The sequence below is a fragment of the Amycolatopsis sp. w19 genome, from assembly GCF_051373225.1.
GTDB classification, from domain to species: domain Bacteria; phylum Actinomycetota; class Actinomycetes; order Mycobacteriales; family Pseudonocardiaceae; genus Amycolatopsis; species Amycolatopsis japonica.
Genome location: NZ_JBPQFM010000013.1, coordinates 1 through 56,311 on the forward strand (window position 1 = coordinate 1; position 56,311 = coordinate 56,311).

Sequence of the window (56,311 nt, forward strand, 5' to 3'; positions counted from 1 at the left end):
CGCGCCGCCGCCACGACGACGCGCGCCGCCGCGAAGCCGGCCGCCAAGGCGACCGCGACCAAGGCCGCGGCCAAGACGACCGCGACCAAGGCCGCGCCGAAGACCGCCGCCAAGGCCACGACTCGCGCCACCACGGCCAAGAAGGCGACCGCCACCAAGGCCGCCGCGAAGCCGGCCGCCAAGGCGACCGCTGCCAAGGCTCCCGCGAAGAAGGCTCCGGCCAAGCGGACTTCGGCTGCCGCGAAGAAGAAGTAAGCTCCCTCTCCACGAGTGAGCCAACGGCAAGGCCCCGCGCACCGCGCGGGGCCTTGCCGCATTTTCAGGGCCTCTGTTCAGCCCTGACGCGCTCGCGCGCGGTCTCCGGGGATCTTGTCCCGTCACGGATCCGTGGCGGCCCTGCGGGCGAATGTGATGCGATTCTCGCGCCCTCAGGCGAAGTCGCGGAAAAGAATCCGCTTCGACCGTCACTCCGATGGACGCACGGTCCCGCTCACTGGCTCCACAGTGGAGCGACGTGCGCCGGTTCGCCTCGACACCGCCGGAGTAGGCACGTCACCCACGTGGGGGAGCCGCACGACGTTCATCCGTGCTTGGACACCGAACTCACGTGATTGAAGCCGGATCTCGCGTGTTTGGAAGCGATCCGCCTCCAAACACGCGTGATCCGGCTTCAATCACGCGTGATCCGGTTTCAGGGATGGGCGGGCGCGGGCGTGGGCAAAGGCGACGCGAAATAGTCCGCGGCCACCAGTACCGGCCCGTCCTCCTTGGTCGGCGCCCGGAACGACAGCACCCAGAACGAGCCCTTCTTCGACGGCACCACACCGCCGCGCGCGGCGGTCAGGTCGACGCCGTCGCGGTCGGCCAGCGCGCTGACGACGTCCGGGATCACCCCGCCCTGGCTGGAGATCACCGGTGTCCCACCGTCTCCGGCGATGGCCAGCAGCCGGGCGACACCGAGCACCGGGTCCGGCCAGTAGCCCTCTTCCGACAGCAGCGGCTCGTGCCGGATCTCGACCCCGAGATCCTCGGCGAGCCCGTTCACCGTCTGGACGCATCGAAGCCGCGGCGCCGAAAGCACCCTGCCGGGCGCGTAGTGCCGCAGCAGCGAACGCAAAGCCTCGGCCTGACGCTGGCCCGCGTCCGACAGTGGCCGCAGATCGTCGTCGCCGTTCCACTCCTCGCGTTTACCCGCTTTGGCGTGCCGCACCAGGATCACCGTGGTGAGTTCGGGCGGCAGCGCGGAGAACTCGCGCAGCACCCGGACGTCGCCCGGCCGCGTCAACAGTTTCTCCGCCGACTCCGTGTCGAGCCAGCGCAGCTCGTCGACCTCCTCGTTCGGCGCGAACGCGCCGGAAGCCGCGTGCGCGGAGAAGTAGTCGACGGTCTTCGGCGCTCCCGCCACGGTGTATTCGGTCCGGACCAGATACCGGCCGAGCACCGCTTCGAATCCGGTCTCCTCGGCGATCTCCCGGACCGCCGCGCCCGCGATGGTCTCGCCCGGATCCAGCTTTCCCTTCGGCAGCGACCAATCGTCATAGCGAGGCCGGTGGACCAGCGCGACCTCGATCCGGTCGCCCTGACGGCGCCAGAGAACGGCTCCCGCCGCCCGCACGGTCCCGCTCATCCCGCCGCTCCGTGCCGCTTCGCCAGTTCGACCTGGTGGTCGCGGACGTCGTCGCCGGACGCGGGGAACGGCGTCCATTCGCCGGTGGAACCCAGCACCCAGCACCGGGTCGAGGGATGCAGCGCGGATTCGAAGATGTAGTCCAGCTGCGCCGTGAGTTTCGGATCCTTGACCCGCACCAGCGCTTCGATCCGGCGGTCGAGGTTGCGGTGCATCATGTCCGCGCTGCCGATCCAGCGGGTGCCGCCGGCGAGGAAGGTGAAGATCCGCGAGTGCTCCAGGAACCGGCCGAGGATGGAGCGCACGTGGATGTTCTCGCTCAGTCCCTCCACACCCGGCTTCAGCGCGCAGATCCCGCGCACCACGATGTCGACCGGGACCCCGGCCTGTGAGGCGTGGTACAGCGCGTCGATCACCTGCTCGTCGACGAGAGAGTTGCACTTGATCCTGATCCCGGCGGTCTGGCCCGCCCTGGCGAGCTCGATCTCCTCGCCGATCGCGCGCACGATGCCGCGCCGGATCCCGTGCGGCGACGTGAGGATGTTGCGGTAGGTGTCCTGGCGGGAGTAGCCGGTCAGCACGTTGAACAGATCCGTCAGGTCCGCGCCGATCGTCGGGTCGGCGGTCAGGATGCCGAGATCCTCGTACAGCCGCGCCGTCTTCGGGTTGTAGTTGCCGGTGCCGATATGGCAGTAGCGGCGGATGGTCGAACCCTCCTGGCGCACCACCATCGACACCTTGCAGTGCGTCTTCAGTCCGACGAGCCCGTAGACCACGTGCACGCCCGCGCGTTCCAGTGTGCGGGCCCAGGTGATGTTGGCCTGTTCGTCGAACCGCGCCTTGATCTCGACCAGCGCGACGACCTGCTTGCCCGCCTCGGCGGCGTCGATCAGCGCGTCGACGATCGGGGAATCGCCGGAGGTGCGGTACAGCGTTTGCTTGATCGCCAGCACCTTCGAGTCCGCGGCGGCCTGTTCGATGAACCGCTGGACGCTGGTGGAGAACGAGTCGTACGGGTGGTGCACGAGGACGTCGCCCTCGCGCAGCGTCGCGAACACCGACTTCGGCGTCTCGCGCTCACCGAACGCCGGATGCGTGGCGGGAACGAAAGGGCGGTCCTTGAGTTCCTTCCGGTCGACGCCGGACAACTGGTGCAGGCAGGTCAGATCCAACAGACCCGGGACCTCGACGACGTCGCGCGGGTCGACCTCCAGTTCGCGCAGCAGCAGTTCGAGCATGTGCTCGCTCATGTCCTGCGCCACTTCGAGCCGCACCGGCGGGCCGAACCGCCGCTGCGCCAGTTCGCGTTCCAGCGCCTGGAGAAGATCCTCGTCCCGGTCTTCCTCGACCTCGAAGTCCGCGTTGCGGGTCACCCGGAACGCGTGGTGCTCGGTGACCTCCATCCCGGTGAACAGCTCGCCGAGATGCGCGGCGATCAGTTCCTCCAGCGGCAGGAAGGTCGCGGTGCGGACCTCACGCGGCTGCTGCTCGATGCGCATCAGGCGCGGCACGTTGCTCGGCACCTTGACGCGCGCGAACCGCTCGGTGCCCGCTTCCGGGTCCCGGACGGTGATCGCGAGGTTGAGCGAAAGGCCGGAGATGTAGGGGAACGGGTGCGCGGGATCGACGGCCAGCGGTGTGAGCACCGGGAAGATCTGCTCGCTGAAGTAGTTGGACAGCCGGAGCTGGTCGGCGCCGGTCAGGTCGTTCCAGCCGACGATGTGGATGTCCTCGTCGGCCAGCTGCGGCCGCAGGTGCAGCTCGAAGGCGTTCGTGTGCCGCTCGACCAGGTCCTGGTTGCGTTTGGCGATGTACGCCAGCTGTTCGCGCGGGGTGAGCCCGTCCGCGCTGCGGACCGGGAGGCCGGTCTCGTCGCGGCGTTTCAGCCCGGCGACCCGCACCATGTAGAACTCGTCCAAATTGGACGCGAAGATCGCCAGGAACTTGGCGCGTTCGAGCAGCGGCTGCGACTCGTCCTCGGCCAGCGCGAGCACGCGCGCGTTGAAGTCCTGCCACGACAGCTCACGGTTGAAGTACCGGTCGTCGGGAAGGCTCTCGACGGCCGTGGGCGCCGAAGTCACCGCGGGCGGCGCGGCGGGCAGTGCGCGGAACTCCTGGGCGGGGCGGCTCGCCGAGCCACCACGCGTCGCGCGGACGGCCGTGCGCGGGATCGAACTGTTCGTCTTCCGCGCACGGACGGGTTTCGCCGTGCCGTTGTCCGGTTCCGGTTTCGCGGCGGAGGTCTTCCGCTTCCTTGCCGAGTTCGGGGTGCCGCCGTCATTTGTGCTCACGGGCTTCATTGTTCACCACTCGGGGCGATTATGTGCGCCGCGCGCGGGTCGGCAGGGTGAACTCTCGTCACATCACCACGCAGGGTGTTCCCAGCAGCGTTGAAGTGCGCTTTCCGACACCGAGGGTGCGGACGTGAGCGAGATCATCCGCGGTGTCGACGTCGGCGCGAAGCGATTCCGCGGCGATCGTGAGCGGGGTCGCACCGGAGGCGGTGTGCGCCCGCGCGGAACCCGTGCCGAAGCGGGGTGCCAACGCCTGCCCGGCGCCCGCGAGCAACAGGGTGGTGCCCGTTCCCTGCCGGTCCGCGACGAACGCCCGTCGTCCGGCGGCCCCGGCCAGCGCGGCGGTGAGGTCTTCGGTCCGCAGCGCGGGCAGATCGGCCTGCAGAGCGCCGACGAGACCGGACGGCCTGTCCCGGCGCAGCAGTTCCTCGCCGTGGCGCAGGGCCGCGTTCAGTCCGCCGCGCGACGGTTCGGTGACGATTTCGACGCCCAGCTCGGTGAGATCCGCCACGGACGCCGGGTCGGCGGCGACCACCAGCACCCGCCGGACCCCGTCCGCCGAGGTCGCCGCGGACAACGTGTCGTAGGCCAGCGCCAGCACCAGTTCGGCGTGCCGCTCCGGCACGACCGCGCCGCGAAGCCGGGACTTGCCCTCGGCGGGGCGTTTCATCGGCACTATCAGGTCAAAGCCCACACGGTCCACATCTCACTTCTTACCCGACCCTCCCTGGACCGCGCTCGTATGCGCGCGGCAGGATCAATGGCCTGGGACGACACGTGTGACTTCGAGGAGGACGAATTGGCCCGGCGTGAGAAGGGCGGCATCTGGGTGGGCATCGCCGCCGCACTGTTCTACCCGGCGACGGCCATCGGCAAGCGGGTCTACCGCAACGCCGAGCGGATCCCCCGCGAAGGCGGCGCGCTGCTCCTGCTCAACCACGTGTCCCACATGGACCCGGCGGTGGACGCGGTGTTCGTGCACCGGCAGAAGCGGGTGCCGCGGTTCCTCGGCAAGGAGAGCCTGACCAGGGCGCCGCTCTTCGGCAAGATCTTCGTCGGCGCCGGGCAGATCCCGGTGTCCCGCGGTTCGGCCGCCGCCGGCGACAGTCTCAAGGCCGCCCACCAGGCGTTGCGTGACGGCAAGGTCGTGGTGATCTATCCGGAGGGGACGATCACCAAGGATCCGGACGGCTGGCCGAAGAAGCCGTTCACCGGGGCCGCGCGGCTCGCGCTGGAGACCGACGTGCCGGTGATCCCGATCGCCCGCTGGGGTACGAACCACATCTTCAACGGCTACACGAAGAAGTTCACGCCGTTCCCGCGCAAGAAGATCACGCACCTGGTCGGCGAGCCGATGGACCTTTCGGCGTACAAGGAAGGTTCGACCCGCAGCGCGTCCAAGCTGCGCGAGGTCACCGACCTGATGATGACGGAGATCACCGCGCTGCTCGCGGAGATCCGGCAGGAGGAACCGCCCGCGAAGAAGCCGGAGGACGACGCCTGATGGCCGAGGTCCAGCGGGTGACCGTGCTCGGCGCCGGATCGTGGGGGACGGCGTTCGCCAAGGTGCTCGGCGACGCCGGTCGCGACGTGACCATATGGGCCCGGCGGCCCGAGGTCGCGGCCGAAATCCGGGAGCGGCATCTCAATTCGTCCTATTTACCCGGTATCGCCTTGCCGGAGCGGATCACCGCGACGGCCGATCCGGCGGAGGCTCTCGACGGTGCGCAGGCCGTGGTCCTCGCGGTGCCGAGCCAGACCTTGCGGACCAATCTCTCGGAGTGGTCCGGTCTGCTGCCGTCCGACGCGATCCTCGTGAGCCTCGCGAAGGGTGTCGAGCTGGGCACGCTCAAGCGGATGAGCGAGGTCATCGCCGAGATCGCGCGGGTCGACGACGGGCAGATCGTGGTCGTGTCCGGGCCGAACCTGGCGAAGGAGATCGCGCTGGGACAGCCCGCGGCGGCGGTGCTGGCCTGCACCGACCACGACAACGCCAAGGCGATCCAGCAGGCGAGCTTCAACCAGTACTTCCGGCCGTACACCAACACCGACGTCGTCGGCTGCGAGCTGGGCGGGGCGTGCAAGAACGTCATCGCGCTCAGCTGCGGGATGGCGGCGGGGCTGGGGCTGGGCACCAACACCACCGCGACGCTGATCACCCGCGGGCTGGCCGAGATGGCCAGGCTCGGCGCGAAACTCGGCGCCGATCCGCTGACCTTCGCCGGGCTCGCCGGTGTCGGCGACCTGGTGGCGACCTGCTCGTCGCCGTTGTCGCGCAACCGGACCTTCGGCGAGCGGCTCGGCAGGGGCGAGACGCTGGAGCAGGCGCTGGCGGCCACCGGCGGCCAGGTCGCCGAGGGCGTCAAATCGTGCACGTCGATCCGGGAACTGGCGATGGGCCTCGGTGTCGACATGCCGATCACGGACGCGATGCACCGCGTGTGCCACGAAGGTGTCGACCCGCGGCGTGCGGGAGCCGAGCTGCTCGGGCGGTCGCAGAAGCACGAGTGGTCCTGAGGGAGACCGCAATATCGCGACAGACCGGGGCGGATCCGTGTTGCGAGCATGGACGTCAGGTGCAGAACTCACGGTCCACGGTATGAGATCTGTTGACCGCCGGGCTCCGCACTGGTTCGCTGGGCGCATGTTCGCACGTGGGATGACTGTGTCGCGGGGCCTCTCGGGTCTTGGCGTGGTCGCGTGCGCGTGTCGCTGTTGTCGGTGAACCCAGCCCCGGCCCAGCTCGACACCTACTTCCTTTGCGAGGACACCGCCATGTTCGCCGTCCCGGACAACACGCTCGTCATTCCCGAAAACCCCGCCCTGCGCCATCCGGTGCGCGTCGCGCTCGAGTTCGCCGCGGACCGTGACCGCTGGCGGCACCTGCTGCGTTACGACCCCGAGGAGCGCTTCTCGGCTCTCGTCGACGCCGATGAACTGCAGGAGATCTGGTTGATGAGCTGGCTGCCCGGCCAGCACACCGACCTGCACGATCACGAGTTCGCCGCGGGCGCGTTCACCGTCGTCAGCGGGAAGCTGAGCGAGACCGTCGCCCGGCGCGCGGCCGGCGGACGTGCCGTGACCGAGCTGCACTCGCTGTCGGAAGGGCAGTCCCGCGTCTTCGGTCCCGGCTACATCCACGAGGTGCGCAACGACGGCCCGGATCCCGCCGTCAGCGTGCACGTCTACCGGCACCGGCCCCGCGCCATGCGGCCGTACCACCTGGACCCCATCTCAGGCCCTTCTCGCGTTTAGTCCTCTGAATGCGTTCCTTACGCATTCAGAGGACTAAACGCGGGGGTTAGGCGAGGTCGCCGCGCAGGCGGAATTCGGCTTCGACGCGTTCCCGGGAGGCGCCGGTGGCGAGCAGGGTGTGCAGCAGGAGCCGGGATTTGCGCGGGTCCAGCCAGCCCGCCATCGTCGCGCCCATCGCGATCAGGTCCGACTCCGAACCCCGGAAGCCGTAGGTGCCGCGGAACGTCGGCCCGGCACCGGTGCGGCCGGCGACCACGATCGGCACCTCCGCCAGGGCCCGCTCGATCACGTCGGCGGACCCCGCCGAAACGTGCCCGGCGCCGTTGGCGGCGAGCACCACTCCCTTGACCCCGGCCTTGACCAGCGTTTCCAGGAGTTCGCCGGTGTCCTCGACGCCGCTCTCGACGATCGGCACCAGCCCGGAGAAGTCCGCGTTCTCCAGCGGCAACGCCGCCGGACGGGCGGCCGCCGGATGGAAGTAGTGCACCAACCCCTCGCTGACCAGCGCGAGCGGGCCGGCGGGAGCCGAGGAGAACGCCTCGACGTGGCTCGAATGCGTCTTCCGGACCCAGCGTCCGGCGTGGACGTCGTCGTTGAACGCGACCAGCGAGCCGCGGCCCCGGCTGCGGGGATCGGCGGCGACGGTCAACGCGGCGAGGATGTTCCCCGCGCCGTCGGCGCTGGGCAGGCTGGGGTTGCGCATCGCGCCGGTGACCACGATCGGTGCCTCGGAAGCCCACGTCAGCTCGAAGAAGTACGCCGTCTCTTCGAGCGTGTCCGTGCCCTGGATCACGACGACGCCTTCAGCGCCTTCGTCGACGGCCCGGGCGGCCCAGTCCCGCGTCCTGATCAGGGTCGCGAAGTCCATCGAGGCGCTGGAAATCCCCGCCAGCGTCTCCGCGCGGACGTCCATCTCGAGGTTCTCACCCAGGTCGCCGAGCAGGTCGGCGGCGGTGAGCCGGGGGACGGCGTGGTCTTCGCCGTCACCGGGGACCATGGAGATGGTGCCGCCCAGGGCGGCGACGGCGACAAGGGGCCGTTTCTCAGGGGAGACGCTCATGCGGACATCTTCCCAAAACTTTGTGGAGGGTAAGGCGAATGTGACACGGCCGCTGGGCGCCCCGGCCCGGACAGAAGCGATGCCCTGAAGGCCACCTTTGAGACATCCAGCGTCCCGAAGGGGCCTTCAGGACGCTATGCCTGACAAGACACGTTTGACTTTCTCGACTCTGAAGTACGTGAAGGCCCCCTTCGCCGCGTCTAGCGCCAGGGCTCTGGCAAAGTCGCATAAGCGCTGGTCAAGCGGCGACGAAGGAGGCTCGTCACACTGATCCCATATCGCTCGACCATCCACAGGGGACACTGCCAAGGCGGTCGTGCCCGGTTTGGGTGTATTCCGGGGCGGTCGTGAGTGTTTTTGGTCGTTCTAACGACAATCACCACTCACGACCCCGCTCGGAAACCGTACAAATAAGAATTAAACGGACATTTACCCGCCTGTCGGCGTCCTTTGTGGACGGAAACCAGGCGAACCTCCTGTCATCCGCCGTTCGCCGAGAGTGGCACCGGCCAGCGCTTATGCGACTTTGCCGGAACCCTGGCGCTAGACGCGGTGAAGGGGCTTCACGCGCCTCCGCTGTGACTACTGGGACCGGTGGTGTTGCGGGTAGCGACCTGCGAGCCCCAAGGCTCACCGCGCCTTGACGGCCTCGATGGTGAAACTCGCCGCAAGCCGCTGCGGATCCTCGGTCAGCCGCCATTCCCCGGTCGCCTCGTTCAGGGTCATGAACCCCGGCAGCGCGTTCCACGGCACGCTGTCGTGCTCCACCAGCCGCGTCAGCGTCAGCCCCGCGTCGAGCAGCGAAGTGACGATCTCGCCCAGCCCGTGGTTCCATTCGTGCGTCCGGTTGTGCTGGAACGAAACGTCGGTGTCCACATAGGTCCCCGGCTCGTCGAACACCAGCGGTTCGGCCTGCTCGAAATACGGGTATTTCGGCGTGATCTGCGGCTGCGTCTCGTCGAGAGTGCCCAGCATCGGATGCATGTCGCGGATGAACAGCCGTCCGCCCGGCTTCAGCAGCTTCCCGACGACCTGTCCCCAGCGGGCGATGTCCGGCAGCCAGCAGATCGCGCCGATCCCCGTGTAGACGAGGTCGAATTCCCCGGCGCCCAGCACGTCGGCGGCACTGTACACATCGGACTCGTGGTAGTCGATCTCCGCGCCGGTCCCGGCGGCCAGCCGTCGCGCGATCTCCAGCGCGGGCGCGGAAAAGTCGAGACCGGTCATCCGGGCGCCGAGGCGGGACAGGGAAAGCGTGTCCGTGCCGATATGGCACTGGAGGTGGACCCCGCGCGCGCCGGAGACATCGCCGAGCAGCGGCTGGTCGAAGGTGACCACGCCGCTGAGATGCGCCGGATCCGCGACGAACTTCTCGTAGCCGTAGTCGGCCGAAGCGGCGTGCGCGGGAGCGCGTTCGTCCCAGTTCGCCCGGTTGACCGTCACGTAATCCGTCACGCCGTCGCGGCCTTCTCGGCGGCGCTGCGCAGCACGCAGAATTCGTTGCCTTCGGGGTCTCCGAGGACGACCCAGCCGGTGCCGTCGGGATTGCGCCGGTCGTGCAGGAGGGTCGCGCCGAGCTTCAGCAGGCGCTCCACCTCCTCGTCGCGCGGGATATCCGGCGTGAGGCAGAGGTGGATCCGGTTCTTCACCGTCTTCGGCTCCGGGACCTGCCCGAAGAACAGCGTGACATCGTTGTCCATCTCGATGATCGTCTCGGGGTCGCCGGGCACGTCGTCGTCGGCCATCGGTTTGCCGACGACACCGCTCCAGAAACGGCCCAGTTCGTAGGCGTCGGCGCAGTCGAAGAAGAAGTTCTGTACGACAGAGGTCATGACGCCGCAGTCTGCCCGAGCCCGCGGAACCCGGCCAACGGTTTACGCCAGCCGCAGCCCCGGCGACCGGTGCACCTGCCGTTCCGCGTCGATGACCAGCACCTGGCAGCCCGGCCGCGACGCGACCCACGCGATCCCTTCCGTCCCCATCGCGAAGGCGGCGGTAGCGAGGGAATCCGCGGTGACGAGGTCGTCGGCGGCGACCGTGACGCTCAGCAGCCCGACGGGCGGGCGTCCGGTCCGGCCGTCGAGGATATGCGCGCCGCGTTCGTATTCGGCCGACGTCGCGACCGCGCCGCCGGACGATTCCACCACGGCGCAGACCGCGTCGGGCCGTTCGGGATGCCGGATGCCGACCCGCCAGGCGCGGCCGGGTTCCGGTTCGCCGGAGGTGATCACGTCGCCGCCGGCGTTGATGCAGAACACGTCCAACCCCTCGGCCAGCAGCAGCGACGCCGCCTGCTGCACCGCCCAGCCCTTGACCACCGCGTTCGGATCGAGCCGCCGTCCGGGGAGCCGGGCGCTGAACGCTCCGCCGGACAGCCGTTCGTAGTGGTCGCACAGCGAAAGCACTTCCAGGAGGTCGTCGCTCAGTTCCGAAGGCGAGAGTTCGCCGCGGTCGTAACGGCAGACCTCGCTGTCGGCCTTGAACGGGCTGAACCGCGCGTCGACCTCCCGCAGCCAGCCGAAGACGCCGTCGATGGCGTGGTCGACGAGCCCGCCGCCCGCCCGGACGTCGACCGAGACCGGCAGCCCCATCACCTGTTCGACGCGGTTCATCTGGTGTCCAGCGCCGCCTGCAACGATTTGACGTACGACTCGCTCGTCGACGTCGCCCCGGAAACGGTGTCGATGTCGGCGCTCTGCGCGGTCAGCGTCTCCTCCTGCAGGATCGGGATCGCGTCGACCCCTCGGCCGCTCGTCGGCCGTTGCAGCAGACGGACTTCGGAGATCTTGTCCTCGGCCGAGATCACCAGCCGCACCTGCACGGTGCCGTACCGGTTGCTCTCCACCGAGCCGTCGAGGGTGCGTTCGGCGCCCTCGGACGCTCCGCCGTCCGCACTCGACGACGGTGCCGGGGCGGGCGCCGCGACGGCCACGGTCTCCGAGCCGAGCGGGCCGGGTTCGTACAGCCACACACCGAGGAAGCCGGCGGCCGACAGCGCGACAGTGGCCGCGACGATGGTCTTCTTCATGATCGGGTCTCCTGGTTCAGGCGGCGAGGCTGAAACGTTCGGCGTGGACCTGGCTGCCCGGCACCCGCAGTTCCCGCAGGCTGCGCAGCGTCGCCGAGGTCATCCCGGGCGGACCGCAGACGAAGACGTCCCGGTCCGCGATATCCGGCACCAGCCGCCGCAGATTGGGGGCGCCGAGGACCGGACCGGCCTGATCGGACGGTCCACTGAGGACTCGGACGGCCGCGCCGCGCGCTCGTGCCAACCCGATCAGCTCCGGCAGGAGGACGGCGTCACGTGCGTCGCGGACGCGGTAAAGCACCACGACGTGCCCGGAGATCTCCTCCAGCAGCGCGCGGATCGGCGTGATCCCGACGCCGCCCGCGACCAGCAGTGCGTCCGGTTTCTGTTGGTGCATCGTGGTGAACGCGCCGTACGGGCCTTCGGCGAACACCCGGGTGCCGACCTTGAGCGACCGCAAGGACGCGCTGCCGTCGCCGGCGGCCTTCGCGGTCAGCCGCAGGGTGCGGCCGTCCGGTGCGGCGGAGAGGGAGAACGGATTCGCCTGCCACCAACGATCCCTGGTCAGGAAGCGCCACAGGAAGAACTGGCCCGCCCGCGCGGGCATCTTGTCGAGATCCTTGCCGGAGATGTACACCGAGACGACGTCGCGGGATTCGGGCACCACGGCGACGACCTTCAACCGGTGCCGCAGATTCCGCGCCAGCGGCAGCACCACCCGGCCGGCGACGACGGAGCCGAGCGCGACACCCCACACCGCCCACCAGTAGACCTGTGCTCCCGGCGAAGACGCGAACGATCCGCCCAGCGCGATTTGGTGCGTGAACGCCAGCACGACCGCGGCGTAGGTGTAGAGGTGGATGAAATGCCAGGTCTCGTACGCCAGCCGTCGCCGGGCGAACCGGGCGGAGACGGCGCCGACGAGCAGAATGAGCGCGAACGCGACGACCGCGCGCAGGATCCCCTCCAGTTTGGTCACCATCGTGACGAACTCGTCGACCACACCGTTGTCCTCGACCTGCGCGTAGCCGAAGACGATGAACACGAAATGGGCGAGCAGCGTCCACAGCAGGCCGAACCCGGTCCAGCGGTGCCAGCCGGTGAGCCGGTCCATGCCGAGGCGGCGGTCGAGCCAGGGCAGCCGGGCGACCAGCAGCAGCTGGAACGCCATCGTCAGCGCCCCGTACAGCCCGGCGAGCCTGCCGATGCTGATGAGCACGTTGTCCGACGGCCCGGCGGCGAAGAACAGCACGGTCACGGCGGCCACGTTGGCCCCGAGGAAGAGGAAGAGCCCGGCGCGCGCGGCGATCCTGGGCCGGATCGCCGGGCGCGGTCTCACGGCGGTCTGCGTCATGGTGGTCACACGTGGTCCCTTCCGGTCCGGTTCAAGTGCCGAGCCTGCTGTGCCAACCTGTGACCTTTCTTGGCGGAAGCTGTCGGCTTGCTGTCGTGTGCGGTCCCGCCTCGCCCTCGCGCGCGCGTTCACGGAGGATGGCTTTCGTGAACACCGAGAACCCCGTGCGCCTGCTGGTGGTGGACGACGAGCCGCATATCGCCGATCTGGTGGCCACCGTCGCCCGCTACGAGGGCTGGCAGGCAGTGACCGCCGGATCGGGCGAGGCCGCGCTGGCCAAGGCGGCCGAATTCGTGCCCGACATCGTCGTGCTCGACCTGATGCTGCCCGGGATCGACGGGTTCACCGTGCTGGACAAGCTCCGCGAGGCCGGGACGGCGGTGCCCGTGGTCTTCCTCACCGCGAAGGACGCGACCGCGGACCGCGTCGCCGGGCTCACCCGGGGCGGTGACGACTACCTCGTGAAGCCGTTCTCCGTCGAGGAACTGATGGCGCGGCTGCGCGCGGTCCTGCGGCGGAGCACCAACCAGGCCAAGGCCGCGGTGCTGCGGGTCGGCGACCTGACCCTCAACGAGGACACCCGCGAGGTCGCCCGCGACGGCGAACCGGCCGACCTGACCCCGACCGAGTACGAACTGCTGCGCTATCTCATGCGGCATTCGCCCTCGGTGATGACGAAGGCGCAGATCCTCGACCACGTCTGGGAGTACGACTTCGGCGGCCGGTCCAATGTGGTCGAACTCGTCATCTCGCATCTGCGCCGCAAACTCGACACGGGCGACGAGCCGCTGATCCACACCGTGCGTGGCGTGGGCTACGTCGTGCGGCAGGCGGCGAGATGAAGATGCTGCGCCGGTGGTACGACGCCTGGCGCCTGTCGAGGCTCGGGACGCGGCTGGCGCTCGGGCTGGGCGCGCTGGCGCTGGTGGTGTTCGCCGTCGTCGGCACCGTGATGGTCGGCATCATGAAGGGCTATCTGAACGACCGGCTCGACGAACAGCTCGCCAAGACCCAGATCAGCCAGGTGCCGTCGCTGCGCACCACGCACGGCGGGAAACCGCAGCAGGCCTACGGCTGGTTCTCCGCGGTCTTCGCGGTGCAGAACGGCGACGCGCTGCCGCAGGCGGGCGGTTCCCTGCCGCCGGACACGAAAGCGCTCGAAAAGGTCGCCGAGGACGCGACGCGGACCGAGGTCCTGCGCACCGTCTACATCGAGGACAAGGGCACGTACCGGGTCCGGGCCTGCCCGATCGAGCCGGCGCGGAACATCGTGCTGGTCAGCGCCGCGCCGCAGGCGGACCTGGACCGGACGGTCAGCCAGCTGATCATGGTCGAGGTCGTCGCGTTCCTGCTGGCGCTCGCGGTCCTGGTGATCGCGGGACGGCTCGTGCTGCGGCGCGGGCTGCGGCCGCTGAGCGACATGGCCGGGACGGCGCACGACATCGCGTCGCACGACCTCACCACGAACGCCGATCTCCCGGTGCGCGCGCGGGCGAACGGCGGCGGCGCCGAGGTCGAGGAACTGCGGACGGCGTTCAACGTCATGCTGGCGCATCTGGATTCCTCGCTGGTCGCGCGCCGGGAGGCGAACGAACGGCTGCGTCGGTTCATCGCCGACGCCTCCCACGAGCTGCGCACGCCGCTGACGTCGATCCGGGGCTACGCCGAGCTTTTCCGCTACGCCGCGGCGAACGAACCCGCCGAACGCGAGGCGCATCTGGCGAAGATCCGGGAAGAGACGCAGCGGATGAGCGTGCTCGTCGACGACCTCCTGCTCCTCGCGCGCCTGGACGCGCCGGAGAGCGAACCACCCTTGCGACTGGTCGGCGTCGACCTCGCCGAGCTGATCACCGACGCGGGCGAGGCCTTCGCGGCCGGGCGCCCGGAGCATCCGCTGAGCGTCGGCGCGTTACCGGAAGGTGTTGTCCTGCAAGCGGATCCGGTGCGCCTGCGGCAGGTGCTGGACAATCTGCTCGCCAACGCCGCGGTGCACACGCCGCCCGGGACCGCGGTGACGTTGTCGGCCGCGGCGTCGGGTTCGGAGGTCGTCCTGCGGGTGAGCGACGCCGGGCCCGGGATCCCGCCGGAAGCGCGGGAACGGATCTTCGACCGGTTCTACCGGGTCGACACCGCCCGCACGCGCGGCAACGGCGGGACCGGGCTCGGGCTTTCGGTGGTGCTCTCGCTGGTTTCGGCGCACGGCGGGACGATCGAGGTCGAGAGCGTGCCGGGGGCGACGACGTTCTCCGTGCGGCTGCCGCGCCACCGCCCGTGACCCCGGTTCGGAACAGAGCCGCGCCCCTGGGAAAGCCTGGTCGAAGGTAAGTCCGTGAAGGCCTCCCCGAGTACATGAAGGCCCCCTTCACTGCGTCTAGCGCAAGGAAGGGGGCCTTCATGTACTCGGGGAAGTGACCAAGAGCGGCGCGCGACTACCCGACGCGCCGCTTCACATGGTCCGGCACCGTCCACTCACCGACCAGGTCCACCGACGGCTCCGGCTCTCCGAACACGGTCCGCACCGGCAGCACCCCCGCCCACGAAAGATCGTCCGCGACCTCGTCCTCGGGATCGTCGGGACCTTCGCCGCGCATCTTCACCGACGCCTCGGTGAGGTCCAGCTCCAGCACCGAAACGGACGCGAACTCCTTCGCGTTGATGTCCCGTGCGTGTTCCCACGAACCGGGCGCGAGGTGGTCGGTCAGCACGTGGAGGCCGTGCATCTTCCGGTCGCGGTCGGTGACCGCGGCGGCCTTCCCCAGGATCACCGCGCTGCGGTAGTTCATCGAGTGGTTGTTGACCGAGCGCGCGTAGACGATGCCGTCGAGCAGGGTCACCGTGACGCAGACCTCGACGCCGTCGGAGTCGCGCATACTCCTCGCCCCGGTCGATCCGTGCAGGTAGAGCGTGTTGCCGTCCCGGCCGTAGCCGGTGGGGATGACCAGCGGGACGCCGTCGCGCACGACGCCCAGATGGCAGATCAGGCCTTCGTCGAGCACCGCGTACAGCGCCGAGCGGTCGGTGAGCGCGCGGTTCTTCTTGCGGCCGAGGGTGGTCCGGTCGGTGGGAGAGAGCGGGGTGGACATGCGACCAGTCTCACCCAGGAGAGTGGCCTGTAATAATGTCCAATTCTCCTATACTTGAGAAGGCCACTTCCCTCCAGTGCGGAGTAATCCATGTCCGACACCGCCCTGCCGGTCAGTCTCGACCGTGATTCGGCCGTCCCGCTCGCGGTCCAGCTGGCCGACGCGTTGCGCGCCGCCGCGGGCGACGGGCATCTGCGCGGCGGGGACAGGCTGCCTTCGACCAGGGCGCTCGCGAGCCGTCTCGGCGTCAGCCGCACGGTGACGTCGGCCGCGTACGAGCAGCTCCACGCGGAGGGCTGGATCGCCGGCCGCCACGGCTCCGGCACGTATGTCACGACCACGCCGCCCGCGGACAGGCCGTCGAAAGGGCCCGCGCCCGGAACACCCGCCGCGCCGCCCACGCTGGTCGACCTCACCCCGGGTGTCCCGTGGGCCGACGGCGTCGAGAAGGCCGCTTGGCGCCGCGCGTGGCGGGCCGCCGCCGATCCGCGCCCGACCTACCGCGAGGACCGGGCCGGGCTGCGCGCGTACCGGGACGCCGTGTCCGAACATCTGCTGCGCCACCGCGGTCTCGCGGCCGGAACGGTGCTCGCGACCGGCGGGACGACGGCCGCGGTGATCGAACTCGCGGGCGCGATGCTCTCGCGCGGGGACCGCGTCGCGATCGAGGAGCCGGGGTATCAGCGGGCCGTGCAGGCGTTCCGCCGGGCGGGGATGGAGGTCGTGCCCGTCCCGGTCGACGAAGAGGGCCTGCGTCCGGACGCCGTCCCCGCCGATGTGCGCGCGGTGTACTGCTCGCCCGCGCATCAGTATCCGCTCGGCAGCCGGATGAGCGCGTCGCGCCGCGTCGACCTGGTCGAACTCGCGCGTGCCCAAGGCATGCTGGTGATCGAGGACGACTACGACGGCGAGCTGCGGTTCGACGTCGCGCCGCTGCCGCTGCTGGCCGCGCTCGCGCCCGACGTCGTCGCGCATCTCGGGACCACCAGCAAGATCCTCACCCCGGCACTGGGCGCGGGCTGGATGGTCGCGCCCGCCCCGGTCGCGGCCGCGGTGCTGGAGTACCGCGAGGCGACCGGAACGCGGCCGTCGCCCGCGGGGCAGCGGGTGCTCGCCGAACTGGCGCGGCACGGCGATCTCGGCAGGCATCTGCGGAAACTCCGGCGGGAACTGTCGGAGCGCCGGTCACTGGTGTCGGCCGCGCTGACGTCGGCGGGGATCCCGGTGCTCGGCGACGACGCGGGCGCGCATCTGGTCGTCCCTTGTGGATCCGCCGAGGAGGAGGCGGCGCGGATGGCGGCGGCGGAACGCGCCGGGATCCGGCTCGACGGGCTGGCCCGGCACTTCGCCGGGACGCCGACGGTGTTCGGGAACCTCATCGGTTACGCGGGCTGCTCGCGCGAGGCGCTCCACACCGCGCTCAAACCGCTGATCGCCGTTCTCGGTTGACCTCGACCAAGCTGGAGGTCATAGCTTGCGTTCATGCGTGAGATCAGAGTGTCCCGGTTCGGCGATCCCGGCGTCCTCGAGCAGGTCGAAGTGCCCACTTCCGAACCCGGAGCGGGGGAGCTCCGCGTCGCGGTGACGGCGGCCGGGGTCGGCTGGCTCGACGCCCTCATCCGGCGAGGTGACGGTCCCGACGTGTTCGCCGTCGAGCCGCCGTACGTCCCGGGCGGGGCGGTGGCGGGCACCGTCGACGCGGTGGGCGACGGCGTCGACGAGGACTGGCTGGGCAAGACGGTCCTCACCCACGCGCCGGGCGGTTATGGCGGGGGATACGCGGACACGGTCGTCGCGCTGCCGGACGACACCTTCCCGATCCCGGAGAAGCTGGATCCCCGGCACGCGGTGGCCCTGTTCGACGACGGCAGTACCGCGCTGGCGTTGCTGGAGAAGACCCCGGTCGCCGCCGGCGAGCGGATCCTGGTGATGCCGGGTGTGGGCGGGCTCGGCAGTGTGCTGGTGCAGCTCGCCCGCGCCGCGGGCGCGACGGTCGTCGCGGCGGTCCGAGGCGAGGAAAAGGCGGCGATCGCGCGGAAACTGGGTGCCGAGCCGGTCGACTACTCGGCGGCGGACTGGACGGGGGAGATCCTCGCCCGCACGGGAGGCCACCGGCTGGACGTGGTCTTCGACGGCGTCGGAGGTGAACTGGGCGCCGCCTCCTTGACCTTGCTGGGCAACGGCGGACGCTTCTCCGGCTACGGCATGTCCAGCGGGACGGAGACGGTGATCGGTGACGCCGACCGCGCCCGGCTGTCCGTTGTGGACATGGCGCAGCTGGTCGGGTTCTGGCCCGACAACGCGCGCCGGGTGCGGGAGATCCTCCGGCGGGCGGCCGAAGGAACGGTGACCCCGGTCATCGGCCGGACGTATCCGCTGGCGGAGGCGTCCGCCGCGCACTCGGACATCGAGGCGCGGCGGTACACCGGGAAGAGCCTGCTCCTGCCCTGAGCGCTCAGAACCGCAGCGGCACCGCGGGGAGGTTGGCGGCGATGACGTCCGAAACGGTCTGGAGCGGCCCCGTCCCCGCGGTGTTCGGCACGGTGAGCGCGGTGTAGACGGGACGATCCACCACGAACCACGTCGCGGTGCCCTCGCCCTCGACCTGCAGCCACTGGACGCCGTTGATCGTCCGCAGCTGCGAGGTCCGGGTGAGTTCCGGCGGCTTGCCGAGGCCGCACCGCAGGACCACCGGGTCGCCGGTGCCCCAGCCGACCGTCGCCTCGGGGGCGGGATCGGCCAGCTTCCGCCGGACCAGCGTGTTCCCGGACGACGTGAGCTCGTGGGGGAGCGCACCGATGAGTTTCGCGCATTCGGGTGACCCCGACTGCGGTGCCGGGACCGGGACGAGCGGGAGCGGACCGTCCGCCACCGGGGCGCCGGAGTCCGCGCCGCGGGTCAGCCCGAAGACGGCCACGCCCGCGACGAGCAGGATCGCCAGGCAGGCGGCCGCGATCAGCAGGGGTTTCGGGGGAGCGCCGGTGTCCGTGTCAGCCACCGGACCACTACACCACCTCTCAGAGATGCACCACCGGGCAGGTCAGCGTCCGCGTGATGCCCTCCACGTTCTGCACCTTGGCGACCACGAGCTGACCGAGCTGGTCGACGGTGTCGGCGGCGGCCTTGACGATGACGTCGTACGGGCCGGTGACATCCTCCGAACTGGTGACACCGGAGATGGTGGAGATCTCCGCGGCGACCGCGGCGGCTTTGCCGACCTCGGTCTGGATGAGGATGTATGCGTGGACCACGGCGCGCCCCTTCGTAAAAGTCGGCTCAAGGTAGGAACGTTGTAGCAACGTATCGCCAGCCCCGGGAAAAACCTAGGGCTTCCGACTATCGGTGATCGACATTTGTCCGGACAAGGGAAAGTGGAGGTGACGGGTGTCACCGAACGACGGCACGGTCGCCGGGACCGGTGAATTCCGGTTGATCGAAGCGGTGACGGCAGGCCGGAAGCAGCCGGAGTCGACCCTGCTCGGACCGGGGGACGACGCGGCCGTCGTGGCCAGCCCGGACGGCCGGACGGTGGCGTCCACCGACGTCCTCGTGCAGGGCGTCCACTTCCGGCTCGACTGGTCCAGTGCCGAACAGGTGGGCCGCAAGGCGGTCGCGGTGAACCTCACCGACATCGCCGCGATGGGCGCCCGCCCGACGTCCGTCCTCATGGGATTCGCCTGCCCCTCGGACACCCCGACGGCACTCGTCACCGAACTCACCCAGGGCATGTGGCTCGAAGCCGATCGCGCCGGTATCGGGATCGTCGGCGGCGACATGGTGCGCGCCGACCAGATCGTGATCAGCGTCACCGCCCTGGGCGACCTCGGCGGCCGGGAGCCGGTGACGAGGTCCGGCGCGCGTCCCGGCGACGTCGTCGCGGTCTGCGGACGGCTCGGCTGGGCGGCCGCCGGTCTCGCCGTGCTCGGCCGGGGGTTCCGGTCACCGGTCAGCGTGGTCAACGCGCAGCGCTGCCCCGAACCGGACTACGAGGCGGGCATCCGCGCGGCCGACGGCGGCGCGACGTCGATGATCGACGTGTCCGACGGGCTCCTGTCCGACCTCGGTCACATCGCCGAGGCATCCGGCGTGGGGATCGACGTGCGGACGGCGGACCTCGACGTGTCGAGCAGGCTGACCGAGGTCGGCACCGCGCTCGGCGCCGACCCGCTGAAATGGGTCCTCACCGGCGGCGAGGACCACGCGTTCGCGGCCACCTTCCCCTCGTTCGCCGAACTGCCGGAGGGCTGGACCGAGATCGGCGTCGTCACCATGCCGGATTCGGGGGTCACGGTGGACGGGAAGCGGTACGGCCACGACAGCGGCTGGCAGCACTGGCGTTAGGAGCGGGAGGCCCACCAGGTCGACTCGCCGGCGACGGTGAAGCCGAGGGATTCGTACAGGGGCCTGCCCGCTTTGGACGCGGTGAGGGTCACCGGCTTTTCCGCCAAGGGGCCGAGGGAACCGAGCATCACGGCTCGCCCGACGCCGCGGGAGCGGAAAGCCGGCGGCGTGCCGACCCAGTAATGGCTGCCGAAGCCGTTCTCGACGACGGTGACGCACGCCCCGGCGACCTCGCCGTCGAGCCGCGCGACGAACACCTCGACCCCCGGCTCGCGGAGCAGGGCCATCGGGAACATCTCTCCCGCGCGGTAGGGCTCGAACCGGTCGAGTTCGAAGCCCGCGATGACCGCGCGTTCGGCGGCTCGCAGGTCTTCCTCCCCGTCGACCCGGACCACCTCCAACGAGGGTTCGGCGACCGGGGAGGGAGGACGCAACATGACGGGCATCCGCCAGCTGCGCATGTCGCCGAGGTGGCCCAGATCGGTGACGCTGAAGGGATCCTCGGCGTCCACCGGGCCCTTCGCCCGCGCGGCGAGCTCCGTGATCTCCGCCACCTCGCCGTCGGTGAGGCCGGGTTCCTGGATCAGGACGCGCAATCCCGCGCGCTCGTCACCGGCGACGGCGAGAAAACCGTTACGGCGGATCACTTCGTGACCGCGGGAGCGGCCGGCGGCGGCCCAGAAGGCGGCGGAATTGCGAGCCTGGCGGAGTTGCGCCTCGGCGAGGACTGCTTCGATCGACACGAGCAGAACCTAGCGCTCGCTTCCCCCGCGGGAGGGCCGATCGCTAATCTCGCGCCCATGGACCTTCGTGTGCTGGCCTACGACCACCCCGACGCGGTGAAACTGTTGGCCGAAGCCCAGCTCGAACTGGCCGCCCGGTACGGCAGCGAAGACGAGACGCCCATGGACGCGGCGCAGTTCGCCTCGCCGAAGGGGCTGTTCCTGGCCGCCTACCTCGACGACGTCCCGGTCGCGTGCGGCGCCTGGCGGGCGCACGACGGTCCGGACCCGCTGCGGCCCGGCGACGCGGAGATCAAGCGGATGTTCGTGATGGCCTCGGCGCGCGGCCGTGGCCTCGCGCGGGCGCTGCTCGCCGATCTGGAGCGGACAGCCGCCGAGGCCGGACGGCTGCGCATGGTGCTGGAGACCGGGGACAAGCAGCCGGAGGCCATCGCGCTGTACGAGTCGGCCGGTTACCTGGAGATCCCGGGTTTCGGGTACTACAAGGACGAGCCGGAAAGCATCTGTTACGGCAAGTCGCTGGTATAGGAGGACGGATGCCGATCTACGCACTGGGCGACCTCGAACCCTCGATCCACCCGGACGCCTACGTCCATCCCGACGCGACGGTGATCGGCGACGTCCGGATCGCGGCGTTCGCGTCGGTGTGGCCGCAGACGGTGTTGCGAGGCGACCACGGGTACATCGAGATCGGCGAGCGGTCCAACGTCCAGGACGGCTGCGTCCTGCACTGCACCCGCAAGGAACCGACGATCATCGGGAACTCCTCCGCCGTCGGGCATTCCGTGCACATCGAGGGCGCGCGGATCGGCGAAGGCTGCCTGATCGCTTCGGGATCGGTGGTGCTGAACGGAACCGTCGTCGAGGACGGCGGGATGGTCGGCGCGGGCGCTGTTCTCTCCTATGGGTCCTATGTGGACAGTGGGCAGATCGCGCTCGGTGTCCCCGCGAAGACACGGCCGAACACGTCGTTCGGGCCGGACATGATCAAGCTCGTGGTGGACGGGTATGTCGAGAGGGCTGCCCTTTTTCGTAGAGAACTCCGTCGGGTCGAACTCCGGCGGCTCGACCCACGTGAGTAAGCTCGCACGCCGTGACCGCACGACCGCTGCAGGACATCGTCGAAGCAGGCTGGGCGCAGGCCCTCGAACCGGTGGCGCCGCAGGTCGCCGCGATGGGGGAATTCCTCCGCGCGGAGATCGCCGCGGGCCGGACCTATCTCCCGGCGGGTGAACACGTGCTGCGGGCGTTCCAGCAGCCGTTCCACGACGTGCGGGTGCTGATCGTCGGGCAGGACCCGTACCCGACGCCCGGGCACGCGGTCGGGCTGAGCTTCTCGGTGGCGCCGGACGTCCGGCCGATCCCGAAGAGCCTGATCAACATCTACAAGGAGTACTGCGAAGACCTGGGATACCCGCTGCCGTCGAACGGTGACCTGACGCCGTGGGCCGACCAGGGGGTCTTGCTGCTCAACAGGTCGCTGACCGTGCAGCCGGGCAAGTCGAACTCGCACCAGGGCAAGGGCTGGGAAGCGGTCACCGAACAGGCCATCAAGGCCCTCGCGGCGCGGGACGAGCCGATGGTCGCGATCCTGTGGGGCCGTAACGCGCGGAATCTGAAGCCGATGCTGGGGCAGGTGCCGTGCATCGAGTCGGCGCACCCGAGCCCGCTCTCGGCGCACGCGGGCTTTTTCGGGTCGCGGCCGTTCAGCCGGGCGAATCAGCTGCTGGCGGATCAGGGCGCCGGTCCGGTGGAGTGGAAGCTCCCCTGAGCCTTCACGGGACTTCCGGCTTGAGGCGGTCGCTTCCCTAGTACATGAAGGCCCCCTTCCTGTACCTAGGCGCAAGGAAGGGGGCCTTCATGTACTCGGGAAGGTGTGAAGGTCGAGTTTCCTCGGCTGAGCCGAGGGAAGGAGGCCTTCACGGACAGAGGTCGACCGCCACCAGAGCACAAAAAATGGCGGGTGCTCCGAAGAGCACCCGCCATTCCCCAAAAACCCGGCTCAGCCGCGAACGACCTTGCCCGCCTTGATGCACGAGGTGCAGGCGTTCAGGCGCTTGCGCTGGGACAGACCGATCTTGGCGTGAACGGTCTGGATGTTCGGGTTCCACCGGCGGTTGGTACGCCGGTGGGAGTGCGAGACCGACTTGCCAAAGCCCGGTCCCTTGCCACAGACGTCGCACACGGCAGCCACGTCGAACTCCTCTGGATCTGGGACAAAGAATGATGCGCCCAGCATGCTGGGCAACTCGACCATAGTAACCAGTGGCTCAGAGCCCTCCGGCACCGGGTCGATACCCTCGCTGGAACAGGTAGGAGGTTACGGGGTGCGGGTGCTGGACGTGGCGGCGGTCTCGGCTTGGTCCGCGGCCTGTGTGCACAGCTTGGCCGTGCTGCGGCCGGCGATCGACGGCATCAACGTCTACCCGGTCGCCGACTCCGACACCGGCTCCAACCTGCTGTTCACCATGACCGCGGCCCGCGACGCGCTGGCGGAGGCCGATCCCGCGACGACCGCCGAGGCGCTGGCGGCGTTCGCCAAGGGCGCGGTCGCGGCCGCCAAGGGCAACTCGGGCGTGATCATGTCGCAGGTCGTGCGCGGGATCGCCGAGTCGGCGGCCGCGAGGGAGCTCGACGGGCCGGGGCTCGCGGAGGCGCTCGGCTGCGCGGACCGGGCCGCCACGGGCGCGGTCAGCCGTCCGGTGGCCGGGACCATCCTGACCGTTCTCCACACCGTCGCCGCGGCTGTCCGCGACGCGACGGGCTCACTCGAAGTGGTGGCCGTCGAAGCCGCGCGCGTCGCCGCCGAAGCGCTCGAAGAGACCCCGAAGCAGCTGCCCGTCCTGGCGGTGGCCGGCGTGGTCGACGCGGGCGCCCGTGGACTGGTGGCGGTCCTCGACGCCCTTTCCGGCGTGATCTCCGGCGGCCTCACCGAGCCGGAGCACCCGCTCGAAGCGCATCACCATCATACGATCGACGCGCCGACCGCGTGGGAGGTCATGTACCTGCTCGACGGCGTCGACGAAGGCAGCCTTCCCGGGCTTCGCAAGACCCTCAGCGGCCTCGGCGACAGCGTCACGGTCGCCGGGGACGGCGCGGGTGCGTATGCCGTCCATGTCCATTGCGCGGACATCGGCGCGGCGCTGGAGGCCGGGATCGAGCTCGGCCGCCCCCGCCGCGTCCGGGTCGAGCCGCTGATCACGCCCACGCCGGTCGAGGTCGGTGGCGGGATCGACCGGTCGGTGGTCGCCGTGGTCCACGGTGGGCAGCTGGCCGAACTCCTCCGCGCGGAGGGGGTCGCGGTGCTGGCGGTCCCGCAGGGGAGCGAGCCGACGGTCGAGGAGATGCTGGGCCTGATCAACGAGGCCGCCGGCCATCACGTCACCGTCCTTCCAGGCGGTCAGCGACTGACCGCGGCGGCCGACGCGGCGGCCGGGCACGCGATGGCGGCGGATCGCGACGTCGTCGTCATCCCGTGCGTGTCACCCGTCCAGGTGCTCGCCGCGCTGGCCGTCCACGACAAGGACCGCCGCACCAACGACGACGTGGTCGCCATGGCCGAAGCGGCGGCCGCGACCAGGCGTGGCGAACTGCGGATCGCGCAGGAGGAGTCGCTAACCTGGGTGGGCCGGGCGCAGGCCGGTGACGTCGTCGGCCTCGTCGACGGCGAGGTCGTGTCGATCGAGCCCGCGCCCGCCTCGGAGACGAGCCTGGTCGCGGCGGCGGTCGGCGTGCTGAACCGGATGCTGGCCCTCGGCGGCGAACTGGTCACCGTGCTGACCGGCGTGGACGCGCCGGTCCGGCTGCCCGGTGAGCTGGCCGATCAGCTCCGCGTGGAGCATCCCGAGGTCGAATTGACGAGTTACGCCGGCGGTCAGTCCGACGCCGTGCTGCTGATGGGGGTGGAGTGACCGCATGACCAACCTGCGCGCGGACCTCAAACTGGTCGTGGGCGCGGCGACGGCGAAGGCGCTGGCCAAGGGCCTCAAGATCGAGACGGTCAGCGACCTCCTGCGCCATTACCCACGCCGCTACGCCGAGCGCGGGCAGCTCACCGACATCGCCGGTCTCGAACTCGGCGAGCACGCCACCGTGATGGCGCGGATCGAGCGGGTCAACAAGCGCCGGATGAAGGCGCGCAGCGGCACCTTGCTCGAAATGGTGATCACCGACGGCAAACGCCGCCTGCAGTGCACCTTCTTCAACCAGGCCTGGCGCGAGAAGGAGCTCGTACCCGGCAAGAACGGGCTGTTCGCGGGCAAGGTCACCGCCTTCCGCGACGTCCTCCAGCTGGCGAATCCCGAATACGAACTGTTCGACGCCGACCGGCAGGCCGAGGCGATGGACGACTTCCTCGCCGAGATCATCCCGGTGTACCCGGCGGCGCAGGGGATCCCGACCTGGGTGATCGCCAAGGCCGTCCGGCAGGTGCTGGACGTGCTGGAGGTCGACGAGGACCCGATGCCGATCGAGCTGCTCGCCCAGTACGGCCTGCCCAGCCTGGAAAGCGCGCTGCGCGGTATCCACCGCCCGTCGGGCTGGGACGCGCTGAACTCCGCGCGCCGACGGCTCAAATGGGACGAAGCCATGGCGGTGCAGCTGATTTTCGCGCAGCGAAGGCATTCCCTCGTCTCGCGGCCCGCGAAAGCCTGCCCGCACACCGAAGGCGGCATCCTCGACGCCTTCGACAAACGGCTCCCGTTCGCGCTGACCTCGGGCCAGCAGGAGATCGGCGAAGAGATCGCCCGAGATCTGTCCACCGAGCATCCGATGAACCGGCTGCTGCAGGGCGAGGTCGGCTCCGGCAAGACGGTGGTCGCGTTGCGTGCCATGCTGCAGGTCGTCGATTCCGGACGGCAGGCGGCGATGCTCGCGCCGACGGAGGTCCTCGCCGCGCAGCACGCCCGGTCGCTGCGCGAGATGCTGGGCGACCTCGGGCAGGCGGGCGAACTCGGCGGCGCGGAGAACGCGACGCGCGTGACCCTGCTGACCGGTTCGATGGGCGCCAAGGAACGCAAGAAGGCGTTGCTGGAGACGGTCAGCGGCGAGGCCGGGATCGTCGTCGGCACACACGCGCTCATCCAGGACACCGTGTCCTTCGCGGATCTCGGCCTGGTCGTGGTCGACGAACAGCACCGCTTCGGCGTGGAGCAGCGGGACGCGCTGCGTTCCCGGGGTTCCGACGAGACCAGCCCGCACGTCCTCGTCATGACCGCGACGCCCATCCCGCGCACGGTCGCGATGACCGTCTACGGCGATCTGGAGACGTCCGCGCTGCGCGTGATGCCCGCCGGCCGGTCGCCGATCAAGACGTCGGTGGTGCCGGTCGCGGAGCGGCCCGCGTGGCTGGACCGGGCGTGGCAGCGGGTCCGCGAAGAATGCGGCAAGGGCCATCAGGCGTACATCGTCTGCCCGCGCATCGGGGACGAACCGGCTTCGGACAAGGGGGACAAGCGGCCCGCGCTCGCCGTCCTCGACGTGGCGCCCGAGCTGGCCGAAGGACCGTTGAAGGGGCTGAAGATCGGCGCTCTGCACGGCCGGATGCCCGCCGACGACAAGGACGCCGTGATGCAGGCGTTCGCCAAAGGTGACCTGGACGTGCTGGTCGCGACCACCGTGATCGAGGTCGGCGTGAACGTGCCGAACGCGACGGCGATGGTGATCATGGACGCCGACCGCTTCGGCATCAGCCAGCTGCACCAGTTGCGCGGCCGGGTCGGCCGGGGCAGCGTGCCGGGGCTCTGCCTGCTGGTCACCGAAACGCTGGACGGGACGACCACCCGTGAGCGGCTCGCCGCGGTCGAGTCCACGACGGACGGTTTCGAACTGTCCAGAATGGACTTGGAACTCCGTCGCGAGGGCGACATCCTCGGCGCCGCGCAGTCGGGGAAGAAGTCGACGCTGAAGCTGCTTTCGTTGCTGCAGGACGAGGAGGTCATCGCCGAGGCGAGGGCCCGCGCGTCGGAAATCGTCGAAAAGGACCCGGCCTTGGGGAATTACTTGGGGCTGGCGCATATGATCGCCGACGTCGTCGACGAAGATCGTGTGGAGTACCTGGAAAAAAGCTGACGTGAACATCTCTGCCCGATCGGACCTTGCCGCCGGACGGGCCGAGGGGTTTCCTCGATCCGTACGGGCGAGGGAGGCCGGGATGACAGCAGCGGTGCGGGTCCAGCTCGGTGAGGAGGGGGCCGACGCGGAACGGGTCGAGCGGCTCGCCGGGTACCTCCGAGGGGAACTGATCGATCGCGGCGTCGCCGACGTCAAGGCCTTGCCCGCCGGCGAGGCGCCACCGGGCTCGCGGGGCTTCGACGTGGCGACCGCGGGCGGCCTGCTCGTCACGCTGGGGAAGTCCGCCGACGGCCTGCGCTCGGTGGTGACGGCCGTGCGGGAATGGCTTTCGCGCGGCGGACGGGTGAAGCGCACGGTCCGGCTGGAGATCGACGGCGACGTGCTGGAGCTGTCCGAAGCGACGCTCACCGATCAGGACAAACTCGTCGATCTCTTCGTGAGCAGGCATTCGTCGTCATGACCGGCGAACGGCGGGCCCTGATCATCGCCAACGGGGAGTACGACAACCCCGGGCTGAGCGCGTTGCGGTCCCCGGCCGCCGACGCCGAGGCGCTCGCCGAGGTCCTCGCCGACCGTGCCGTCAGCGAGTTCGACGTCCAGGTGGTACGCGACGAGACCGCGCACGTGATCGCGGGCCGGGTCGAGGATCTGTTCGCCGACAGCGCGCCGGACGACGTCCTGCTGGTGCATTTCTCTTGCCACGGCTTGAAAAGCGAATCGGGCGAGCTGTTCTTCGCCGCCCGCAACACCCGGCCGGAGCGGCTCGCGTCGACCGCCGTCCCCGCCGACTTCGTCCAGCGCTGTATGCGGATGAGCCGGTCGCGCAGCATCGTCCTCCTGCTGGACTGCTGCTACGGCGGCGCTTTCAGCCAGGGGGTCGCCGTGCGCGCCACCGGCGAGGCCAACGTGCTCGACGCGTTCCCCGGCGGGGGTTTCGGCGGCCGAGGCAGGGCGGTGATCACCGCGTCGAACTCCATCGAGTACGCCTTCGAGGGCGATCAGCTCGCCGACGACCACGCGCGGCCGTCGGTGTTCACCTCGGCCCTGGTCGACGGGCTGCGGACGGGCGACGCGGACCGCGACGAGGACGGCTGGATCGCGCTCGGCGAGCTCTACGACTACCTGTTCGACAGCGTCCGGGAGCGGAATCCGAATCAGACACCCAGTCGTGACATCGAGATGCAGGGCGAGCTGTACCTGGCGAGGAGCAGGCGCCGCCGGATCAAACCGTCGCCGGTCCCGGCCGATCTGCGCGCGGCGAGCGAGGATCCCAACATGTTCACCCGCCTCGGCGCGGTGACCGAACTCCAGCGACGGCTGACGAGTGAGAACCTGTCGGTCGCCATCGGCGCGCACGAGGTCCTCACGACGATGGCGCAGACCGACATCCGGCATATCGCCGAGGCCGCCGAAGTGGCGCGGGCCGAAGCGCGGGTGCGGGCCGAGTCCGAAGTGGTCCGGTTCGGCGAGGTCGTCCGGGGAACGCGGCCGGTGGCGCGCGTCCGGCTGGCCGGGCCGCCGATCGCGCGGGCGTGCCACTTCGCCTCGTCGCATTCCTGGCTGCGGGTGACCGAGGACGCCGACGGCGCCGAGATCTCCCTGGAGCTGTCGGAACTCGGGGCGTTCGACGGGCGGATCACGGTGACCGGACCGACCGGCGAGGTCGTGGTGCGGGTCGAGGGCCAGGTGGTCGCGGAACCCGCGCCGGTGCCGCCGTCACGGCCCGGACCGGCTCCGAAACCCGCCCCGCCCGTGGAGATCCCGGAAGCGACGGTCGTGGAGCCCGTGCGGCCGGTCGAAGCCGCGCCGAAGTCCGAGCCGTTCGCCGTCGCCGCCGGTCTGCTCGCGTTCGCCGCCGCGGTGTACCTGGTGCCCATCAGCTTCGCGCTCAGCCACAGCATGGAGGATTTCTTCGAAGACGGTGGCTGGACGGTCGTACCGCTCGTCGTCTTCGCGACCGCGGTGGGGATCCTGCTGCTCCTGCCGAACACCCGCCGGATGACGGGGCCGGGAGCGTTGTGCGGGCTCGCGCTGCTTTCGGCGATCCCGTCCGGTCCGGTGCTGCTGGTCCTCACTGACGGCTGCCTGCTCGCGGGGGCCGTCTGCGCGCTGATCTCGGTGCGGCGTGACCGAAGTTTCCGTCTCGGGCTGGGGAAGCCGAGGGGCGGGCTCGCCATTGCGGCCCTCGTGGCCGGGGCCGCCGGTACGGCCGGGCTGGTGGCGGAGGCCATCGAACTGCTCGACTACTCGTCGAGCCGCGCCGACGAGGCGGCGATCTACCTCGTGGTCTCGGTGGTGCTCCTGATCGGGACGCTGCTCGGTGTGTTGCTGCGGCCGGCGGCCTTCGGGGTCGCCTTCCTCGGCGGGGTGGCCGGAGGCGGCATCGTCATGGTGTGCGTGCTTTCCTACGCGATGCCGAGCAGTTCGAGCGTCACCGGCGCCGGCTGGTGGATCGCGCTGGGGGCGGTGCTCGCGCTGGCCGTCGTGACCGGTTTCGCCGCCCGCGAAGTGAAAAGCTGACGATGGCCACGATCCGCCTCGCGACCGTCGAGGACGCCTGGCCCATCGCGGAGGTGAACGTGCGGTCGTGGCAGTCGGCGTACCAGGGCCTGCTGCCCGAGCTCTACCTTCGCGATCTGTCCGTCGAGGGACGGGCGGCCCGCTGGCAGCGGACGCTCGCCGATCCCGCCAACCGGGGCGACATCCTGGTCCTGGTCGAAGACGGATCGCTGCTCGGCTTCACCGCCGTCGACCGGATCCGCGGGGAACTGCGCGCGATCTACCTCGAACCGGCGCGCTGGGGGACCGGGCTGGGCAGGCTGCTGCTCGACACCGCCGTCGCCGCGCTGCGGGATTCGGGGCACCGCGAGGCGACGCTCTGGGTGCTCGAGACCAACGAACGCGCCCAGCGTTTCTACTCGGCCGGGGGATGGGTGCCGGACGGGGCGACGAAGACCGACACCATGCCCGGCGAGGAGGTCCCGCTTGCCGAAGTGCGCTACCGGATCGCTCTCGTCAGCGCTTGAACCAGGCGGTTTCCTCGGGTTTGTTGAGGGTGACGATGATGCCGACGGCGATGCCCATGCCGATCAGCTGGGTGATCGCCCCGCCGTTGACCAGGCTGATCAGTCCCATGACGACGGCGAGCCCTTCCACGGCGATGACCGTCGGCCGCACCCAGGGCGAACCGTGGGAAATCCTTATCGCGCAAGCGATCAGCACGACGGCGACCACGAAACCGAGGATCGCCAGCGCGAGGGCGAGGCCGGCTTCCTCGTTGCCGTGGTCGAGTTCGTTGATCGCGAGCGCGGTCACGAGCACGCTGACGAGAATGTTGAGGACCGCTTGCACCCAGAGGAAAACGCGGACGAACTTGAGCTGGCGCGGCATCTCGCGCGTCGGCTTCCGGACTTCCCCGGTCATGACGGTCCCCTCTCGTGGCACGGAGAAACCAGTCTGGCCCGGAAAGTTCCCGGCGCTGACGGTAAAACTGACCTCAAGACCTCGGGTGTAGCGGCGTTTCGGCCTCTATCACCCTTCAGTATTGTTTCGCCGGTTTCATTGTCGCTTAAAATTACGAACGCAGGTTCGATTATCTTGAGATATCATCCAGAGATGTCCAAGACTGTTCTTCCCGAGTTTCCGCAGGTTGTGCGGGAGGCGTCCGTCGGTTGGGGCGGTATCTGGCGGAGATCGAGTCCCGGGGTGTCAAAGACTTGTCTGGTCCTGGAGTCGGACACCGTATGTGAACCCGGCCCGGGGATCCGGGCCGGGTTCACTCCCGCGCGATCAACTCAGGCTGGGCCTCACGACTTGTACAGGTAGACCTCGGCTCCCTTGCTACCTTTACCGAGATCCAAGTTGATCTTCTTGTCGGTGCCCCAGCCGCAGGCGGACACCTTCTTCGTCTTGCCTCCGGTCATGTTCGTGGCCTTCACCCGCGCACACTTGCCGTCGAGCGCGGTGTCCTTGACGTGCCCCCGGACGTGCACCCGGCCCTTTTCGCACGTGATGTCCCACTCGGCGTAGCCGCCGCTGATGCTGACCTCGTTACCGGTATCCGGGCAGGCACCCAGCACGACCGGCGCGCCGGTCGTGCCGCCGTCGGCTGCTGCTGCTGTCCCCGTCGTAACGCCGAACGCCAGCGCGACGCCGGCAATCGTGGATACGACAACATGCTTGGTTCGCATGATATTTCCCCTCTGTGGATGGTGCTGACGAAACCACAATCGCGGCCGCACGAATCGATCACCACACCTTTTCGCTGCAGTGAAAACCTCCTTCTTCCCGGTAAGCCGCTCGTGGCCCATGACCGGGCCGAACTGGCGAGTGGTCGTGAGCGGCGATTCGGGTTATTGAGAGGTAAGCCAACGGTGGCGTGCTCAGAGCCGGGTCTCGCGTGCTTGAAAGCGGATCTCGTGTGCGTGGAGCCGGGACACCCGAGTGCGGGATCCAGGCACGCGTGTCCCGTGTCTGAGCACGCGCGTTACGCCTTTGCACTGCCCATCACCCCGGCGAACAGGCCGCCCACAATCACGACACGTTTGGCTTACCCCTCAAGGGATGGCAGGCATGGCCCTTGATCAGCGAAAATCGGGGACGTTGAGTGTTCTCGATCCTCCATGAAGGAATCGGGACACTCAACGTCCCGATTCCTTCATCAACAACCGATCACCGCCCACCGCGCATTTCCGCGACTAAACGCGTGACCGAACGAAGGCGCCTTCGCGCGCGGCGACCGCCACCGCACGTGCGGTGGCCCGAGCGTCCGCCACCGTGACACTTTCCCGCGACAGGAAGAGCCGGTAGAACATCGGCCCGCACACCGCCCGCACCAGTTCGTCGCCATCCGTGCCGGACGGGATCTCGCCCCGCGCGACGGCCCGTTCCGCGATCGGCGCCATGCGCACGTGCCGGTCGGCATAGAAGTCGTGCAGCGCTTCGGCCGCTTGCGACGACTGGAAGGCCGCCAGCACCGACGCCGTCGGCAGCTCCTTCAGTGCGGGCTCGGTGAAGTACCGCACCACCTCGGCCGCGACCTCGTACAGATCGTCCTCGAGCGACCCCGTGTCGGGCGCCTTCCAGTCGTCCTCCGCGCCCATCTGCAGCGCGGCGGCGACGAGACCGTCCGGTGAGGACCAGCGCCGGTACACCGTGGTCTTGTGCACGCCGGACCGCTCGGCGACCGCGTCCACGGTCAGCTCGCCTAACCCGCGTTCGGCCAGCAGATCGAGGGTGGCGTGCAGCACGGCCTGGCGCGTGCGTTCGGTCCGGCCGCCGGGCCGCTGGGTGCCGGAGGTTGCCAATTGCTACTCCTGTTGCGTTAGTGTGGCCAGTATGTCAGACCCAGCGAAGATCGCCGAACTCGTCGGGGACGCCAGGATCGTCGCCATCGGTGAGAACAACCACCACGTCCACGAGTTCGGGGACCTGCGCAATCGTTTGCTCCAGCACCTCGTCGAGCACCACGGCTTCCGGGTCTTGGCGTTCGAATCCGGATTCGCCGAAGGAAAGCTCGTCGAAGACTGGCTGAAGGGCGCGCCCGGGGACGTCGCCGACATCGGTCGCGCCGGCTTCACCTTTTCGCTCGGGGAGTCCCCCGAGGCGCACGAAATGCTGACGTGGCTGCGCGAACGGGGCGACGTCCGGTACTACGGCCTCGACGTACCGAGTTCCGCGGGCTCGCCGGTGCCATCGCTCGACGCCGTCCGCGCCTATCTGTCCACTGTGGACCCGAAAGCGTCGAGCCTCGTCGACGCGGCGATCGAGGCGACCAAGGGATACGCCTCTGTCAGCAGCGCGGACGCGCCCGCCAAGTACGCCGCCCTCGACGACGCGGCCAAGGACAAGGCGACCGCGGCGCTCACGCGGCTCAAGACCCACCTCACCTCGCTGCGTCCCGTCTACGGGGACACCGCCGTCGCGGAGCACCACGTCGAAGGCGCGGTACGCGTCGACGCGTACCTCGCCGAGGTCGCCGCGATGATGTCCGGCGACGCGCCCGCCCTGCAGAGCGGTTCGCGCGACGCGTACATGGCCGACACCGTCCGGCTGATCCGGCGGCTTCACGGTGACGCCACGAAGATCGTCGTGATGCTCCACAACGGACACCTCCAGCGCGTGCCGTTCTCGCCGTTCCCCGGCCTCAGCTCGCCGTCGGCGGGGACGCATCTGGCCGCCGAATTCGGCGGCGACTACTTCGCGCTCGGGCTCACCGCGGTCGAGGGCGAGACCACCGGGCTCAAGCCCGATCCTGAAGCGCGGCTCGGGTTCACCGTGTACCGCCAGGAATTGGAGGCTCCGGCGGACGGCAGCATCGAAGCCGAAGGCCCCGGCCTGGTCGACCTTCGCGCGCGACGTGGAACCGAGGGACCACAGAGCATCCGGCACGCGCACCTGTTCAACCCCGTCGACGTCGTCGAGGCGTTCGACGCACTGGTCTGCTTCCCGAAGTCGACGGTCAGCACGCATATCGGCCAGGACCAGTCGAACGGGTGACACTCCGGGGTTGCCGCCCCGCGGGTACAGGCGTAGAGCCAAGACATGATCATTCGACTGGTACGGATCATGGCCGCGCTGGCGCTCCTGGTGCTGGTGGCGCGGCCCGCCTCCGCGACGGAAGTCCAGCAGAACCCGCCGAACTGGGGGCTGGACCGGATCGACCAGCGAACGGGTCTCGATCAGCTCTACCACTACGAGACCGACGCCAAGGACGTCACGGTCTACGTGATCGACAGCGGGGTCGACGCGGCGCATCCGGACTTCGGCGGCCGCGTCAAACCCGGTAAGGACTTCCTGAACGGCGGCACGGACACCACCGACACGAACGGTCACGGCACGTATTTGGCCGGTGTCGCCGCGTCGAGGACCTTCGGTGTCGCGAAGGCCGCGCAGATCGTCCCGGTCCGGGTGATCGACGCACAGGGCGGCGGCGCGACCGACAAGATCATCGCGGGTATCGACTGGGTGACGCAGAACGCACAGCAGCCCGCCGTCGCCGTCCTCGGCATCGGCGGCGCGGCCAACGACCAGCTCGACGCCGCCGTCCGGGCGCTCGCGGCGGTCGTCCCGATCGCCCTCCCGGCGGGCGGCGAGGCCACCGACGCGGGGAAGTTCTCACCCGGCCGGGTCACCGAGGCGCTCACCGTCGGATCGACCGACGCCAGTGACCAGGTCGGGTCGACGTCGAACCACGGCGAGGTCGTCGACCTGTTCGCGCCCGGCGTCGACGTGCCGGGACCCAACGCCGGCGGCAGCGGTGGCCGGGTGCTCAGTGGCACGTCGTCGGCCGCCGCGCACGTCGCCGGGGTGGCCGCGCTGTACCGCGCCTTGCACCCGGACGCCTCGGCACCGGACGTCGCGAAGGCCCTCGTCGACCTCGCTTCGGTCGACGTGCTGACCGGGGTCCACGAGGGCACCGCGAACAGGTTGCTGCAGAGTCCCGGAGCGCAACTCAGCCAGGAATGATGTCCATCACCTGGGCAACAACTCCCGCCCTGCGGGAGCGAGCAGGTAACGTGCCTCACCTACCGATCCGATGATGGGAAGGACCGGCATGTTCCGCAAGGTACTGGTCGCCAACCGGGGTGAGATCGCCATCCGCGCGTTCCGCGCCGGATTCGAGCTCGGCGCGGGCACGGTGGCTGTGTTCCCGCACGAAGACCGCAATTCGCTCCACCGGCTGAAGGCCGACGAGGCCTACGAGATCGGCGAACCCGGTCACCCGGTGCGGGCTTATCTGTCGGTCGAGGAAATCGTGGCGGCCGCCAAGAAGGCGGGCGCAGACGCCGTCTACCCCGGCTACGGCTTCCTCTCCGAGAACCCGGACCTCGCGCGCGCGTGCGAGGACGAAGGAATCACCTTCGTCGGACCGAGCGCGGACATCCTCGAGCTGACCGGCAACAAGGCCCGCGCGGTCAAGGCCGCCCGCGACGCCGGTGTGCCGGTGCTGGGTTCTTCCGAACCGTCCTCCGACGTCGACGCGCTGATCGCCGCGGCCGAGGAGATCGGCTTCCCGGTGTTCGTCAAGGCCGTCGCCGGTGGTGGCGGCCGCGGTATGCGCCGCGTCCAGGAACCAGCGCAGCTGCGCGAGTCCATCGAGGCCGCCGCGCGCGAGGCCGAGTCGGCCTTCGGCGACCCGACGGTGTTCATCGAGAAGGCCGTCGTCGAGCCGCGCCACATCGAGGTCCAGATCCTCGCCGACGGCGAGGGCAACGTGATCCACCTCTACGAGCGCGACTGCTCGGTCCAGCGGCGGCACCAGAAGGTCGTCGAGCTGGCCCCGGCGCCGAACCTGCCGTCCGAACTGCGGGACCGGATCTGCGCCGATGCGGTGAAGTTCGCCCGCCAGATCGGCTACCGCAACGCCGGCACCGTCGAGTTCCTGCTCGACCGGGACGGCAACCACGTCTTCATCGAGATGAACCCGCGCATCCAGGTCGAGCACACGGTGACCGAGGAGGTCACCGACGTCGACCTCGTCCAGTCGCAGCTGCGCATCGCCTCCGGCGAGACACTCGAAGACCTCGGCCTGTCGCAGGACAAGGTGTACCTGCGCGGCGCCGCCCTGCAATGCCGCATCACCACCGAGGATCCCGCCAACGGTTTCCGCCCGGACACCGGGATGATCAGCGCGTACCGCTCGCCCGGTGGTTCCGGCATCCGCCTCGACGGCGGGACGGCGTTCGCCGGCACCGAGATCAGCGCGCACTTCGACTCGCTGCTGGTGAAGCTCAGCTGCCGCGGCCGCGACTTCAAGACCGCCGTGGGCCGCGCCCGCCGCGCGGTCGCCGAGTTCCGGATCCGCGGTGTGGCCACGAACATCCCGTTCCTGCAGGCCGTCCTCGACGACCCGGACTTCCGCGAAGGCCGCGTCACGACGTCGTTCATCGAGGAGCGCCCGCATCTGCTCACCGCGCGCCATTCGGCCGACCGCGGGACCAGGCTGCTGACCTACCTCGCCGACAAGACGGTCAACAAGCCGCACGGCGAGCGTCCGCGCACCCTCGACCCGCAGGTGAAACTGCCGAAGCTGCCCAAGGGCCTCGAACCGGCGCCCGGCTCGAAGCAGAAGCTCACCGAACTCGGCCCGGAGGGCTTCGCCCGCTGGCTGCGGGAATCGCCGACCATCGGCGTCACCGACACCACCTTCCGGGACGCGCACCAGTCGCTGCTCGCCACCCGCGTGCGGACGAAGGATCTGCTCGCCGTCGCGCCGATCGTCGCGCGGACCACGCCGCAGCTGCTCTCGCTGGAGTGCTGGGGCGGCGCGACCTACGACGTCGCGCTGCGGTTCCTCGCCGAAGACCCGTGGGAGCGGCTGGCGAAGCTGCGGGAAGCGGTGCCGAACATCTGCCTGCAGATGCTCCTGCGCGGCCGCAACACCGTCGGCTACACGCCGTACCCCACCGAGGTGACCAACGCCTTCGTCGAGGAGGCGACGGCGACCGGCATCGACATCTTCCGGATCTTCGACGCGCTCAACGACGTCGAGCAGATGCGCCCGGCGATCGAAGCCGTCCGCGAGACCGGATCCGCCGTGGCCGAGGTGGCGCTCTGCTACACCTCGGATCTGTCGGACCCGGCCGAAAAGCTGTACACGCTGGACTACTACCTCAAGCTGGCGGAGCAGATCGTCGGCGCGGGGGCGCACGTCCTGGCCATCAAGGACATGGCGGGCCTGCTGCGGGCGCCGGCGGCGGTGCGGCTGGTTTCCGCGCTGCGCAAGGAATTCGACCTTCCGGTGCATATCCACACGCATGACACCGCGGGTGGGCAGCTGGCGACGTACCTCGCCGCGATCCAGGCCGGGGCGGACGCCGTCGACGGTGCCGTCGCGTCCATGGCTGGCACGACGTCGCAGCCGTCGCTGTCCGCGCTCGTCGCGGCCACCGACCACTCGGACCGGCCGACCGGGCTGGATCTGCAGGCCATCGGCGACCTGGAGCCGTACTGGGAGAGCGTGCGCAAGATCTACGCGCCGTTCGAGGCGGGGCTCTCGTCGCCGACCGGGCGCGTGTACCACCACGAGATCCCGGGTGGTCAGCTGTCGAACCTGCGCACGCAGGCGATTTCGCTCGGCCTCGGCGAGCGGTTCGAGGACATCGAGGCGATGTACGCGGCCGCGGACAAGATCCTCGGGCACCTGGTCAAGGTCACGCCTTCGTCCAAAGTGGTCGGTGACCTCGCGCTGCACCTCGTCGGCGCGGGCGTCTCGCCCTCGGATTTCGAGGCGGAGCCGAACAAGTTCGACATCCCCGACTCGGTGATCGGCTTCCTGCGCGGCGAACTGGGCGACCCGCCCGGCGGCTGGCCGGAGCCGTTCCGCACCAAGGCCCTCGAAGGCCGCGCGCGGCCGAAGCCGGTGCAGGAACTGTCCGAAGAGGACCACCAGGGGCTCGCCGAGGACCGGCGCGCGACGCTGAACCGGCTGCTGTTCCCCGGGCCCACGAAGGACTTCGAGGCGCACCGCGACCAGTACGGTGACACCTCCGTCCTGCCGTCCAAGGACTTCTTCTACGGCCTGCGGCCGGGCGAGGAGTACTCGGTCGACCTGGAACAGGGTGTCCGGCTGCTGATCGAACTGGAGGCCATCGGCGAGGCCGACGAACGCGGCCTGCGCACGGTGATGTCCACGCTCAACGGCCAGCTGCGCCCGATCCAGGTCCGCGACACCGCGATCGCGTCGGACATCCCGGCGACGGAGAAGGCCGCCAAGGGCGACCCGAAGCAGATCGCCGCGCCGTTCGCGGGTGTGGTCACGCTGCAGGTGTCCGAGGGCGACGAGGTCGAGGCCGGTGCCACGGTCGCGACCATCGAGGCGATGAAGATGGAGGCGTCGATCACGGCGTCGACCGGCGGCAAGGTGTCGCGGCGCGCGATCAACGCCGTCCAGCAGGTGGAAGGCGGGGACCTGCTGCTCGTCCTGGAGTAGCCGGTGAATTGTCCGTGAAGGCCCCCTTGCGAGACCCAGAGTCCCTCAAGGGGGCCTTCACGCACTTGCGGCCGTCGCTAACGTGGACCGGTGCTGATCAACGCCGTACCCCAGTTCCAGGGCGCACTGACCGAGCGGGCGCCGGAGTTGCCCGAGGGCTGCGTCGCGCTCGCCGAGCTCGCGGGCCACGTGCTGGGCGTGCCGGTGCACCACATCCGGCAGACACGTGAGACCTCGCCCGCGGTCGACGGCATCGCCAACCGCGCGGTGCTCACCGGCGCGAACCGGGCCGCGCAGCTCGCCGCGCTGGAGGCGCCGGGCGGGCCGGTGCTCACCATCGGCGGAGACTGCGGTGTCGAACTGATCCCGATCGGCGTCGCGCGCTACCGCTTCGGGCCGGGGCTCGGCGTCGCCTGGTTCGACGCGCATTCCGACCTCAACACCGCGGAGACGTCGCCGTCGGGCGCGTTCCACGGCATGGTGCTGCGGTCGCTGCTCGGCGAGGGCGACCCGGAGTTCGCCGCGAATCCGCCGGTCGAACCCGGACGCGTGGTGCTCGCCGGGACGAGGGCCCTCGACGACGCCGAGCGGGCCGTGATCGAGCGCGGGCTCGTCGTCGAGACGGCCGACGTCGCCGCCGGGCTGGCCGGTGCGGACAAGGTGTACGTCCATCTCGATCTCGACGTGCTCGACCCGGCGGAGTTCGACGGGCTGAACTATCCGGAGCCCGGTGGCTTGACGATCGAACGTCTGGTGACGATGCTTCGCGGGCTGAGCGATTTCGAGGTCGTCGGCGCGGGGATCACCGAATGCGTCGGCACCGAGGTCCGCGTGCTGGCCCCCGTGCTCGAAGTACTCGGTGAATTGCTCACCGGAAAGCAGTGACGCTGCGTCACGGTCGCATCCACTTCGGCCGTTCGTACGTACCGTACGAGGCGTTTGCCGGGCACTTGTCATCAAAATTCAGGGCTGCCCCGTGATTTTGTCACGATGGTGACAAGAAATCGGTTTCTTCTGCGAAAGGTGACACATTCACGGGCGACTTCGCGATGTGTTCGTTGTCACCCCACGACGATCGTGGGATGTCAGGACGCTGGGCGGAGCAAAGGAGCTGCGATGTCGGTGGAGCGCGGAATCGAACACGCTGCGCAGCCTCCCGCGGCACTTCCCCGCAAACTCGCCGACATTTTGCGACCGGAGCTCGGCAGTCTCGCCAACGAGATCGTCGACGAGATCCGGGCGACCATCCCCGCGTACGCGCGCCCGCTCGACGGGCCCTACGGCAAATCGATCCGCGCGGGCGTCGAGTACGCGATCACGCTCTTCGTCGCCCAGATCGCGGATCCCACCGTTTCCAAGGAACAGTCGCACGAGGTCCACCACAGGCTCGGGCAGAACGAGATGCGGGAAGGCCGCAGCCTCGACACCCTCCAGTCGGCCTATCGGGTCGGCGCCCGGGTCTCGTGGCGGCGCATCATGCGCGTCGGGCGCCGCAGCGGGCTCTCGTCCGCGGTGATGTCGCAACTGGCCGACGCGATGCTCGCGTTCATGGACGAACTCGCGTCCGTCGCGCTGGACGGGTACCTCGAAGCGAAGGCGCGCACCGCCGGCGCGCTGGACACGTGGCGCCGCAAACTGCTGCACCTGGTGCTGGAGACGCCGCCCGCGCCGTCGAAGGCGATCGCGGAACTCGCGCAGCTGACCGGCTGGACGGTGCCCGAACGCGCCACCCCGGTGGTGCTGCACCCGATCGGCGAGACCGTCAGACCCCGGCGGCACAACGCGGTGGATTCGGACGTCCTCGCCGAACTCGACTGCGCTGAGCCGCGCCTTCTCGTCCCGGGCGAGATCTCGATCGCCCGCCTGGCCACTCTGCAGGCCGCGCTACCGGAGTACCGGCTGTCGATCGGCCCGTGCCGTCCGCTGGATTCCGTCGCCGATTCCCTCCGCTGGGCGCGCGAGGCCCTGCTCCTTTCCGAACGCGGCATCATCCAGGCCCGCCGCGTGATCCGCGCCGAAGACCATCTCGCCACCCTGCTCGTGAACGCCGACGCCGCGCTGACCTGCCAGCTGCGCGACCGGCTGTTCGCCCCACTGGCCGAGATGACCGGGAAACAGCGGGAACGGCTGCTCGAAACCCTCCGCGCGTGGCTCGACAGCCAGGGCAACGTCGTCGACATCGCCGAGCGGCTCCAGGTGCATCCGCAGACCGTCCGGTACCGCATGCGGCAGCTGCAGGCGACCTTCGGCGAGCACCTGCGCGACCCGGGGGCGCGGTTCGAGATGGAACTCGCACTGCGGGCCGGGGTCGGCCTTTCCGCTTCGCCCGAAGGTTTCACGCTTCCGGAGGTGCTGCCGTCGCCGCGCAAGAGTCCACAGTGGACGCCGAGTGGGTCTTGATCTTTCCGGCGCTGCCGAGTACTGGATGCCATGAACGGCCCGTTACTGGCAAATTTTGCGGGTAACGGGCCGTTCATGGCACGCCGAGGGACGGTGTCACTCAGCCGGCGACGGGATAAGGGGTGCTCGCCTGCCACACGGTGTCGGTGGCGTACCCGGTCGCCGTGTCGTACGGATGCTGCCCGCTGGTGTTCGCCGCCCACACCTGGTTCTGGAACTGCCGCAGGAACCTCCCGCGCAGGGTGAACGACTCCAGTGTCGCGGTGGTCCCGGTCGTGCCGGCCTTCGTGCACCAGGTCGCGTCCGAGCGGAACTGGTCGGTCCCGTCGGAGGGTGCGATGACCACTCGCTGCCCGGACTGGCGCAGATAATGTTCCGGGAACCGGACCGATTCGAACGAATGGCAGTTCACGTCGGCCTTGCCCGGTACGACCCGCCACGTCGCGTCGGCGCCGTCGCCGCCAGGGGGCCCCGCGGCCACTACGGCGTCACCGGACCCGCGCAGATAGCGGTCGCCCGAAAACCGCAGGGATTGCGTCAGCACGGCGTCTTCGTACTGCCCCAGGCGAAGGAACAGTTCGACGTCGTCATCGGTCCCCGCGAGCGCCGCGGTCGCCGCCGCCACCAGCGCCGGATGGACCCGGCTCTGGTCCGCCCTTGTCCTGAGTTCGAAGGCGAGACGCCGGTCGGCCTCTCCCTTCTTCTTGAGCCAAGCCAGCCAGTCCTTGAGGTTCGCCTGGTGGATCCCGGTGCCGATGTAGGCGGTCAGGTCGGCCGGATTCGGGCTGCGCAGCGCCCGTTCCGCCGCGGCACGGACCTCGCTGTTCGGTTTGGCCTTGTCCCACAGGTCCATGACGAAGTTGATGTCCGGTTCGATCAGATGGCCTTCGGTGGCGTCGAGCCTCACCACCGCCGCTGCCCGGATCCGGGCGTCGCGCGCGGTGAGCCTGGCCTTCTCCTCGGCGTCGGCGTGTTCGTCGGCTTCGACGATCGCCTTCTGGTCCGCCTCGCGAGCGGTGAAGATCCCGGTGAGGATGAAGGCCTTCAGGTCGGCGGGCGAACCGTTGTACGCCGCCAGCGCCGCCTTCTTGAGCAGCGGCCCCGACGCCCGCTCCCACATGACGAAGACGAAGTCCTTGTCACTCTGGATGAGCAGGTCGGGGGTGGCGACGATCTCGTTGACCAGCGCGGCACGCTCCTTGCTTTCCCGCGCTGCCCTCGCCGCGGCGTCGCTTTGCAGTTTGTGCGCCTGGTCCCTGGCGTTCGCCTCGCGGACGCCGGTTTTGATCCACTGTGTCCATTCCGCTTCCGAGCCCGCGTAGGCGAGTTCGGCCGATGCCCGGACTTCGGTCCCGGACGCGCGTTGCCACAGCGCGAAAACGAAGTTCCGGTCGGTCAGGATGAGCAGTTCCGGGGAAGCGACGACACCGATCTCCTGCGCGGCGCGGATCTTGTCGTCCTGAGTGGCGGGACGGACCGGATCGGCCGTGATCGCGGCCGTCACGGCCGCCGGGGCGGGATCGGCCATCGCCGGGGTGAGCCCGGTGAGCAGGGTCAGCACGGCGGCACCGATCAGGCCGGGCAACACGGTGCGTCTTCTTCTTTCGTCCATTGCGGATTCCCCTGTCAGCTCGTCGCGAGGTGGACGGTGGCGACCTGTGTGGCCGCGTCGTAGTCGATGTGGCCGTGTTCGAACGTGCTCCGCCGTCCGCCGGGAATGGCCGTCTCGTCACCGGTCGGGTAACCGAGCGCCGACTTCTCCGAGCCGATCGACTGCCACTTCGCCCGGATCGCGCCGCGGACGACGTGGGTGCCCGCCCGGTCGATCGAGTAGATCGAAGCCCCGCCCGCGAAATGGGCGAACCGTCCGAGTTTGTCCGCGGTGCAGGCGTCGTCGGTGGCCGGGGCGCCCAATTCGGCGTGGCCGCCGAGCCGGAGGTAGGCCGCCAGGATCTCCGGTGCGGGACAAGCGGTTCCGCGTCCGACGGTGAGGGTGTGCACGCCGGACGTCCTGGTCCAGTAAGACCGGAACGCCCAGTAGGAAGGCGCTCCCCGGCGCTGGAAGTCGCGGTACCGCACACCGGCGTCGACCTGTTCTTCCCGGACGGGCGAGACCATGAGTTCGGTGTACGGGTCGTAGTCCGGCAGGTACTTGTTGAGCCAGCTCACCGTGATCTCGGTGGAATCGGGGTCAGGATCGGTGACCCACCAGTAGAATTCGTTCCCCACCCCGGCCTTGCCGTCCGCCTGTCTGGTCAGGAAGTCCGCGCCACCGCGCAGGGTCACCCCGGCGCCGGGGAGGATGCTGTCGACGCACCAGGTGGCGTTCCAGTCGTACTCGACGGTCCCGCTCGCCGGCCGCACACCGACTTGGGTCTTGGTCCCGTCGTAGTAGCGCGCCAGGTAGTGGTTGGGCTTGGTCACCGATTCGAGCGACCGGCATTCCGGGTCAGCCAGACCTGGGACGATCCGCCAGGTGGCGTTGATCCCGTCGCCCGCCGCGGGTTCCGCGGCCCCGGGGCTGATCACCACGCCGGAGGTGGTGTCCCGCAGGTACTGGCCCGCGATGTTCCCGTTGAGCGCGGACCGGCTGAACGACTGCGTCGACGCGTCGAACCGGCCCTGGTCGAGGAAAGCGAGGACGTCTTCGACCCCGCCCGCCAGTGCCTTCGTCGCGGCATGGGCGAGTCTCGGCTGAATACCCGCCCGGACGGCCTCCGTCCGGATCTGCTCGACGAGCGCGCGATCCGCTTGGGCCTTCTGTGCGAGGACGGCGTCGATGTCGCGCCGGTTCGCGGCGTAGACCCCGACGTCGATGAACCGTTTCCAGTCCGCCCGGTCCCGGCTGCGCAAGGCCTTGACGGCCGCGGTCTCCACCTGGCTGTCCGGACGCGCGTTGTCGGCGATCACGCGGAGGATGTCGTCGTCCGGCAGGGTCACGATGGCGGGCGTCGGCGGCACCTTCACCACGGAGACCGCCCGGCCTCGCGCGGCTTCGGCGGCCAGCCGGATCCGTTTCGCCTCATCCGCCTGAGCGTCGGCGTCGATGGCGTCCTGCTGATCCCGCGCGTGCGCGACCCGGATCCCGTTGGCGATGAACTCCTTCTGGGCCGGCGCGGGCGCGCCGAAGGCCACCAGGGCGGCGGCCTTCACCTTCGGGCCGGTCGCCCGCTGGGTGATCACGTGGATGAAGTCGCGATCGCTCAGCACGACGAGGTCCTCATCGGGCGCGATGCCGAGGACGAGCGCGGCGGCTTCCTTGGCCTCCCTGGCGACCCGTGCCGCGTCGGTGTCCCGCAGCCGCTGCTCCTGGTCCCTGGTGTTCGCCGCGAGCACACCGTTCTTGATCCACTCGGTACAGGCCAGAACGGTCCCGGCGAAGGCGAGTTCCGCCGACGCGCGCACTTCGGTGCCGGTGGAGGCGCGCCAGAGCGCGATCACGAACTCGCGTTCGCCGAGGGCCATCATCGCGTCGGTCGGCACGATCCCGAGCGTCCGGGCCGCCCGCAGCTTCTCCGATTCGGAGGAGACCGGCGGCGTGACCGCCTGGCCCGCCGCCGTCACCGGTGCGGCCTCGGCGATCCCGGCCGGGACCGTCAGGACGGCGGCCACGCTGAGGGCCGCGACGACGAAGGCCGTCCGTGCGCCGACGGGTCTCCGGATCCGGGCTCTCACAGCGTTTTCCATTGCTCGTAGCGCTCCTTTTCCGCGGAAGGGGGCAAGAGGTGGTCGATCCGACGGAGGTGCCAGAGCAGGCTCAGCCGTCCGACGATCGCGCCGGCTTCGGGTCCTGGCGACGGACCCGCCAGGAGTTCGCGTGCCGTTTCGACCGGCGGCGAGTCGTGCAGGAACTCGTGGAGGAGCCGCATCGGGTCGAGGAGAGCGATGTCCGTCCTGGGGCCGATGGCGAGGATCAGTGTCGTGGACAGATGGAACCTGTTCGCTGTCGCGGAACGCCTGCTGTAACCGCCGTAGGGCATCAGCCAGGAAAAGAACGTCTCGGCGATCTCGGCGCAGTGCCGCAACCGATCGTCGGTGAGTTCCCGGCAGTGCTTGATGAACCCGCCCCGGAAGTCCTCGTCGATCAATACCCAGGGCGCCTCCAGCAGGTCGATCGGATTCGCCTTCGCCAGCCGCGTGGGATCGACGGCCGCCAGCCTGTCGGTCAGCTCCTCGAAGGTCATCCACCTGACCTCCGAGAACGTGGGCATGACCGTCTGGTTTTCGTTCATGAGATGAAGTACCCCAACGCTTCGAAGGCGTCCTTGCCGATCTGGTAGTAGCCGCGGTAACGCGAACCGCTCCTCGGCGGACGGTAGTGCCCGCTGTGGAGGTTGAAGTCGGTGGCTATCAGGATCGTCCCGTTGTAGTCGATGGTGATCTCGCCGACCGAACGGACGGGATTGCCGCCGCTGAGCACAGTGTGCTTGATTTCTTCGCCCTGGACGTATTTCGGGATCACGACGAGCCTGCCGTCGGTCAGGACTGCCCACTTCAGCTCACGGTAGTTCCTGACCAGCGCCAGGAACTCGGCCGTACCGACCGGGACCGGCTTGACATTGAGCATCCTGGCGATCAGGAGTTCGTCCGCCAACCGTTCGGGAAGGGTGTTCGACAAGGGGAAGCAGAGCATGCTCTCCGCGGCGGTCGAGCTGTCCGAAGCGGAGACGAAACCGGCGGCGTCGGTGCCGGTCCGTTGCGCGACCCGGCTGGTCGCCCGGCAGACCCGGCGGATCTTGTCAAGCACGCTCAGCACCTTGGCGCCGATCTTGCGGATCAGTTCGGATTTGGCGAGGTACTTGCCGATGTTCACGACCACCGCGCCGATGGCCTTGACGATCGCCTTGCCCTTGATGAAGGGCAGTACCAGGCCGACGACGTTCACGACGGTCCAGAGGCAGGCTTCGATGTTGCCCGAACCGAAACAGCGCTTGAGGTCGGGGATCCCGATGAATTCGAGCAGGACCTCGCCGCCGACCTCGAACAGGAAGCTGGTGACGTCTTCGCCGTTCATACAGCCCTGCTGGGCGGTGCGGTACTCGGCGAGGGTGGCGGCGCTTTCGTCGTCGCCCATCAGGTCGTCGATGTCTTCGACCGTCAGCCCTGGCAGGCAGCCCGCGAGCACCATGGCTTCGGTCTGGCGGCGTACCGCCTCACGCTGGCGTTCGGCCTCTTCGGCCTGTTCTGCGGCGCGTTGTGCCTCAGTCGCCGCGTCGCGGGCCCTGGCCGCCGCGGCCGAGGTGTCCTGAGCGTGGGTCCTGGCGCGTTCCGCGGCGTCCGCCGCGGCTTTGGCGTCGATGCGGGCTTTTTCCGCCGCGACCCTGGCCGCGGCGGCGTCCTGTTCGGCCTTGGCGGCGGCCCCTCGTGCCGCCACAGCGTGTCCCTCCGCCGTGTCGGCGGCCAGGCCTGCGATCGCCGCGTCCTGCGCGGCTTCGTTCGCCGCGTTCCTGGCCTCGACGGCGTTGGCGTGCGCGCGGGAGTCGGCGGAATTCGCCATGCTCGCGTTCGTCCGCGCGCTGCTCGCCGAACTGTGCGCCGCCTGGGCAGCGCGTTGCGCCCTTGCCGCCGAGACCGCCGTCTCGTGGGCTGATTTCGCGGCGTTGGCCGATGCCTGGAACGCCGCCTTCGCGTCGGCGGCCGCCTGATCGGCCGCCCGCTGTGCCTGATCGGCCGCGGTCTGTGCTTCGGCCGCCCTTGCTTCCGCGGCCAGCGACTGTTCCTCCCCGACAGCCTGGGCCTGCCGGGCCACCTCGGTCACGAAATCGGCGTCCAGATCGGTGCCGGTGAACGGGGCGACCACGACGATCGCGGTGTTCGCCGGATCGGTGATCGCCGCGGCCGAAGCCCGGGCGGCCGCCGAGGCCCGGCTCGCCAGACCTGCCTGTGTCGCCGCCGAATCGGCTTCGCCTTGGGCTTCGTCGGCGTTCTTTTGCGCGTTCACCGCGCTGACGGCCGCGACCCTGGCCCGTTCCACCGCTTCCGCTGCCAGTGCGCCCGCTGCCCGTGCGTTCGCCGCCGCCTGGACCTCGGCCGAGGTCGCGGTGGCGGCCGCGGCGTTCGCCTGCATCGCCGAGTCGTGCACGCCCGCGGCGGTCGCCTCGGTCTGCGAAGCCGCGAGATCGGCGTTGGCGGCGTGTGCGGCCGCTTCGTCCGCCGCCGCGCGCGACGCGGCCGCCGCGTAGGTCGCCTTGGTCGCGGCCTCCCTGGCACGTGCGGCGGCGGCCGTAGCCAAGTTCGCCGCGCCTTGGGCCGCGTCGGCCGCGCTCGCCGCGTCGTCGGCGGCTCGCCTCGCTTCCTGGGCCGCGGCCCAGGCCGGTGCCTCCTGAGCCGTGCCGCGCGCGGCCGCGGCGGACGCTTCCAGCGCCTGTGCCCTCGCCTCGGCCGTATTGGCGTCGCGTTTGGCGGCCCAGGCCCGGTCCCGGGCGATGATCGCCTTCTGCTCTTCTCCTTCGGCGGTCCTCTTGCGATCGAGGGCGATTCCTTCTTGGATCTCGGCTCGGTGCCGCGCGTCGGCGGCGGCCCGCTGGAAGGCTTCCGCTTGCTCTCGCTGTTCCCGTGCCTCGGCGGCCGCCTCGTCCGCTTCCCGGCGGTAGCCCGCGGCTTTGTCCCTCTCCAGTTCGGCCGTCTGCCTGGCCGTCTTGGCCTTGTCCCGTTCGCGTTTGGCGGTTTCGAGGGTGGTCTGGGTCTGCCGTTCGCCCGCCCACGCGGCCTCGACGGCCCGGATGGATTCGTCGAGGGCCGCCTTCGCCCGGACGGCGGCGTCTTCGGCCGCCTTCACCTGTTCCTTCGCCGCCGCCGAGAGCGACGCGGCGGCGGCGGCGTTCTCCTCGGCGAGCAACCGCCAGCGCCGGGCCTCTTCGGCACGGGCCGCGGCCTTGGCCTGATCGCCGATCGCGGCGTCGGTCGCCATGGTCGCGTCGATCGCGTGCCGCACGGTCTCGATCGCCAACACCGCGGCCTGGGCCGCGGAAGCCATGCCCTTGGCCATTTTCGCCCAGTCGGCGCCATAGGGGAGGCCGGTCTCGACCAGGATGTTCGCTTCCGCGGTCGCCGCGACGGAAGCGGTCTGCGCCTCACCGGTGGCGTGCTGCGCGAAGTCGAACTGCCGGGTCGCCTCCTGCTTCACCAGGCTGAACGACCCAGGAGAGTGGTTGCCGCTCGCGTTGTTGGCCGCGAGGATCTGCGCGGCCTGACGGCCCGCCGTCGCCGCCGACGTCATCGCGTTGGCCGCCCGCTGCAGGGAACGGACGCCCTGGCCGTGTGCGACGACGAGATTGCGTCTCGCCTGTGACGCCCGGGCCGCGCGCTTCGCCAGATCACTGGCCTGCTCGGCGGCCTTGGCCCGCTCCTCGAGATCCTTCAGGTGCTGCTCGTTCGCGGCCGCGTCCCGTTTGGCCGCTTCGAGGTAGCCGCCGTCGAGGAAGGCCGCGATCGCCGCGTCCCCGGCGTCGAGCGCGGCTTGGGCGGCACGCTGTACCTCGGGTCCGGCCGCCCGGACCAGAACCGTCACCCGGGTGCGGAGTTCGTCGGCCCGGGCGCGCGTGGCCTGCCTGGCACGCTCATCCCGGTCTGCGGCGATCGTCTTGCCGTAGTCGAGGAAGGCCGCACGGTCGGAGTCCGAACCGGCGAGGACTCGTTCCACCTCGGCGTTGAAAATCGGTCCGCCGGTGCCGCGCAGGTCGAGGACCGCCTCGCGGTTCACCCTCGCCGTCTCGTTCCGCCGCGCCTGTGCACGTGCCTGCGCGTCCGGTTCGCCGACGTCGAAAAACTCGAAGAGCGCGTCGTCCGTCCCTAGCGCCAGCGCGGCCTCCGCCGCCTCGCGGACTTCGGGTTCCTCGGAGTACTGGGCGATGTCGGCGACGAGTTTCCAATAGCGGGGATCGACGGGTTCGCCGAGCCCGCTTTCGCCGTCCCAGCCCGGGTAGTCCTTCGCCGGGATGGGACGGCCGGTGGGTGGCGGGTCGCCCGCCGCCGCGGCGAGGGCGGGTGTCGACGTTCCCGCCACGGTGACGGTGAGGACGAGAAGGAGCAGGAGCGTCCGGTACGCGAACGTCCGCAGCATGCGGAACCTCCGGAAAGTCGGAGTGCGGGAGTGGAACGGATCGGTGCGGTGGTTCAGGCGCGGGGGGACGTCATCCGCGTCTCGCCGTCGAGTGCCTGCTGGAGCAAGTCCGCCCAGAAGCGGGTCTGACCGTCGGCCCAGTCCTGCTCCGCGGACCATTCGTTGGCGGTGTCACCCGCCGTCACGGCGATGGCCTTCCAGTTGGGGCCGGTCGCGTTCGCCGCCGCCTCGGCCACCGCCCGCCAGTTCGCGGCCTGCGCCCGCGCGACCTTTTCGGCGTCCGTCCACCCGGTTTTGGCGGGCGCTGCCTGCCCCGCCGCCTTGCGCCACGCGTTCGCGGCCGTCACCCTCGCCTGTTCCGCGATCTCGTCCGCCGCTTCCAGCGCCGCCTGTTCGGCCTCACGTGCGTCGGTGATCAGGCGGCGGATGGCGACCTGGCGGCGGGCTTCCTGTTCAGCGTCGCGGAGGCGATGGGCTTCCAGGTCCAGCCGGGCGGCGGTGGCCCAGCCATAGGCGAAGAACTCGACGAGGTCGGCGTCGGTCGAGCCGGGCCTCAGCGCCCAGGCCGCGGCAGCGCGGACGTGCGGGCCGGGGTCCGCGGCACCGAGTTCCCTGATGTAGCGGCGATCCTCTTCGACGATGGCCCGCTCCTGGGCGCCGTCGTCTTCGCGCACACGCCTGTCACGCGCTTCGGCCGCGGCGAATCCTTCCGCGACGAACGCGGCGCGATCAGTGTCCGAGCCCAGTAGTGCCCGTTGTGCGGCGGCGTGGACTTCGGGGGCGAATTCGGCGGTATAGGTCGACAGAATGCGACGGCAGAAGTCTGAATTGACCGAGTTCGTCTCCGCCGCGCGGCGTTCCGCGGCGGCAAGGCCGCTCTCCAGGAATTCTTCGATCGTCCAGTCGTCGTCCGCCGCCCAGGCCACCCACGCGTCCGCGCGCACCGCCGCCCGCGGATCCCTGCCCGCGATCCGGCGGACGAGTTTCCTCGCCGCTTCGGAAGAACTCAAAATGTCCACAGTGGACCTCGCGAACGCCGGTGTGGCAGTCGAAAGCCCGGCCAGTGGTGCACCGGCGAGGAGAACGCCGAGCAGAATTGTCCTGCGCTGAATCATTCGACCGCCCCCCAGCCGACGGACGATCATGCCGTGAAAGTCCGCTGAACAGCAACGTAACACCGTGCCTGGTGGTGATCAATCGTCCGTTCGGCCGTGGTCGGGTCCGGACGTCGAAAGTTGTCATGATCGGATGAAATCCGTCGGGAATAGCCGAAGGCCGGTGAGACAGTCCTTGGCGAAATCGCGATCCGCCGACGTCATCGAGAGTCCACTGTGGACACTGGGCCGAGTGGTGCGGCGATCGAGTCCAGGAGGCAGCCCAGAAGTCTCCGTGCCGATGGGTTCTCGACCTGCGTCAGTGCGTCCGCCGCGGTTTTGCGAGCGCGCTCGCCTTCCTCTGCGGCGGCGGCCGAAGCGGTAGCCAGCCTGGAACCGGTCAGCGACGAGGCCGTCAGGTCCGGAATGGACAGCAGCTCGGGCAGTGCGGAGATCCGGCCGGCGAGCAGACCCGCCAAGGTCACGTCCAAGCGGGTGCGGGTGCTGCGGAGCGCCAGTACGTCCTCGGTATGAAGGAAGACTCGCCCCAATGCTTCGCCGTAGGCTCGGAGGGGTTCCGAAGGCGCGTCGCCGAGATGGGCGCCGACGCGCAGCGGGAATTCGAAGAGTGAGGAGAACACGGTGCCCGCGCCCGAACCCGAGTTCGCGGCGGTGGCCCGGAGCGCGGCGAGTTCGCTGATCCAGTCCGAGAACGTCCAGAGGATCTCAGGCTTCGCTTGTGCGATCAGCCGTGACGCCCGCCCGACGAGATAGTCACCGGCCAGCACTGTCGTCGCCGATTCCCAGTCCACGCCCCGGACTTCGCGAGGGGCGGCGGCCGGGCCGAGAAAAGCGAGGACACCGAGGGTGGCGATTTCGATCGCGGCGGCCACCGTGGCGTGCCCGGGAGCGGGGGCCTGGCCTCCCGCCAGCATCGCGCCGAAGAAGCCGAGTGCCGGCCGAGGACGCAGGTCGTCGACGGAAGCTGTGAACATCCTTGCCAGAAACGGCCATTCGCGGCGGACGGTCGCCACGCTGACCTCGTCGCAGGCGGCGAGGAACGGAAGGAGCGCCGGTCTCAGGCCCGGCGGGACCGTCATCGATTCCGGCGTGGTCAGAGTCGGCACGGCTTCCGAGAGCACGATCGCCCGGCGGCTCTTGGCGAAGAAGGGACTTTCGCTGCTCGCGCCGGCGTTGAGGACCCGCCACGCGAGGTGATACCTGCTGGAGACGTGCCGTGCCGTTTCGAAGTAGCCGACGTAGGTCGAATCCAGCAGCCGGCTGTATTCGCGTGCGGCGTCTCCGGGATCGTCCGGATGGGCCAGGATCGCGCGTGCGGCGAGCTGCCCTGACTGCATGGCGTGACCGAGCCCCTCTCCGGTGAAAGGATTGACCAGCCCGGCCGCGTCGCCCACACGCAGCCCCGCTTCGTCGACAGCCACGCCCGGACCGAACCCGGCGTGCAGCGGCCCGGTCACCGCGGGCCCGGCCGCCCGGAGATTCACCAAGGCTGGTTCGCATTCGCTGAGCGCGGCGAAAGCCTCGTCCAGCAAAGCCTCCGGTGTCACATCGCCGAATGCCGTCGCCCCGACGGCGTAGCCACCGGGCGCCGGGGCGAGCCAGGCGCAGCGTGGATGGCCACGCGGCTCGTCGGCGGGCGGGGCGAGCATCCGCAGAAGCACTCTGCCGTCCGGTTCGGCGCCGATGAACCGCTGGACGACGGTCAAGCCGGTGCTGTGAGGTGTCCGCCCGCGGAGATGGCCGCCTCCGCCCGCCAGGATGACATGCCCTCCCGGTCTGTCCGTCTTGTCCGGCACGTACTCCGCTCCGAGGCAGGCGGCGTGTTCTCGTAAGGTGCCACACAGTTCGTCTCTGTCCACAAGGGAGTAACCGGCGTCAGGAACCGGCCGGGCGAATTGACCGGAGACGGCCAGGGAAACCGGGAGTACCGGCCAGCGGTCCACGGCGATGCCGATCGACCGGAGGATCTCGCGCGCTGGCTTGCCCAGCAACAGATCGTGATTCGGGATCGGATGGCTTCGACGGCGGGCCACCAGAACCCGCATCCCGCCACCTGCCATTACGGCGGCCGCCACCGACCCGGCAGGCCCCGCACCGACGACCAGGACCTGACTCACGCCACGCCCGCCATCCTGGCCAATTCCCACCGGGCCGGTACGTCAGGTGTCCGGTCCAGAGCCGCGGACGCCCGGCCGAGATGGACCTTCGCGAGATCGCGGGCCGAGTCGAAGCCGCCGTGCGCCGCGACGAGCGCACGCACTCTCGGAAGGTCTCCGGAGTCGAACGACGGTGAAAGCAGCAACTCGCTCAGTTCACCGGAGGTGTTCGTGCGTAACGCGGCCAGCGTCGGCGCCCCGAAGAGCCCGAGCTGATGATCGGTTCCCGCCGGTTTGTCGGTCCCGGTGCTCTTGAGATCGAGGCAGTCGTCCAGGACCTGGAACGCGATTCCCCAGTTGAGGCCGAATTCGCCGAGGGCGGCGATCAGCTCGTGGGCTTCTTCCCCGTCGCCGACGGATTCCAGTCCGCCCAGACGGCAGCACAGCCGGAAGAGCGCTCCCGTCTTGCGGCTGACCAGTTCGACATAGTCCGGCAAGGACAACTCGGTGTCGAACCCACGCTCGACGTCGAGCAGTTCTCCGTACGCGAGCTCGGAGACGGTCCGGCTGACCGCTACAGCGACGTCCTCGCCGATTTCAGCGGCCTCGGTCCCCGCGGTGCCGAGACAGGCGAGTCCGGCGAGGACCGCGATCTCCGGCCCGGCGACCTCGTGCGCGGCGGGCCCGCCCCGGCGGATGGCGGCCCGGTCGACCACGTCGTCGTGTACCAGTGAAGCGAGGTGGACCAGTTCGACCACCGCGCCGAGCCGGGCGACCCTGAGCGGGTCGAAACAGCCGAACCCGGCGGAGACCGTCAGCATGCGTGACCTCAAGGACTTACCGGGGCGGCTGATCAACCCGCTGACGGCTTCGCGCAGGGGAGGGACGAGGCCGGAGGTGAGCCGCTCCAGCCGGGTCTGCACGGGATCGCTCATCCGGAGGAGAACCGGTAGGTGCCGTCGATGTCCAGTCCCGGCACGGTCCTCAGATTCGTCATCACCCGCCGGTACACGGCCAGATCGTTCATATAGTCCAGCAACTGCTGCCGGTTCTTCCCGGCCGCGGGCTGGATGACGTCGTCGAACAGCACCCACAGCGCCTGCTTTTCCGCCGCGGTGACGAGGTCGGGCGCCAGGCCCGCGAACATCGCCTTGATGTCGTCGATGTACTCCTGGGTGAGCGAGACCGCCGAGGCCGGATCGGTCAGCACCGACTCGGCGAGCGCGCGGTACTTGCCGTAGTAACGGCGGGCTTCCGCGATCTCCTCCGGAGTGGCGCCCGCCGTTTCCGCCCGGTGCACCGCCAAGTCGAGATTCTTGTAGACCAGCTGCACGACGACGTTTCCGACGAGACTCTCACCGAAGAACTCGTCTCGTGCCTTGTCGGCCAGTTCGTTGTCGCCCGCCAACGGCAGGTCGTAGTACGCGCCGGCGGAACCGAGCAACCGGCAGGCGATCGAGGGCAACGGGGTGAACGTCCTTCCGTTCCCGCCTTCACAAGCGATCGCGCCTGAGTCGCCGGCGAGGGAAAACCTTTGCGCGTAGATGAGATCCGTGAAGTAGTAGCCGTCGACGGAGACTCTCGCGGTCGTGTCGAGCACGACGCTGGAGGTGTAGCCGGAGGTGCGGCCGACCTTCTCGATGCGGCGTCCTTCGGTGGCGGTGGCGGTGGCGGCCGGGCTGAGCAACTCGACGTTCAAGCGAGACAGAACGGTGTCGATCTTGGCCAGGAACGTGCCTCCGTGCACGCTGGCGAGGAACGCGAGACCGATCGCCGGATGGGTCGCCGAGATCGGCGCCATCAGATTGCGCACCACCGTGGAACTCACGCCGATACCGGGCGAAAGTTCGGCGATCGCGGCATCCGCGGTGTTCGGTTCGCCTTTCACCAGCGGGATGAAGCGTTTGAGCCGCGCGATCGTGCTTCCGGCGTCGCCGCCGTCCGACGGTGCGGGCTGGACGATCGCCGAGTCGGGCGGGCCTTCGGAGCCGGCGAGTACGTGGCCCGCGGAAAGGACGCAAAGGGTGCCGTCCGTCTTGTCCCGCACGAGGCAGCCGAGGGTGCCGAGGGTGCCGAGGGTGCCGTCGGCGATCGAACCCAGGCTCGCGCCCTGCAACGGCGGACGAAGTTTGTCCGTGATCGGCCCCGGGACAGCCGCGCCGCCGCCGGAAAAATGGAACTCGCCGGTCTCCACGACGTCGACGCCGTAGCGAGAGCCGTCCACCTCCACCGTGCTCGGCAGCAAGCGGGAACGGGAGATCAGCGCGGCCCGCCGTTTCTTGCCCACCAGCGCGATCACTACCGGTTCAGCGGTCAGAACGCCATCGCGTGTGCGGAAACCCTTGGTCACCCCGACCACGTTCGGGTCGGCCAGGTGGTCGTCCGCGAACCGAGTTTTCGCGACATCCAGCGCCTTCGAGGTCCGGGCGGTCATGAACACGTCAGCGCACCTCGATGGTCGCGATCAAGGGGTCTTGGTCAGGGGGTATCAGGTCGGCCTGGCTGGCCAGCTGATGAGGGGCGCCCGTCTTCACGTCGTAGAGGGTGGTCACCCCGGTGACGCGCCGATCGACGGTGATCCGCATCGGGCCGGGATTCCTTGCCGTCGGAGGGGTTCCAGGGTCGGTGAGAGTGGCCGTCCCGGTGAACACGAATTCGACCTGGGTGGAGGGGACCTCGGTCCGCGGGAACTGGACGGTGACCGGAAAACGACCGGACAGGCCACGCGCGTCCGTCACCACGACCGTCAGGTCGAACACCGCGGAAATCATGTCGCATCCAGTACTCCTGGCCACCGGGCCGACGTTCTTGTCGCAGATCGCCTGCACGATGACGGGACCGATCGCGACCGGTTTTCCATAGCCGATCGTCGTGGGGATCCCGGAGATCACCCGGACCGGCATCAACTGGAAGTTGCTGCTCGGACGGATCAGCTTCCAGGTGAGTTCCTTGAAACCGTCCGCCGAAGCCGTTTCGGTAACCGTTCCCGGCAGACCCGTCAGGCCGGCCAGCACGACGGCACCGCGCAGAGCGGTGCGCCGGTTGAATACCGGATTCATTGTGTTCCCCCCGGAAAGACCCTCTCCGGAGAGTACTCAGCTCGGTTTACCCGGCGCAAGGCATATTGCGATTACCGTTTATTGAGTACTTTCGGGATCGGATTTGTCAACTTGTGAGCACGGCGAATATGCCACTGAATGGACTATTGCCTTCGTGGGCTGCTGGTGCGGACGTCATCCGGAGGGTGGTGTCACGTTGGGACACTCCCGTTCCGGCGTCCGGGGCAGGCCGACCTGGTTGACACCGAAGCAGACTTGGTTGCCCGGGCCCGAGGACATGCCGCTCAGCAACGAGTCGAGGTTCTCCTTGACACCGCAGCCGGCGAACCTGGGCAGTGTGAAGCCCCGGTACAGCGGGTCGGGCGAGTCGGGGTCGGTCCGCAGGACACCGCCGTATGCCGTGTCGTACTTCGTTCCCCGCAAATTTAGTTCGAACGGCTCGGCCGTCACACAGTTGTCACCGACACCGAGGTCGACGCCGTTGACGGTGATGTTGCTCAGTCTGCCATAGCCCTGGACCTTGACGGTCGCGGTCGAGCTGCCGTCGGGTTCGGCGATCACGGTCCCGGCGGCGTCGATGAGGGTGTTTCCGGTGCGGTAGTCCGTCGGCAGCAATTCCATCGTCCCGCTGATCGGCAAGAAGCCGAAGCCGAGCAGGTTCAGCTTGCTCGGGGGCTGAAGCGCGGTACCGCTGATCTCGCTCGTCGTCCGGTCGAGGTAGACGGTCCAGATCGCGTTGAACATGAACCCGGGCTTCAGTCGGGCGACCGCACCGACCTTGCTGATCGTAGCCGTGTTGATCAGTTCGAACGGGAGTAGCGGGATGACGATGATGTTGGGGTCCGGCGGGTCGGCCTCGGCGCGGACCACACCCTGCGGCTGCTGCATACCCGGCTTCCCGGTCCTCTGCTCGACCGGCTTCAGCGGCAGCAGCGCCACACTGCCGAGCGCCGGATCCTGGCCGGGAGCTTGGACGCAGGTGATCGGCTTGAGCGGGGTTCCGGTGGCCGGGACGGTGAGCGCGAGGGACGGTGCGCCGGTGGTCAGCTGGAGCTCGCCCTCGACCTTCATCACGATGTCGGGGACCTTGCCGGTCGCGACCAGGCTCAAGTCACCGGTGGTGGGCACCTTGGACGCCGGAATGGTGAGAGTGACCGGGACCGGGGTCTTCTTGTCCTCGCGGGTCGCCGTGAGTTCGACGGTGGCGGCACCCTCGATCTCGGTCACGTCCCCGAGCGCACCGGCGGGTATCGCGAAGGTAAGGGAGAAGTCCTTGACCTGGATGGGTTTTCCGGTACCGACGACCTTCGGCAGAGTGGCCTTGGTGTCCACTGTGACCGGTCGTTCGCCGACCGGATCAGGGAAGACACAGGTGTTCGCCAGGCTCTTGTGCGCCGGCTCGGCGCCCTGGAGCGGCGGTGTCGGCTTGGCCGCCGGATCGGTCGCCGCTGAGCCGGTCAGCGCGCCGTTCACGCCGGCCAGCAGGATCACGCCCGCGATCACGGGAACCCTCCCGAGTATCCGGCGAACCTGCTGCGTCATGCGGTCTTCCTCTCGTGTCCTGCGTGGAGGCCGTGCGGGGCGGGCGTCCCCGCCCCGCACGGGTGGTTCATCAGGTGACCGGGATCGCCGGGCTGAACGCGCGGTTCTGCGCCGGGTTGGTGTTCTTCACGGTGCAGTTGAAGTTCCACGTCGTCCAGGTGCCGTCCTTCTTGTGGAAGTCCAGCGGCGCGTTGATCGTGGTGCCGAGCGAAGCGGTCGCCGAACCGGCGACGCCCGCCGTGAACGT

At 69.5% G+C, this 56,311-nt stretch carries 50 protein-coding genes (1 of these 50 cut by a window edge); 22 read left to right on the top strand and 28 right to left on the bottom strand.

The features are described 5' to 3' along the window. Positions 1-255, top strand: a 255-nt coding sequence (locus ACSMFO_RS24070) for a hypothetical protein (protein WP_436460594.1), incomplete at its 5' end; no start/stop codon positions are given. 436 nt (positions 256-691) lie between these two features. Here ACSMFO_RS24070 and ACSMFO_RS24075 read toward each other — a convergent pair. From ACSMFO_RS24075 to cofC, 3 genes are read right to left on the bottom strand one after another with little or no spacing between them, the layout of a single operon-like run. Then, positions 692-1,627: an NUDIX hydrolase gene (locus tag ACSMFO_RS24075; protein WP_436460595.1), complete on the bottom strand. Its 936-nt coding sequence runs from the start codon at positions 1,625-1,627 to the stop codon at positions 692-694. After that, on the bottom strand, positions 1,624-3,927 hold the full coding sequence (locus ACSMFO_RS24080) for an RNA degradosome polyphosphate kinase (protein ID WP_436460596.1): 2,304 nt from the start codon (positions 3,925-3,927) through the stop codon (positions 1,624-1,626). Before ACSMFO_RS24080 ends, ACSMFO_RS24075 begins: the two co-directional genes overlap by 4 nt. A 58-nt stretch (positions 3,928-3,985) precedes the next feature. Then, entirely contained in the window at positions 3,986-4,591 is a 606-nt protein-coding gene (gene cofC, locus ACSMFO_RS24085; protein WP_436460597.1) for a 2-phospho-L-lactate guanylyltransferase, read from the bottom strand. 90 nt (positions 4,592-4,681) lie between these two features. Between cofC and ACSMFO_RS24090 the strand changes: the two genes are divergently transcribed. From ACSMFO_RS24090 to ACSMFO_RS24100, 3 genes are all read left to right on the top strand, one after another. Next, the gene (locus tag ACSMFO_RS24090) at positions 4,682-5,425 is read left to right on the top strand and encodes a lysophospholipid acyltransferase family protein (protein ID WP_360134980.1); all 744 of its coding nucleotides are present in this window, start codon (positions 4,682-4,684) and stop codon (positions 5,423-5,425) included. Continuing rightward, positions 5,425-6,438, top strand: a complete 1,014-nt coding sequence (locus ACSMFO_RS24095) for an NAD(P)H-dependent glycerol-3-phosphate dehydrogenase (RefSeq protein ID WP_436460598.1) — start codon at positions 5,425-5,427, stop codon at positions 6,436-6,438. Before ACSMFO_RS24090 ends, ACSMFO_RS24095 begins: the two co-directional genes overlap by 1 nt. A 258-nt stretch (positions 6,439-6,696) precedes the next feature. Continuing rightward, complete coding sequence (locus tag ACSMFO_RS24100; RefSeq protein WP_073848054.1) at positions 6,697-7,176, top strand: cysteine dioxygenase; 480 nt, start codon at positions 6,697-6,699, stop codon at positions 7,174-7,176. A gap of 46 nt (positions 7,177-7,222) precedes the next feature. Here ACSMFO_RS24100 and ACSMFO_RS24105 read toward each other — a convergent pair whose 3' ends face one another. The 6 genes from ACSMFO_RS24105 to ACSMFO_RS24130 form a co-directional block, all read right to left on the bottom strand. Continuing rightward, positions 7,223-8,236, bottom strand: coding sequence for an asparaginase (locus ACSMFO_RS24105; RefSeq protein WP_016336441.1), 1,014 nt, complete (start codon positions 8,234-8,236; stop codon positions 7,223-7,225). Positions 8,237-8,866: 630 nt separating this feature from the next. Beyond that, positions 8,867-9,691 carry a class I SAM-dependent methyltransferase gene (locus ACSMFO_RS24110; protein ID WP_436460599.1) on the bottom strand — a complete coding sequence of 275 codons (825 nt, stop codon included), beginning with the start codon at positions 9,689-9,691 and terminating at the stop codon, positions 8,867-8,869. Continuing rightward, a complete protein-coding gene (locus tag ACSMFO_RS24115) occupies positions 9,688-10,068 on the bottom strand; it encodes a VOC family protein (protein ID WP_436460600.1) in 381 nt (126 codons plus the stop codon). The genes ACSMFO_RS24110 and ACSMFO_RS24115 overlap by 4 nt, the downstream gene beginning before the upstream one ends. A 42-nt stretch (positions 10,069-10,110) precedes the next feature. Then, positions 10,111-10,848: an FAD:protein FMN transferase gene (locus tag ACSMFO_RS24120; protein WP_436460601.1), complete on the bottom strand. Its 738-nt coding sequence runs from the start codon at positions 10,846-10,848 to the stop codon at positions 10,111-10,113. Next, positions 10,845-11,264, bottom strand: coding sequence for an FMN-binding protein (locus ACSMFO_RS24125; protein WP_436460602.1), 420 nt, complete (start codon positions 11,262-11,264; stop codon positions 10,845-10,847). Before ACSMFO_RS24125 ends, ACSMFO_RS24120 begins: the two co-directional genes overlap by 4 nt. A 16-nt stretch (positions 11,265-11,280) precedes the next feature. Next, positions 11,281-12,618 carry a ferredoxin reductase family protein gene (locus tag ACSMFO_RS24130; protein WP_436460721.1) on the bottom strand — a complete coding sequence of 446 codons (1,338 nt, stop codon included), beginning with the start codon at positions 12,616-12,618 and terminating at the stop codon, positions 11,281-11,283. Positions 12,619-12,764: 146 nt separating this feature from the next. Between ACSMFO_RS24130 and ACSMFO_RS24135 the strand changes: the two genes are divergently transcribed. Then, positions 12,765-13,460 carry a response regulator transcription factor gene (locus ACSMFO_RS24135; protein WP_436460603.1) on the top strand — a complete coding sequence of 232 codons (696 nt, stop codon included), beginning with the start codon at positions 12,765-12,767 and terminating at the stop codon, positions 13,458-13,460. Beyond that, on the top strand, positions 13,457-14,893 hold the full coding sequence (locus ACSMFO_RS24140) for a sensor histidine kinase (protein WP_436460604.1): 1,437 nt from the start codon (positions 13,457-13,459) through the stop codon (positions 14,891-14,893). The genes ACSMFO_RS24135 and ACSMFO_RS24140 overlap by 4 nt, the downstream gene beginning before the upstream one ends. A gap of 154 nt (positions 14,894-15,047) precedes the next feature. Here the strand turns inward: ACSMFO_RS24140 and ACSMFO_RS24145 are convergent, their stop codons facing one another. After that, complete coding sequence (locus tag ACSMFO_RS24145) at positions 15,048-15,701, bottom strand: pyridoxamine 5'-phosphate oxidase family protein (RefSeq protein ID WP_436460605.1); 654 nt, start codon at positions 15,699-15,701, stop codon at positions 15,048-15,050. A 90-nt stretch (positions 15,702-15,791) separates the two neighbouring features. Here ACSMFO_RS24145 and ACSMFO_RS24150 point away from each other — a divergent pair, with 90 nt between their 5' ends. After that, a complete protein-coding gene (locus ACSMFO_RS24150; RefSeq protein WP_360097686.1) occupies positions 15,792-17,150 on the top strand; it encodes a PLP-dependent aminotransferase family protein in 1,359 nt (452 codons plus the stop codon). Between the two features lie 33 nt (positions 17,151-17,183). Continuing rightward, the gene (locus tag ACSMFO_RS24155) at positions 17,184-18,152 is read left to right on the top strand and encodes a zinc-binding dehydrogenase (RefSeq protein ID WP_436460606.1); all 969 of its coding nucleotides are present in this window, start codon (positions 17,184-17,186) and stop codon (positions 18,150-18,152) included. Between the two features lie 4 nt (positions 18,153-18,156). Here the strand turns inward: ACSMFO_RS24155 and ACSMFO_RS24160 are convergent, their stop codons facing one another. Together ACSMFO_RS24160 and ACSMFO_RS24165 are read right to left on the bottom strand one after the other, a co-directional pair. Further along, the gene (locus tag ACSMFO_RS24160) at positions 18,157-18,699 is read right to left on the bottom strand and encodes a DUF3515 domain-containing protein (protein WP_436460607.1); all 543 of its coding nucleotides are present in this window, start codon (positions 18,697-18,699) and stop codon (positions 18,157-18,159) included. Positions 18,700-18,718: 19 nt separating this feature from the next. After that, a complete protein-coding gene (locus tag ACSMFO_RS24165) occupies positions 18,719-18,952 on the bottom strand; it encodes an Lrp/AsnC ligand binding domain-containing protein (RefSeq protein WP_005160289.1) in 234 nt (77 codons plus the stop codon). A gap of 133 nt (positions 18,953-19,085) precedes the next feature. On the opposite strand from ACSMFO_RS24165, the gene ACSMFO_RS24170 reads away from it, so the two are divergent. Beyond that, positions 19,086-20,042, top strand: a complete 957-nt coding sequence (locus tag ACSMFO_RS24170; protein ID WP_037342083.1) for a thiamine-phosphate kinase — start codon at positions 19,086-19,088, stop codon at positions 20,040-20,042. On the opposite strand, the gene ACSMFO_RS24175 is transcribed toward ACSMFO_RS24170, so the two are convergent. Next, entirely contained in the window at positions 20,039-20,785 is a 747-nt protein-coding gene (locus ACSMFO_RS24175; RefSeq protein ID WP_436460608.1) for a GNAT family N-acetyltransferase, read from the bottom strand. The two genes, ACSMFO_RS24170 and ACSMFO_RS24175, sit on opposite strands and share 4 nt — an antisense overlap. Positions 20,786-20,842: 57 nt before the next feature. On the opposite strand from ACSMFO_RS24175, the gene ACSMFO_RS24180 reads away from it, so the two are divergent. From ACSMFO_RS24180 to ACSMFO_RS24190, 3 genes are read left to right on the top strand one after another with little or no spacing between them, the layout of a single operon-like run. Further along, on the top strand, positions 20,843-21,313 hold the full coding sequence (locus ACSMFO_RS24180) for a GNAT family N-acetyltransferase (RefSeq protein ID WP_038509530.1): 471 nt from the start codon (positions 20,843-20,845) through the stop codon (positions 21,311-21,313). An 8-nt stretch (positions 21,314-21,321) separates the two neighbouring features. Beyond that, positions 21,322-21,867: a gamma carbonic anhydrase family protein gene (locus tag ACSMFO_RS24185; RefSeq protein WP_436460609.1), complete on the top strand. Its 546-nt coding sequence runs from the start codon at positions 21,322-21,324 to the stop codon at positions 21,865-21,867. Positions 21,868-21,878: 11 nt separating this feature from the next. Beyond that, positions 21,879-22,556: a uracil-DNA glycosylase gene (locus ACSMFO_RS24190; RefSeq protein ID WP_360097704.1), complete on the top strand. Its 678-nt coding sequence runs from the start codon at positions 21,879-21,881 to the stop codon at positions 22,554-22,556. 231 nt (positions 22,557-22,787) lie between these two features. Here ACSMFO_RS24190 and rpmB read toward each other — a convergent pair whose 3' ends face one another. Then, positions 22,788-22,979 (bottom strand): 50S ribosomal protein L28, encoded by a 192-nt coding sequence (gene rpmB, locus ACSMFO_RS24195; protein WP_007031450.1) that lies wholly within the window; start codon positions 22,977-22,979, stop codon positions 22,788-22,790. A 133-nt stretch (positions 22,980-23,112) separates the two neighbouring features. On the opposite strand from rpmB, the gene ACSMFO_RS24200 reads away from it, so the two are divergent. The 5 genes from ACSMFO_RS24200 to ACSMFO_RS24220 all read left to right on the top strand — a co-directional run bounded on the left by ACSMFO_RS24200 (position 23,113) and on the right by ACSMFO_RS24220 (position 29,883). Continuing rightward, positions 23,113-24,696 carry a DAK2 domain-containing protein gene (locus tag ACSMFO_RS24200; RefSeq protein WP_436460610.1) on the top strand — a complete coding sequence of 528 codons (1,584 nt, stop codon included), beginning with the start codon at positions 23,113-23,115 and terminating at the stop codon, positions 24,694-24,696. A 4-nt stretch (positions 24,697-24,700) separates the two neighbouring features. Next, the gene (gene recG, locus ACSMFO_RS24205; RefSeq protein WP_037342091.1) at positions 24,701-26,854 is read left to right on the top strand and encodes an ATP-dependent DNA helicase RecG; all 2,154 of its coding nucleotides are present in this window, start codon (positions 24,701-24,703) and stop codon (positions 26,852-26,854) included. 82 nt (positions 26,855-26,936) lie between these two features. Next, a complete protein-coding gene (locus ACSMFO_RS24210) occupies positions 26,937-27,317 on the top strand; it encodes a hypothetical protein (protein ID WP_436460611.1) in 381 nt (126 codons plus the stop codon). Further along, the gene (locus ACSMFO_RS24215; RefSeq protein WP_436460612.1) at positions 27,314-29,377 is read left to right on the top strand and encodes a caspase family protein; all 2,064 of its coding nucleotides are present in this window, start codon (positions 27,314-27,316) and stop codon (positions 29,375-29,377) included. Before ACSMFO_RS24210 ends, ACSMFO_RS24215 begins: the two co-directional genes overlap by 4 nt. A gap of 2 nt (positions 29,378-29,379) precedes the next feature. Beyond that, positions 29,380-29,883 carry an N-acetyltransferase family protein gene (locus ACSMFO_RS24220; RefSeq protein ID WP_436460613.1) on the top strand — a complete coding sequence of 168 codons (504 nt, stop codon included), beginning with the start codon at positions 29,380-29,382 and terminating at the stop codon, positions 29,881-29,883. On the opposite strand, the gene ACSMFO_RS24225 is transcribed toward ACSMFO_RS24220, so the two are convergent. From ACSMFO_RS24225 to ACSMFO_RS24235, 3 genes are all read right to left on the bottom strand, one after another. Next, the gene (locus ACSMFO_RS24225) at positions 29,873-30,280 is read right to left on the bottom strand and encodes a hypothetical protein (RefSeq protein ID WP_436460614.1); all 408 of its coding nucleotides are present in this window, start codon (positions 30,278-30,280) and stop codon (positions 29,873-29,875) included. The two genes, ACSMFO_RS24220 and ACSMFO_RS24225, sit on opposite strands and share 11 nt — an antisense overlap. Positions 30,281-30,663: 383 nt before the next feature. Further along, the gene (locus ACSMFO_RS24230) at positions 30,664-31,047 is read right to left on the bottom strand and encodes a hypothetical protein (RefSeq protein WP_051972389.1); all 384 of its coding nucleotides are present in this window, start codon (positions 31,045-31,047) and stop codon (positions 30,664-30,666) included. A gap of 507 nt (positions 31,048-31,554) precedes the next feature. Further along, positions 31,555-32,163: a TetR/AcrR family transcriptional regulator gene (locus ACSMFO_RS24235; RefSeq protein ID WP_436460615.1), complete on the bottom strand. Its 609-nt coding sequence runs from the start codon at positions 32,161-32,163 to the stop codon at positions 31,555-31,557. A 31-nt stretch (positions 32,164-32,194) separates the two neighbouring features. On the opposite strand from ACSMFO_RS24235, the gene ACSMFO_RS24240 reads away from it, so the two are divergent. The 5 genes from ACSMFO_RS24240 to ACSMFO_RS24260 all read left to right on the top strand — a co-directional run bounded on the left by ACSMFO_RS24240 (position 32,195) and on the right by ACSMFO_RS24260 (position 40,190). Further along, on the top strand, positions 32,195-33,355 hold the full coding sequence (locus ACSMFO_RS24240) for an erythromycin esterase family protein (protein ID WP_436460616.1): 1,161 nt from the start codon (positions 32,195-32,197) through the stop codon (positions 33,353-33,355). A 69-nt stretch (positions 33,356-33,424) separates the two neighbouring features. Further along, a complete protein-coding gene (locus tag ACSMFO_RS24245) occupies positions 33,425-34,324 on the top strand; it encodes a S8 family peptidase (protein WP_436460722.1) in 900 nt (299 codons plus the stop codon). Positions 34,325-34,412: 88 nt separating this feature from the next. Continuing rightward, complete coding sequence (locus ACSMFO_RS24250) at positions 34,413-37,790, top strand: pyruvate carboxylase (RefSeq protein ID WP_436460617.1); 3,378 nt, start codon at positions 34,413-34,415, stop codon at positions 37,788-37,790. Between the two features lie 90 nt (positions 37,791-37,880). Further along, positions 37,881-38,675, top strand: coding sequence for an arginase family protein (locus tag ACSMFO_RS24255; protein ID WP_436460618.1), 795 nt, complete (start codon positions 37,881-37,883; stop codon positions 38,673-38,675). A 231-nt stretch (positions 38,676-38,906) separates the two neighbouring features. Continuing rightward, positions 38,907-40,190 carry a PucR family transcriptional regulator gene (locus ACSMFO_RS24260; protein WP_073849170.1) on the top strand — a complete coding sequence of 428 codons (1,284 nt, stop codon included), beginning with the start codon at positions 38,907-38,909 and terminating at the stop codon, positions 40,188-40,190. A 100-nt stretch (positions 40,191-40,290) separates the two neighbouring features. Here the strand turns inward: ACSMFO_RS24260 and ACSMFO_RS24265 are convergent, their stop codons facing one another. The 11 genes from ACSMFO_RS24265 to ACSMFO_RS24315 form a co-directional block, all read right to left on the bottom strand. After that, a complete protein-coding gene (locus ACSMFO_RS24265) occupies positions 40,291-41,802 on the bottom strand; it encodes an AbfB domain-containing protein (protein ID WP_436460619.1) in 1,512 nt (503 codons plus the stop codon). A 14-nt stretch (positions 41,803-41,816) separates the two neighbouring features. Further along, positions 41,817-43,877 carry an AbfB domain-containing protein gene (locus ACSMFO_RS24270; RefSeq protein WP_436460620.1) on the bottom strand — a complete coding sequence of 687 codons (2,061 nt, stop codon included), beginning with the start codon at positions 43,875-43,877 and terminating at the stop codon, positions 41,817-41,819. Further along, a complete protein-coding gene (locus ACSMFO_RS24275; RefSeq protein ID WP_436460621.1) occupies positions 43,862-44,422 on the bottom strand; it encodes a hypothetical protein in 561 nt (186 codons plus the stop codon). Before ACSMFO_RS24275 ends, ACSMFO_RS24270 begins: the two co-directional genes overlap by 16 nt. Continuing rightward, complete coding sequence (locus ACSMFO_RS24280; protein WP_436460622.1) at positions 44,419-48,252, bottom strand: ALF repeat-containing protein; 3,834 nt, start codon at positions 48,250-48,252, stop codon at positions 44,419-44,421. The genes ACSMFO_RS24275 and ACSMFO_RS24280 overlap by 4 nt, the downstream gene beginning before the upstream one ends. A gap of 53 nt (positions 48,253-48,305) precedes the next feature. Beyond that, positions 48,306-49,367: a hypothetical protein gene (locus ACSMFO_RS24285; protein WP_436460623.1), complete on the bottom strand. Its 1,062-nt coding sequence runs from the start codon at positions 49,365-49,367 to the stop codon at positions 48,306-48,308. Between the two features lie 200 nt (positions 49,368-49,567). Then, on the bottom strand, positions 49,568-51,412 hold the full coding sequence (locus ACSMFO_RS24290; RefSeq protein ID WP_436460624.1) for a hypothetical protein: 1,845 nt from the start codon (positions 51,410-51,412) through the stop codon (positions 49,568-49,570). A gap of 68 nt (positions 51,413-51,480) precedes the next feature. Beyond that, a complete protein-coding gene (locus tag ACSMFO_RS24295; protein ID WP_436460625.1) occupies positions 51,481-52,398 on the bottom strand; it encodes a polyprenyl synthetase family protein in 918 nt (305 codons plus the stop codon). After that, positions 52,395-53,897, bottom strand: coding sequence for a hypothetical protein (locus ACSMFO_RS24300; RefSeq protein ID WP_436460626.1), 1,503 nt, complete (start codon positions 53,895-53,897; stop codon positions 52,395-52,397). Before ACSMFO_RS24300 ends, ACSMFO_RS24295 begins: the two co-directional genes overlap by 4 nt. 7 nt (positions 53,898-53,904) lie before the next feature. Further along, on the bottom strand, positions 53,905-54,522 hold the full coding sequence (locus tag ACSMFO_RS24305) for a hypothetical protein (RefSeq protein ID WP_436460627.1): 618 nt from the start codon (positions 54,520-54,522) through the stop codon (positions 53,905-53,907). A gap of 174 nt (positions 54,523-54,696) precedes the next feature. After that, a complete protein-coding gene (locus ACSMFO_RS24310; RefSeq protein ID WP_436460628.1) occupies positions 54,697-56,064 on the bottom strand; it encodes a DUF6801 domain-containing protein in 1,368 nt (455 codons plus the stop codon). A 70-nt stretch (positions 56,065-56,134) separates the two neighbouring features. Beyond that, on the bottom strand, positions 56,135-56,311 hold the end of the coding sequence (locus tag ACSMFO_RS24315; RefSeq protein ID WP_436460629.1) for a DUF6801 domain-containing protein. It continues 429 nt past the right edge of the window; the window shows 177 of its 606 coding nt (coding positions 430-606); the start codon falls outside the window, past its right edge; the stop codon is at positions 56,135-56,137.

What these genes read in the sequence shown, in the direction of transcription:
- ACSMFO_RS24090 (WP_360134980.1), top strand. Translation starts at nt 4,682, where the DNA reads ATGGCCTGGGACGACACGTGTGACTTCGAGGAGGACGAATTGGCCCGG.
- ACSMFO_RS24075 (WP_436460595.1), bottom strand. Translation starts at nt 1,627, where the DNA reads ATGAGCGGGACCGTGCGGGCGGCGGGAGCCGTTCTCTGGCGCCGTCAG.
- ACSMFO_RS24250 (WP_436460617.1), top strand. Translation starts at nt 34,413, where the DNA reads ATGTTCCGCAAGGTACTGGTCGCCAACCGGGGTGAGATCGCCATCCGC.
- ACSMFO_RS24260 (WP_073849170.1), top strand. Translation starts at nt 38,907, where the DNA reads ATGTCGGTGGAGCGCGGAATCGAACACGCTGCGCAGCCTCCCGCGGCA.
- ACSMFO_RS24275 (WP_436460621.1), bottom strand. Translation starts at nt 44,422, where the DNA reads ATGAACGAAAACCAGACGGTCATGCCCACGTTCTCGGAGGTCAGGTGG.
- ACSMFO_RS24225 (WP_436460614.1), bottom strand. Translation starts at nt 30,280, where the DNA reads ATGACCGGGGAAGTCCGGAAGCCGACGCGCGAGATGCCGCGCCAGCTC.
- ACSMFO_RS24145 (WP_436460605.1), bottom strand. Translation starts at nt 15,701, where the DNA reads ATGTCCACCCCGCTCTCTCCCACCGACCGGACCACCCTCGGCCGCAAG.
- ACSMFO_RS24270 (WP_436460620.1), bottom strand. Translation starts at nt 43,877, where the DNA reads ATGGAAAACGCTGTGAGAGCCCGGATCCGGAGACCCGTCGGCGCACGG.
- ACSMFO_RS24265 (WP_436460619.1), bottom strand. Translation starts at nt 41,802, where the DNA reads ATGGACGAAAGAAGAAGACGCACCGTGTTGCCCGGCCTGATCGGTGCC.
- ACSMFO_RS24095 (WP_436460598.1), top strand. Translation starts at nt 5,425, where the DNA reads ATGGCCGAGGTCCAGCGGGTGACCGTGCTCGGCGCCGGATCGTGGGGG.
- ACSMFO_RS24140 (WP_436460604.1), top strand. Translation starts at nt 13,457, where the DNA reads ATGAAGATGCTGCGCCGGTGGTACGACGCCTGGCGCCTGTCGAGGCTC.
- ACSMFO_RS24185 (WP_436460609.1), top strand. Translation starts at nt 21,322, where the DNA reads ATGCCGATCTACGCACTGGGCGACCTCGAACCCTCGATCCACCCGGAC.
- ACSMFO_RS24300 (WP_436460626.1), bottom strand. Translation starts at nt 53,897, where the DNA reads ATGACCGCCCGGACCTCGAAGGCGCTGGATGTCGCGAAAACTCGGTTC.
- ACSMFO_RS24105 (WP_016336441.1), bottom strand. Translation starts at nt 8,236, where the DNA reads ATGAGCGTCTCCCCTGAGAAACGGCCCCTTGTCGCCGTCGCCGCCCTG.
- ACSMFO_RS24100 (WP_073848054.1), top strand. Translation starts at nt 6,697, where the DNA reads ATGTTCGCCGTCCCGGACAACACGCTCGTCATTCCCGAAAACCCCGCC.
- ACSMFO_RS24080 (WP_436460596.1), bottom strand. Translation starts at nt 3,927, where the DNA reads ATGAAGCCCGTGAGCACAAATGACGGCGGCACCCCGAACTCGGCAAGG.
- ACSMFO_RS24180 (WP_038509530.1), top strand. Translation starts at nt 20,843, where the DNA reads ATGGACCTTCGTGTGCTGGCCTACGACCACCCCGACGCGGTGAAACTG.
- ACSMFO_RS24305 (WP_436460627.1), bottom strand. Translation starts at nt 54,522, where the DNA reads ATGAATCCGGTATTCAACCGGCGCACCGCTCTGCGCGGTGCCGTCGTG.
- ACSMFO_RS24240 (WP_436460616.1), top strand. Translation starts at nt 32,195, where the DNA reads ATGTCAGACCCAGCGAAGATCGCCGAACTCGTCGGGGACGCCAGGATC.
- ACSMFO_RS24150 (WP_360097686.1), top strand. Translation starts at nt 15,792, where the DNA reads ATGTCCGACACCGCCCTGCCGGTCAGTCTCGACCGTGATTCGGCCGTC.
- ACSMFO_RS24245 (WP_436460722.1), top strand. Translation starts at nt 33,425, where the DNA reads ATGGCCGCGCTGGCGCTCCTGGTGCTGGTGGCGCGGCCCGCCTCCGCG.
- ACSMFO_RS24120 (WP_436460601.1), bottom strand. Translation starts at nt 10,848, where the DNA reads ATGAACCGCGTCGAACAGGTGATGGGGCTGCCGGTCTCGGTCGACGTC.
- ACSMFO_RS24125 (WP_436460602.1), bottom strand. Translation starts at nt 11,264, where the DNA reads ATGAAGAAGACCATCGTCGCGGCCACTGTCGCGCTGTCGGCCGCCGGC.
- ACSMFO_RS24210 (WP_436460611.1), top strand. Translation starts at nt 26,937, where the DNA reads ATGACAGCAGCGGTGCGGGTCCAGCTCGGTGAGGAGGGGGCCGACGCG.
- recG (WP_037342091.1), top strand. Translation starts at nt 24,701, where the DNA reads ATGACCAACCTGCGCGCGGACCTCAAACTGGTCGTGGGCGCGGCGACG.
- cofC (WP_436460597.1), bottom strand. Translation starts at nt 4,591, where the DNA reads ATGAAACGCCCCGCCGAGGGCAAGTCCCGGCTTCGCGGCGCGGTCGTG.
- ACSMFO_RS24285 (WP_436460623.1), bottom strand. Translation starts at nt 49,367, where the DNA reads ATGATTCAGCGCAGGACAATTCTGCTCGGCGTTCTCCTCGCCGGTGCA.
- ACSMFO_RS24290 (WP_436460624.1), bottom strand. Translation starts at nt 51,412, where the DNA reads ATGCGGGTTCTGGTGGCCCGCCGTCGAAGCCATCCGATCCCGAATCAC.
- ACSMFO_RS24220 (WP_436460613.1), top strand. Translation starts at nt 29,380, where the DNA reads ATGGCCACGATCCGCCTCGCGACCGTCGAGGACGCCTGGCCCATCGCG.
- ACSMFO_RS24115 (WP_436460600.1), bottom strand. Translation starts at nt 10,068, where the DNA reads ATGACCTCTGTCGTACAGAACTTCTTCTTCGACTGCGCCGACGCCTAC.
- ACSMFO_RS24310 (WP_436460628.1), bottom strand. Translation starts at nt 56,064, where the DNA reads ATGACGCAGCAGGTTCGCCGGATACTCGGGAGGGTTCCCGTGATCGCG.
- ACSMFO_RS24215 (WP_436460612.1), top strand. Translation starts at nt 27,314, where the DNA reads ATGACCGGCGAACGGCGGGCCCTGATCATCGCCAACGGGGAGTACGAC.
- ACSMFO_RS24155 (WP_436460606.1), top strand. Translation starts at nt 17,184, where the DNA reads ATGCGTGAGATCAGAGTGTCCCGGTTCGGCGATCCCGGCGTCCTCGAG.
- ACSMFO_RS24230 (WP_051972389.1), bottom strand. Translation starts at nt 31,047, where the DNA reads ATGCGAACCAAGCATGTTGTCGTATCCACGATTGCCGGCGTCGCGCTG.
- ACSMFO_RS24295 (WP_436460625.1), bottom strand. Translation starts at nt 52,398, where the DNA reads ATGAGCGATCCCGTGCAGACCCGGCTGGAGCGGCTCACCTCCGGCCTC.
- ACSMFO_RS24130 (WP_436460721.1), bottom strand. Translation starts at nt 12,618, where the DNA reads ATGACGCAGACCGCCGTGAGACCGCGCCCGGCGATCCGGCCCAGGATC.
- ACSMFO_RS24280 (WP_436460622.1), bottom strand. Translation starts at nt 48,252, where the DNA reads ATGCTGCGGACGTTCGCGTACCGGACGCTCCTGCTCCTTCTCGTCCTC.